Raw genomic sequence first — 57,332 nt, forward strand, 5'->3', positions numbered from 1 at the left:
GATACCTCACCCCGCTGGAGATCCGACAGCGACACGAGCAAGAACACGCCCTCGCGGCGTAAGCAACGAGTGTCCAGCATCACGGGGAAAGTCCAGGATCGAGTGATTTCGTTCAGCGTCATGATGGGAAGGCAGACGAAGCCACCGACATACGGGGCCGTGCCTGCCAGGAAGAGCCCTCCGGCGGCCGTCCGACCGTGGGCGCAGACTCCGCCGGTGACGACGCCGAACCCTTTTCAGCTGAGTATCGACGGACGTTCCTGCACCGTCTCGGTCGACGGCCAGGGCGTGGGCGAGTACGCGGCCGCTGTGAATGCCCACGCCGTGCCTCACGACCTGTCGCGGGTCGTGCTGCATCTGCGCCCGATCGGGACGTGGCAGGCCAAGCCGGAGTCCTCGCCCGGGTGGAGGGCGGCATCCCGTGCACCCCTGCTCTTCGGAGCCGGCTTCTTCGGGGAGTCAAGCCACGCCACCCAGAACCTGGCATACTTTAAGTATGGCAACCCGGAAGATCACCATCACCGTGCCGGAAGAGCTGGTGGAATCGATCAAGGAGCGCGTCGACGCACGCGGTGTGTCCGGCTACATCGCGGCCGCCGCCGCCCATCAGGACGCCATGGACCGACTGCGCGAGTTGGCCGACCGGCTCGAGGAAGAGCACGGCGCTGTGACGGAAGAGGAACAGCAGGCAGCGCTGGACCGCATCGTCGCCATCGACGGCTGGCATGACGAGCAGCGATCACATTCGGACGAGGCCGCGTGAGCCGCACCGCCCGAGCAAAGCTGCACCGACCGCGACAGCGCGTCTTCGTGTTCGACGCCGAGGCCCTCTCCAAGGCGGTTCAGGGCGATCGGGAGATGACCGCGCTGATCAAGACGGCCCCGCGACTCGACATCCCGATCGTCACCTCGGCCCTCACGACCCTGGAGGCCTGGGATCCGCGCGAAGCGTCGAGGCAGTCACTGTGGAACTGGACGCTGTCCCGGATCCGCATCGTGCACACGGACGACCAGGTGACCGCCATGGCGCGCGACATGCTGAAGGCAGCCGGCCTGCACGGGCACAAGTACGCCATCGACGCCATTCTTGCTGCTGTAGCCGGGAGAGAAGCCGCACAGGGGGCCCAGGCAACCGTCTTCACCTCAGACACCGACGACATGAACCAACTCCTCGCAGGCCACTCCGTGCGAGTCGAGAAGGTCTGACGGGACGCCCGCACCTCACTGCGGCCGCTCGCCGGTTTCCCCGAGCAACCCGTGTCTTCGTCGAACGGCATCCACCGCATGTGTTCAGCACACATGGGGACGGGAAGCACCGTGAACCAGTGAGAACCACGAAGGAGCGTTTCCCCTGTTCAGACACACCGCGACCCGAATCTCCGCAGGTCACGGCCTCGCCCGGGGAAAACTCCGCCGATGCCCTGGCGTGGATCCGTCTCACCCTGGGCGGTGCACACCGGGAAACACCGGAGACCTGACCGAGTGACTACTCGACCGCGACCTACCGCGAGATCACCGGACGCCTGATGACGCGGCCACGAACTCACCGGGCGGGCTTTCGAGCCCTCATCCATGACGGGGATCGTGCCGCCCGAGGTGCCCTGAGGCGGCCGCTCGTGTAAGCAGGAACTCCTGGCCCTGGAGCGAGGATGCAGGCGGTGGAGGCGGGCGTGGAGCAGCGATCGGTCGCGGATGTCGACGATCTCACGGCGTTCCTGGCCCGGCTGGCCGGCCTGCTGCTGCGCTCGTCCGGCGAGGGCGCCCATCTCATCGAGCGAGCCGTGACCGACAGCGCCCGTGCCTTCGGCGGCGCCGCGTCCCTGCTGCTGGTGCCGGAGGCGGCGGTGCTCACGGTCACCGCGGCGGACGGCGGTACCCGCACCGTCATCGTGCACGGCTTCCCGGAGGTCTTTCGCCTCGACCAGGTCGCCGCGCTCAAGCCGTTCCTCGCCGAAGTGCGGGCGGGCCGGACCGGAATCGCGGAGGCCGATCGCGGGCTGATGGAGATCAAGGCGGCGCCGGCACCGTACCCGTGGTGGCTGAAGTTCCTCGGCATCGTGCTGTTCGCGCTGGGTTTCGCACCGTTGATGCAGCCCACCTGGTACGAGATCGCCACCACGGCCGTGCTGGGCGCGCTCGCCGCGGCTCTCGTGGTCACCGCCGACCGTGTGCCCCGGCTGCACCGGTTCCTTCCGCTGACGGTGTCGACGGCGGTCTCCGTCGTCACGATCGAGCTGTTCGCCGGCAATCCCGCACACGGCGGTCCCGTGCTGCTGATGCTGCCTGCGCTGTTCTACTTTGTCCCCGGCGACTACCTGAGCGCGGCGACCGCCGAGCTGGCCGCCGGCCTGATCACCACCGGTGCGATACGGCTCATCTACTCCGTCTTCCTGCTGGTCCAGCTGTACGTCGGCGTCCTGCTCGGCGTCCTTTTCGCCGGCGCCTCCCCCCACGCCTTCTTTGACGTCGCCGCCCACTCCGACCTTCCCCGGTGGGCGCTGTTCCTGGCCTGGATCGTCTTCACAGCTGGCACCGTGCTCGCCTTCGCGATCCCCTTGCGCTTCTTCTGGCCGCTGCTCCTGCTCGTCTACGTCACCGTCGGCGTGCAGTCGGCGCTCACGAAGCTCGCCGGGGAGACGGGCAGCACCTTCGTCGCCGCGGTCGTCCTCGCCGCCACGGCCACGCTGATCGCGCGCGGGCCGCGCCGTCCACCCCGGCTGATCCTGATCCTGCCCGGCTTCTTCACGCTCACCGTCGGCTCGCTCGGCATGCGCGGTCTGACCACTTTGGTCGGCGGCTACGTCGAGGGTTTCCAGGACCTGCTGAAGCTGGTCACGATCGTCACCGCCCTCGCCATCGGCCTCGTGGTCGGCGAAGCACTCACGCAGGGACAAAGCAGAACCTAGAGGTTGTCCCGTATGGGGTGCGGGTTACCGGTGAGGGCCAGGTTGTGGAGTCGGGCGATGCCGAGCATGGCCTGGTGAACGCCGTTGCCGCCGTCGGCGATGCTGCGGGGGCACCAGGCGAAACGGCCCGGACCGATCATGGTCCGGGCCGTTTTGACGGCAGGCTGCCCGGACCGCCCTCCGAGGCCGCTCGGCAGCGCCCCGTATCAGGCTCCGTCCCACGCACCGCGGTCTTCATGGCCGTCCACGGCGATCCGACGGTCTTGACCGGCAAGTGGTAGCCCTGGCTCGTAGAGCAGGTGGCCGACTCGGGCTCCTCAGCCGGGCTGTAATGCGCCCTGCTCGGCGAGCTCACGATGCGCCTTCGCTTGCAGTGAGTGGAGGTCGTCAGACAGTCGCCTTGGCGATGATGCGTTCCATCTCCCCTTGGCCGAAGGCCCGCAGAGTCGTGGAACGGATGTTGCCCACCCCGCCGAGATGCAGGAGTGCCGCGGTGGCGGTTTCGTCGTCGGGTGCCTCGACGACGGCCACGAGGTCGTACGGACCGACGGTCCAGTAGATGTTCAGGAGCTTCGCCCCGATCTTCTGTGCCGCTGCGCCGAAGGTCTCAGCGCGCTTCGCGGTGTCCTTGAAGTCCCGGACCCCCTGATCGGTCCAGTTCATCAGCGTGATGTACGTCGGCATGCTCTCCCACCTTCACGAGGAAACACATCGCGAGGTCAATCCTGGACATCGGGCCTGACACCTGCACCGGATACGCGCCCGAACGAGCGATTCAGGCCAGTCGGGACGGAGGCGAAACGGCCCCGGGCGGTCCGCGCCGCGTGTCACATCCGCGCAGGGCCGGTCGGGCCCGGCCCTGCGCGGCACGCTCAGCCGTCGGTCCGGGCTGCGGCGTGCGGTCCGCCGTCGAGCATGCGGTCCACAACCCGCGCTGTCGCGAGACCGTCCCCGGGCTCGCAGAAGTCCTTTACGAACTGAGCGTACTTCTCCCGGTACTCCGCTTCGACGGCATCGACGTCGCGCAGGGCCTTGACCAGTTCTTCGGAGGTCTGCAGCAGCGGGCCGGGCGCCCGGGTGGTGAGGTCGAAGTACAAGCCGCGCAGCGTGTCCCGGTAGTGCTCCAGGTCGTAGGTGAAGAACAGCATCGGCCTACCCGAGTGCGCGAAGTCGAAGAACGCCGAGGAGTAGTCGGTGATCAGCACATCGGCGACGAGGTACAGATCGGCGATGTCCGGGTAGCGGGTGACATCCCACACGAAGCCCTGGCCGGCACCCGGTATGTTGCCGTGGACCCTCGGGTGCTTGCGGAAGAGCAGCACATGGTCGTGACCGAGTTCGGCCTGGGCCGCGGCCAGGTCGATCCGCAGATCGAGTTTGTAGAGCTTGCTCGCGTGCTTCTGGTCTTCCCGCCAGGTAGGAGCGTAGAGCACCACCTTCTTGCCCTCGGGCAGGCCGAGCCGCTCCCTGACCCGCGCGGCCCGCGCGTCGCGGTCGGGGGCGTGGAAGACGTCGTTGCGCGGATAACCGCTCTCGAGCATTTCGCCTTCGATGGTGTACGCCCTGCGCATGATCTCTGTGGTGTACGCGTTCGGCGACACCACGAAGTCGAACTGCCGGTAGCTGTGCGGCAGGCTGGCGATATAGGCGGGATTCGACTTGGTAGTGCCTTGGAGGTCCTTGCCGATCTTCTTCAGCGGCGTGCCGTGCCAGGTCTGCACGACCCGCTGCCCGGGGCGGGTGACGAACCAGTCGCCCACCGTCGTGTTGACGACGATGTAGCGGCTGCGCGCCAGTGCCTCGTACCACTCGCGGCTGCCACGGCCCACCACACGGGCTTCCGGCGGCATCTCGGGCAGTCCCCCGTCCTGGGTCCAGATGTGCTCGACGTCGACCCCCCGGCGCACCAGCTCCTCGTAGACCGCCCGCGGCGAGTCCGAGAACTGCTTGCCGCTGAGGCTCATGTAGAGCACCGCGTCGCGCAGGGGGAGCTCGCGCTGCTCGTGGAAGTACACCTCGCTCAGCATGCGCTGCCGGTAGGCGCCGTGCTCACCGGGGCCGAGCAGCCGTTGCGGCTCGATGAAGATGCGGTCGAAGTGGCGGCGGTCCACGGTGTAAGCACGCTGCGGGCCACTGAAGCGCATGGGCAGCTCCTGCACCTGCTCCGGACGCAAGGTCACCGGGACGTCCTCGGACTTGTCCCAGGCGTCCGCGTCGCGGAAGTACAGGTACCAGCGACCGGGGCACAGGGGCAGCTCGGGACCGTGCGCCTGCGGGGCCGCCTCGGGATCGATCCGGATCGTGAACCGTCCGTCGGCAAGCTCGACCGGCAGCTCCTTCTCCTCGAAGCGGACCCCGTGTCGCAGGATGACCTTCTTCCCGGCCGCTTCCTCACCGGGATACGTACCCTCGAGCACCAGCTCCCCCGACCCCGTCACGGTCATCGCGTCGACCACGGGTCGGACGGCGCGCGTGGCCAGCACCAGCCTGCCGGGCCCGTCGCGGTGGACTGCCAGCTCGCGGCCGGGGGCAATCCGGTGCCTGCCGGTCGTGAAGCCCTCGGCGAGGAGGGCCGCCTGGCCCCGGCCGTCGGCTCCCCTCAAGGTCACCTTGAATTGCCGGGTCTTGGTTCCCGGCAGGTCGTTCGCGGCCAGCTGGTCAAGACTGAGGACCGACTGGTAACGCCGGAACGCGTCAGGGGAACCGGACAGGGGAGTGAGCGGGCTGTCGAGTCTGGTGTCGCCTTCGACGACGCTCACGGCGGTGGGGGCCTTGGCGCCGCTCCGCGCCCTGGTGACCAGTCGCAGCTCACCGTCCGCGACGGTGCAGGACTCGACCTCGACAGGGGGCTGCTGCACCGTGATGCTCACGGCATTCTTGGTGAAGCCGACCACGAGACGTGAGCCGTCCGCCAGATGGCGAACCTGGTTGTGCCCGGCTGTGCCCGCGTCGTGCTGGCGCACCCGCGCGCCGTAGGCCCCGCCCGGTCCCAGGATCCCGACGTGCAGAAACCACTGACCGGCACCGTGCCCGGCGAGCTCGCGCAGCCGACGAGCAGAGACGACGACTTCGAAGCCCGTCTGGTCGTAGCAGTGCAGGGCCTGTCCGGAGGCGACGGTGGCCTGCTCGCTGCGGGTGCGGCGCACGCGCAGTCTGATGCGGCGGCCGGTCTCGTCGTTCTTCAGCACCGCGAATCGGCCGATGGCGCGGCTCGATGGACGCGGCATGTTCGCGACGAATGCGTACCCTTCCCACACCAGATCGTCGCCGCGCCAGGTGACCGAGGTGAGTTGCGCCGTCACCCGCAAGTCGCGACGCGTGAGTGCGGCGATCCGTTCAGGCAGTTCCAGGCCCCGCAGCCCCGGCAGCACCAGCCGGGGGCGCCGGGCGCCTGCCACGAGGAAGCCGCCCGGGTCCCTGCGCTGGTGCCGGACCACCTCGACAAGATCCTCGGCGCGCCCCTCGGCGGCGAGATACCACATGACGCGCTCGAGCGGAGGGAGGGCGGTGAGCACCTCCTCGCCGTGGCCGTCGAGCAGTTCCCGCGCCGTGGCACGCAACTCCTCACGCTCGGCCTGCGAGCTCTCGGGGAAGTATCGCAAGATCCCTCGTACTCTTGCCGACGCGAGATCGGCGAGAGACTGCGCCATGAGCAACGCCCTTCTAACGTGCCAGTAAAATCCAAGTCATCGCACGTTAACGGAGTCACTCGTGTGCCGCACGTTTCAAGTGATAACAGTGCGGGCACATGCAGCTCGGATCCGCTGCCCCAGGCCAGGAGGCGTCCTGGTGGGCCCCCTTCCCGGTGGAGATCGACCTCGGCCAGGTCTGACCCGCGCGCTGCTCAGCCGCCGGCATCGTGTGAGCGATGCGTGAGCGGGCGGCGGCCCGGTACAGGGCGGCATGAGCCGGGTCAAGTGGCTCCCCGTACGGTTCTGACCCTGCTGTGCCGCTGCGCCGAAGGTCTCAGCGGGCTTCGCGGTGTCCTTGTGGTTTCGTCGTCGGATCGAACTCCTGAAGCGGGTGCCGCCGGTTCGAATCCTGCCGGGCACGGAGAAAAGGGCCGGCTCAGGAGGGTTTCCCTCCTGAGCCGGCCCTTCGTCGTGTTCGATGACTCAAGTATTGGTCATGTGCTGCGGATCAGCGCTGCGCGGAAGGCCAGGGTGCGCGTTGAGCGGGGAACCCGGCCTGAGTCTCGGCAGGGTCCACAGGTACTGCGCTGTGGCGCGGATGCCATGGGCCGTGGCTCGGCGCCCCGGGCCGTACCGGCGGTTCAGCGCTCGGGGGGTCGGCGGGCTGGTTCACCGTGCCCGGGGCCTGCGCGAGTCCGGTGGCCCACAGTTGGTCGACACGCGAGCGCTCGGTGGCGTTCGGGTAGCGGTTGGTGCAGGACGTGCCGGCGTAGCCACCGGACATCAGCTCACTGCACGGCCCGCTGTAGTGGTCCGGCAGGCCCAGTATGTGCCCGGTCTCGTGGGTGACGACGCGAACCGAGTCGTACTGCTGGTTCTGGGTGTAGTCGAGGAAGACGTAACCACGTCCTTGGCCGCTGGTGGAGGCGTGGGACCCGCGCGAGTCGTTGCCCTCGTAGTAGGAGAAGTCGGCCCCGCTCGACGCCTCCTGGAGCTTGACGTTGGACTCGGAGCTGTTCCAGATCGAGGCCGCGCTCGATATCTGCGAACGGAAGCTCGGTGCGTGGGAGGCGTTGTAGTAGACAGTCACCGCCTGCGCGTTCGGCTGGGCGGCACGCTTCTCGGCGACGGACTTGAGCACCGCCTCGAAGAACGCCTTGTTGTTCGCGGTCTCCTCGACCGACCCTGCGTACCGTGCCACGGAGGTACCGGCGGCAGCGGACGGGGTGGCGGCCGGCTGGGCGCTCGCCGGCACGGCCGCCACCAGCGTGCTCGAGGCCAGACCCAGGCCGAGAGCGAGGAGTCTCGCGGACGTTCGGGACGACTTCATGTGGGGGGGCTCCTACTCACTCGGTGACGCCGAGCGCCCGGTGCGCGGTCGACTGTGCGTGAACACCGGTTCCGAACTGCGGCGACGTCCTGTGCGTCGACATTCTTAGGACGGCTCCACAGGGAGCGCAAAGGGCCCCGCCACTACGTCGCCTCGTAGGCCCCGGAACCTCGCCGGGGCAGTACATGGGTCTCCGGTTCCGCACATGACGGCGGGAGGGAAAGCTGTCGCGTCGTCAGAAGCCTTACGCCGCAGGGAAGCGGGCGCGCGGACCGACCGAGTGAATTCCGGAACGCATGACGGGATCCGAATACAGACCAAAACGGACAAAACCACAGATGCCCGTCATGCCATGACTACTAAGCGCGTTGGTGGATTGATGGAGCGCTGTGACTGACGTCATAGAAGATGAGCTTCCGTAGCTTTCGCGCTCCATCGACCCCGGGGCCTCCAGGGAGTCACCCTCGGATCGCCTGGTTCAGCGAGGCGCGTACGCCACACGCTCGAAGGGCCACTCACGGGACAGCCAGTCGCTGACGACGCGGTAGAGCTCAGCGTCGAGGGAAGCGTTGTCCGCCCGGACCCAGGAGCGGACGTCAGTAACACCAGGGTCTTGGCGTGAGCCGTATATGTAGACACAGCCGATGACGTCATCCCCAGGGACCGACAGGACGCTGTAGGTGAAGCCGACGCGCCGGTCGAAGTCCTCCGCGTGCCGGCGCAGGTCGTCGAGGTTGGCCTCCAGGGACATGCCCCCCGGAGGCGGCCAGGAGCGGCCGGCGAAGTCGGGGTTGGCTCGAATGTGGGCGATGCTGGAGGTCCAGGCGGCGTGATCGGCGGCATTGTGCTGAGGACCGAGGGGTTCCAGGCGGAAGCGGTCGGTGGCAGGCGGGTGCGGTACGGCGAAATCGGGAGCCACGAGGGACTGGTCAGGTGAAGTCACCGCGGGAGGTTACTCCCGCACCCCTGCCGATCTCTCGCGAATATCGGGAGACAGCACCGACAGCCGTCGTGATGGCGACGGCATCAGAACCAGCCCGCGATCCAACTCCTGAGGCGGTGGTCGACGGAGCCTCTTCCTTCCTCGCGGGCTGATGGGGCCGTTCGCGGAGAAGGCACGTCCGGCCCGTGACGCACGTCACGCAATCCCTGGGGGCTCAGTGAGCAGAGCGACGCGTGAAGGCCTTGCTGCGGTTGCGAGGCGCCGCGGACCAGAGCGCAGCGGTGGTGGCGGTCGAGGGGGACCCGGGAGGTACGCGACCCCGTATGCGACCTGGAGGCGAGGGCATGGTCAACGCCGCCTGCCAGGGCTTCTGCGGTATCCGCGAAGATCCAGCCCGTTGCGTACACGCTGTCCAGGCCGAGCCACTCCATGCGAATGACCGGTCTGCTCAGGACAGTCTCGAACCAGGTGGCGCACTGCTCGGCGAGCTGTTCTGCCGTCCCGCTCGCGTGGAAGAACCCGTGCTCGGGTGTCTCGTGGAGGTTGAAGAGCTGATCGCAGACCTTGCCGGCACGCACATGGGTGCCGTGGAAGTGCACCGCCCATTCGCCGAGTATCAGTCGCCGCTCGCTGTCGCTGAGAGAGATGTGGACCAGCAGCGACGAGTCGTCTTCGGGGCGGCCGACGCTGCTGTACGCCGGCGGCACGCGCCATGAAGCGGCTCGGGCCTGCAGGGTCGCGATGAAAGCCAGCTCGCCCGCATCGAAGTCCCAGGGCTCCTCGCCGTCCTCCTGAGGGTCTTCGACTACGAACCAGGGGTTGCTGTCCACGGGTCGACTCTAGACCTCCTCCACCGCCCGTTCGCCGAGGCATACATGTCCACGAACCTCACCGCAGGAAAGCAGGCCCAGGCCCCGATGCTCGGCCAGGAAAGCGGGTGTCGCAGGTTCGGATCCTGCCGGGGGCACGGAGAGAAGGGCCGGCTCGGGAGGGTTTCCTTCCGGGCCGGCCCTTCGTCGTGTTCGGGGTCGGGCCACACGTGGGCCACTGGAGTCCGCGCTGCGTACACATGGCCGCCCCGGCGGAACGGGGCGTCAGGTCAGCGGTCGTACTCGGTGCTCTCCCCGCTGCCGTAGCAGGTTCCCGGGTCGGTCGTCGTCGGCGGCCGTTCCTTGAGGATCTGTCGGGCGCGCACCTCTCCCCAACTGGTCCCGTACCAGGAGGCCGTTGCCGGGCCGAGCCCCTTCGCCAGGGGGCCGAGGACGCAGGACCGCATGGGCTCTCTCAGCCTGTCCAGAGCCGGGACCGCGTCCGCCGAGAGGCCACGCGCGTAGTCCAGGTCGAACTTGTGGGTGTTCTCGTACCGCCGCACGTTGTTCTCGGCGATCAGCCCGTCGGGAGAGGCCAGGCCGAAGGCGAGGGCCACGGCAGCGGCCGACGCGGCGACGGCGCGGGGCAGCCAGCGTGCGCCCCAGACTCCGGCGGCCATGATCAGCAGGATGACCAGGCCGAGCCACAGCTCCACGGTCACGACGGAGATCCGCAGCCGCGTCAGCCCGTACGCCTCGACGTACATGCCCATACGCCGTACCGCCGAGGCGACCACGACCAGGGTGAGCGCGCAGAGGGTGCCGAGGACTCCCCGCACCAGGTTCCGGTCACCGGGCCCGCCGCGCGGTGCCCAGCGCAACGCGACGACGATGACCAGGAGGGTGAGGAGCGTTGCGAACAGGAGTTGCCAGAAGCCCTGCCGCGCGTACTCGGAGTAGGCCTGGCCGGTCTTGTCCAGGACAGCCTTGTACCCGCCGAAGAGGACGGCGAGCTGGATGGCGTTGAAGACGGCGAACAGCACGCACAGCACGAGCAGGGGAAGTGCCCACTCACCCCGGCCGCGGGCGCGGCCCGGGCTTGTCCTGAGGCTGTCCCAGCGCAGAGGGGCGGCGGCGGTGTGAGCCGCCGCGAGGGCACCGAAGAGCCCGAGGGCGAACAGCACCAGGCGCCAGGGGCCGTCGCCGACGGACGTGTCCGGGACCAGCCTGCTCAGCAGGTCGGCGAAGGCCGCGTCGGCCCCGGCGAACAGGGCGCCGAAGACGAGGAGGAGCACAGCCGTCACCGCAAGGGCGCGCAGCGCGGAGCCCAGGCTGCCGGAGGCGTTGCCGGCACGGGCGCGCACTCCTCGCCAGCCCCAGCGTGCGCCCTTGGGCAGCGAGTCGAGCAGCCCCAAGGGGCTGAGGACGACGCCGGACCAGGTCCGCGAGCCGTGGAGGGCGAGCGATGCGAGACCGATGGCGGTGGCCACGGCGAGGAGGGAAGGCCACTGGGCGGCGCGGACCGCCGGAACCAGCAGGAGAGCGAGTCCTCCGATGCCCCAGGCGAGCGTCCAGGGACGGGCTTGTGTCCGGCCTGCCTGGCGCGCGGCGAAGTAGGCGGTGACCGCGGCCGGCAGGGCGACGAGGAACAGATTGGCGCCCATACCGTCGTCGAGCAGCACCATGCTGAGCACACCGGTGGCGAGTGCCGCCCAGAGGACGGCGGTGTTCACGGTGGAGGGCGGTTCGCGGCGCAGGTCGGGTAGCGCGGGTTTGTAGGGATAGGCGCCCGCGTACAGAGGGCTGGGAGGAGTGGGCGGAAGGTACGGCGGGTGCCCGGCACCGACGGCTTCGCCGGGCCGCGTGTCCGTCGCCGCGCGCGACCTGTCCCCCGGCGGTGTTCCCGCCCGCCGTGTTCCCCCCGTCTCCGCGGCCTTGCCCTCGGGTATTCGCCCCGACTGCCGGGACCGCTCGGGCGGATCGGCGGGCACAGGCAATTTCTCTGTCATGGGACCCCCTCCCAACCGGCCCCGGAACGCGCGCACTTGGGCACGCCGAGCGGGGACCGGTGTCGCTTGCGAAGCACGCCGCCATGATCGACAGGGCGGCGTGCCCGCAAGGGTAGCGGGACGGGCGGGGACGTCCCCGCTCGCGCGGCTCCCGAAGGCATGGCGGATCCGGCCCGGGGCTCTCGCCGTGCTTCGGCCTCTCGGCGCAACCGGGGGCAGGTTCGGAGAGTCGTACCCGCCGTGACAGAAGAACGTGCGGAGCGCAGCGTGTGGTTGTCGCCGGCCGTCTCCACGGCAGCAGGCTTCGGCAGTCTGGCCATCGCCGCCGTGGCGAGTTGGAGCAGTCTCCTGCTGGTCGTGCAGGGGCGGGTGATCCCCGGCTGGGCCGTGAGTGCAGTCGTCCTTGTCCTGTCGCTCGTTCTCCGACGGTCCCTGATCCGGATGGGCAGCACGGCGGGTGCTTCGGGGCTCACGCAGAAGCGGGCCACGTGGGCACGGCTGGTGAGCATTCTGCTGATCACCACGGCGGTGCTCGGCACGGCAGGGGGAGCGGCCGACGACCTGATCTCGGGCGCGGAGTACCACGTGCTGCGCCCTGAGGGGCCGGGGGGCTGCACGGCCGTGGTGCGGGAGACGTCGTTTCTCGTGATCGGCAATGGCGAGGCGTACGCGGTGGGGCGCACCGGCCTGGCCCTGGGCGAGTCGGGGTCGTGGACGGTCGACGATGGTTACCGGCCCGTCGACGCAGGTACGTACGAGTTGGTCTGGGGTCGGGACGGCGGTCTTCTGCGGATCAGCGGTACGAGCACCGATCCGGTCATCCGTGGAGGATCGGCCGACATCGACTGCGGATGGTGAGGCGGGGAACCAGCAGGCACTGCGCCGCCACCGGCCGCCGACCAGCGACCGGCCTCATGGTCCGCACGGCGTGCTGGCTCACGTCGCGCTGAAGGCCCGTGCACGGGCCGCTCGCGGTCGTCCGGGGCGTAAGGCGTCGGGTCCGCCGCGATCGTGGCGGACCCGACGCCTTGACCGTCGCAGCCGTTACCGCCGGCTCGGCCCCCACCAGCCCGCCGGCACCGCGGACATCACTTCACCACGACGTTGTCCCCGGACGACGTCGACGGCCCGGTGGTGGTGTTGCCGTAGTACACCCAGCGCCACGTACCCGTCTTGGAGGCCTTCACGGTCGTCCTGAGATCACCCGAGCCGTTCGCGTACACCTTCTTCACCGTGGTGTAGGAGGCGGTGCCGGCAGGCTTGAACTGCAGGCTCACCAGGCGGCCTCCATAGGAGGCGTACTTCCTGGTCTCCCAGTTGGCCCGCGTGACCTTTCCGGTCACGGTGATGGTCCTGCCCTTGGACACCGGTTCGGGCGAGGCGTTGACGGTCAGCCGGGAGTTGCGCTTGACGTGGACCGTCAGACCCTTGTCGTCGGTGTCACCGCCGCCGCCCTTGAAGTACACCTCGGCCCCGACCTTCCAGGCCCCGGCCTCGCTGTTGCGCATGTCCCACACGCTCGGGTCGAAGTACATCGTCTCGTTGAAGTCGCAGACGCCCGAGCTCACCTTGATGCAGTCGCTCGTCTCGACGGCGTGCCACAGCCGATCACCCGTACCACCGCGGTACAGGAACACCGCCGGCCACTTCCACTTGTGAGTGGTCGCCATCCGGAAGGAGGCGGGGACCGCGACCTCCTTCGACACCCCGATCACAATCGGCTTGCCGCCGTTCACCTGGACACGGGTGAACGAAACCCCACCCTCGGCCGCCCCGGCCGGCACCGCGGCCACGGCCGTGAACACCGCCGCCGCACCACCGGCCACGACGACTCCCCAGACCTGCTTCCCCACCTGATCCCCAATCTCCGTACGGAAAGGCACCGAAAGCTCATCCCTCCAGCGCCTTACAGACAGCCGGCGTCCACACGGGGTTGTACACCCGCGCATCACAATGGGGCGTCAGACAATCCCCGCCTCCCGCGAGGCGGAGAGGTCGGTGCGGTGTGGCGGGCGAAGCACGCACCCCCTCCACGCCGCCCAGTCCCGGGCGGACGCCGCCGGGGACATCGATTGGCCGGTGTCGGTCGACTCCACGATCGTCCGCGCGATCCGCAGTTGGCTGCGTCGGCGCGGGATTGGCCACACCATTCCCGCGCGAGCCGACCAGGTCCGCAACCGGTTGAACCGCGACAGCCGTGGTGATCAGCCCGGACACTCGTTCCGTGCTGAGGGATCGCCATCGGCAGCCTGCTGGTGGGTGGGGGTGCGATGGCGTTGACCCCGTGGCGCGTCAATCGGCTGCGGCGCGTATTCCAGCGGAACAGGTAGCGGGCAAGGAAACCACCTGCGGTGTCCGTGCTTTTCTGTTTTCCCGGCGTGGGGCGGCTGTCGCGCCGGTACGGCCCCGGGGAGTCGGGGCCGTACCGGTTCGGCTCAGGAGGTCACTTGGTGAAGACGAAGTACTTCCAGGCGCCGTGGGTCGTGGAGTTCACGTTGTCGCCGGAGGAGCCGTTGATGTACGACGAGCGCATGCGGGCGCGGATGCCGGACTCGCCCGGTGCCTCCAGCCTCACGGCCGACTTGCCCGCGGTGCCGAGGGCGAAGTACTCGTAGCCCGAGTCGTACCACTTGCCCTGGTAGTACACCTGGAGCTGGAAGCGCTGCTTGCGGCCCGGGTAGTAGGTCATGGTCGTGGTGAACAGCGGATCGGTCTTCTTGTGGAAGTAGTAGTACGTCGTGGAGCCGATCTTGCCCGTCTTGTACTGCTTGGAGACGGCGGTGGAGACCTTCACCCGGGCGTACGCGGTCGACTTGACGGTCTTGGCGGCGTAGCGGGCGTCGCCGCCGAAGACGGCGCTGACGGTGGTGTCACGGGTCATGCTGACGGTCGCCGACAGGTTGCCCTTGGAGTTGACCTTGGCCGTCTTCAGCAGCTTCTTCGGCTTGTCGGGGCCGAAGGGGTCCGCGTAGATGGAGACGGTGCGGTTCTTGTACGTCGTGCCGAGGTGCGCGGTGAAGGTGACCTTCTTGCCGTACGAGTACAGCTTGCCCTTGTTGTTCAGGGTCAGCGCGGCCGCCTTGCGGGAGACGTCCACCGCGGCCGAGGCAGAGGCGGGCATGTGGGCGGCGTCGCCCACGTAGGTGACCTTGTAGGTGACCTTGCCGCCGGCGGGCGGGGTGTCCGTGAAGGAGAAGCTGCCGTCCGCCTTGGTCTTGACGGCGGCCAAGGTCTTGCCGCTCGGCGACTCGACGTCGGTGCGGGTCACCTTCAGCGCGGTGCCGGCGGCGGGGAGGGTCTTCGAGGTCAGTTTGCCCTTGACGGTGAGCGTCTTGGCGCGCTCCGACTTGGCGGGGGCCGACACCTTGAGGGTGGGCAGTTCCTTGGTGGGGTCGGTCAGGGCGCGCAGGGTGTGGACGCCGTAGGTGTTCACGGAGACGGCGAAGACCCGGCTCGAGTCGGGCGCCCAGGCCAGCGCTCCGTCCACGAGGGTGTCGGCGCCGCTGCTGTTCCCGGTGTTGGGGAAGTCGTACTCCCGCACCGGCACCCGGTCACCGGGCCGGTGGATGTGGACGTCGGGGTCGTACCAGGAGAAGCTGCCGCCCGCGATGGTGCCGTCGGGCGCGACACGGACGGCGTTCGGGTACGGGCCGACGGGGTAGCCGGCCCGCTGGGTGAGGTCGGTGGCCGAGTAGGCGCCGATGCTGTAGCCGGGGCCCCACGAGGTGAGCACCTGACTGCCGTCGGGCGTCAGGTCCAACTGCTTCACGCCGCTGCCCATGTCGCCCTCGGCGCGCAGGGTGGCGCCGTCGGCGTCGACGTCGTACACGTCGAGCGTGGAGCCGTTGCCCACCACCAGGACACCCGGGACGGCCGGGTCGGCGGCCAGCAGCGTCCCGGCGCCCTGGTAGGAGCCGGCGTCGCCGCGCTGGGCGAGATGGACGACGGGTTCGGGGCCGGAGACGTCGAGCGAGCCGAAGTCGTCGCTGTAGGAGAACCAGATCCGGCCGTCCACCTCCTCCAGGTCGCCGGGCGCCGCGTCGACCGGGTAGCTCGCGGTCCGGGTGTACGTCCCCGTCTCCACCGAGACGATCCGGTTGTCGTTCTTCACGGCGGCGTACACCTCGCCGGAGTCGGCGGACAGCGCAAGGCCGGTCACGCCGGGGAGACCGGTGAGTGTCGTCTTCACGGTGCCGGAGTAGTCGGTGACGACGATCTTGCCGGCGGTCGGGTCGGAGATGTAGACCCGCTGGTGGACACCGTCCACGACCATGTCGCCGACCGAGTTCACCGGAAGGACCTTCGCGGAGTCGGCCGCCGCCGGACCCGCCATGCCCGTGGCCAGGGCCACGGAGCTGAACACGACCGCGAGTGCCGTCGCGGCCGAGATGCTGCGTCTGCGCACAGTGATGAAACCCCCCACAGAAGAAGCCCGGTTCTCGCCGGGCGGAAACGGACAGGCCGCGTGCCCCCCGCGCACGGACTACGGGTGCGTGGACGCTGCCGAAGAAGCAGCGTATGACATGTGAGTGACAATCACCGACTGGATTCCGGTGCAGGGACTGGCCCGGCCTGCGAATACCGCGACCTCAGCGGTCTCGCGGGGCTTCTTCCTGGTTGCCGGGTCGACGAAGGTGGCCACCGGCCCGTCCGGTAGCGGGACCCGTCAGCCCAGGCGGCGTACCGGGTCGCCGGTCAGATAGGCCTGGATGTCTTCCACCGCGTCGCCATAGTACGTCGCGTAGTTGGCCTGCGAGACGTAGCCGAGGTGGGGGGTGGCGAGCAGGCGTGGGGCGGTGCGCATCGGGTGGCCGGCGGGGAGCGGTTCGACGTCGAACACGTCCACTCCGGCGCCGGCGATACGGCCCTCGTGCAGGGCGGCGAGCAGCGCGTCCTGGTCGACGATGGCGGCGCGGGAGGTGTTGATCAGGTAGGCGGTGGGCTCTGCATGTCCTTGAGGACCGGCTGGAGCGGGTGCGGGCTGACTGAGAGGCCGGGCGGGTGCGGGCCGCCGGGACTTGGCGAACCACTCCCGCTCGGAGCGGTAACCGCCCGGCACCCCCTTGGCGCCCCTGGCCCCGACCGGCTGCGCAAGCCGGTGCGTGATCGTCTCGACGCCCGCCCGCAGGCTGTGGATCCGGGCGAGCTGTCCGCGCCGGGCCAAAGCCCACTGATCGTGCGTGAACTTGGTGATGCTGCCCGCCCACCGCGAAGACGACTGGCCGGTCAACGCCCGCTTCCGCCAAGCCCTCTGCTCACCGTCGTGCTCCAGCCCCGCCGCACAGCGGGCCTTCAGATCGCCGGAGGCCTCCTCTTTCGCGCGGCCCGCGCGGGAGGTCAGCGCAGCTTCTGCTGGGCGTAGATCCTGCCCTTGGTGTCGTGGACGGTGACCCGGGAGACGTAGTCCCAGGAGCCGCCGCCGGGCTCGACGTCGGCGACGGCGTACCAGACACCCCAACCCGGGTCGCCGGGCAGCTCGATGAGCTTGCCCCGCACCGTCCCGGCCGCCGTTTCGGCCTCGACGCTGGACGCGGTGCCCTTGCCGCCGTAGTACACACCGGAGAGGTAGACACGACTGCCGTCGCCCTCGGACTGCACCCCGACTCCAGGGGTGCCCTGGTCGATGTTGCCGTCGACCACGCTGCGGAACTGCGGCTCGTCGGGCATGGAAGGCGTCGTCCAGTACTTGCCCTCCGCCGTGAGCCACAGCTCGAACCCGGGGGCCGCCGTCACATGCTCACCGGAGGCGACGACACGGGGCGTCGGGGCCGGCGCCGCCGAGGAGGCGGACGGCGAGGGCGAGACGGACGCGGGCGCCGCGGGAGGCGCGTGGCGGGCGGCGCCGGGTTCCGTGCCGCGCAGCACGACCACGGCCAGCGGGACCAGCAGCAGCCCGCATCCCGCGCCGAGTACGGCCGTCCGCCGCCTCAGCCGGATCCGCCGCCCCCGGCGCTCCACGTCCGCCAGCGGCAGCGGGGAGGGCCTGAACTCGTGTGCGGCCTCGGCCAGTGCCTGGCGCAGCCATGCGGTCTCGGCGTGTCCCGGGCCTGCGTCTGCTTCGGTTCTGGGGTGGTTCATCAGCGGGCTCCGGTGACGGGGTGGGAGCGGTCGGAGGGGTCGGTGGGGGCGGACGATGCAGAAGATGCTGGAGATGCAGAGGCGGAGTAGGCCGCGAAGGCCGGGTGGGAGCGCAGGGCCGCGAGGCCGCGCCGCGCATGGGTCTTGACCGTTCCGAGCGAGCAGTCGAGCACCTCGGCGATGGCGGTTTCGGGAAGGTCCTCCCAGTAGCGCAGCACGAGCACCGTCCGCTGCCGGGCGGAGAGAGTGGCGAGCGCCTGCGTGACCGCGGCGCGGCGCTCGACGGACTCGGCGTGGCCGTTGTCCGGCTGGTGCACCCGCTCGGGCAGGAACGGCATCAGCAGATGCGTGACCCGTCTTCTGCGGACCCGGCTGAGGTTGTTGTTGACGAGGGAGCGTCGTACGTAGAGGTCGACGTCGTCGGGCGTGATGCGTCCCCACCGCGCGTACACCTTGGCCAGGGTGGTCTGCACGAGATCCTCGGCTTCGTGGTGGTCGCCGGTGAGCAGGACGGCGGTCCGTAGCAGACGGGTCCAGGCCGCACTGGCGTAGGCGGCGAAGTCGGTGCTCCCGGAGGCTTCGAATCTCTCGTACTGCGGCACGAACGCGGTTCCCTGTGGGTCGGGTACGGGGAGGAATGGAGCCGGGGAGCTCCGGGGGCGGGGGCCGCGCGGGCCCCCGCCTGGGAGGTCAGCGCAGCTTCAACTGGGCGTAGATCTTGCCCTTGGTGTCGTGGACGGTGATCCGGGAGACGTAGTCCCAGGAGCCGCTGCCCGGCTTGACGTCGGCGACGGCGTACCAGGCGCCCCAACCCGGCTTGCCGGGCAGCTCGATGAGCTTGCCGCGCACCGTCCCGTCGGCCGTGTCGACCTCGACGCTGGACGCGGTGCCCTTGCCGCCGTAGTACACACCGGAGAGGTAGACACGACTGCGGTCGCCCTCGGCCTGCATCGAGACGCCGGGGGTGCTCCGATCGATGTTGCCGTCGACCACGCTGCGGAACTGCGGCTCGTCGGGCATGGAAGGCGTCGTCCAGTACTTGCCCTCCGCCGTGAGCCACAGCTCGAAGCCGGGGGCCGCCGTCACGTGTTCACCGGGGGCGACGACACGGGGCGTCGGGGCGGTCTTCTTCGCGGTCGGCCGCAGTGGCGTGGAGGCCTGGACCTTCGCGGCGGAAGCGGCCTGGGTATGCGCCGTTCCCCGCGCGACGATGGCGTGCGGTGCCTTCGCGGGTGCGGCGTACGCCGCCGTGGCCGTGCCCGCCACGGCGGCGGCGACGGCGGCGCAGGACAGGTACTTCAGCGTCCGGTTCATGAACGGACAACTCCTCGTGGAACAAGGACCCTTGGGGGATCCTGAATGACTGGTGGAAGGAGGGCGCCTCTCCACCCGTTCAAACCCCTCCGGGACCGCTTCCGGATGACACCCCCCGCGGGATTTCTTCGCGGAGCGGCTGCGTACGCCGACGCGCGGCCTGGCGCCGGTCCCGCCCCGCTCGGTGCGCGGTGGCGATAATCGTCGGGTGAACGGCGGTGAGGTGCGGCGACGGCTGCTGGGCGATCTGCTGGCGGTCGGGGCGCCGTACGGGCTGGCGCTCGCCGGTGGGGACGCGGTGCGGGCGCACGGGCTGGTGGACCGGCCCGGCCAGGGCATCGACGTGGCCACCGAGAGCCCGGTCGGGACGGGGGACATCGTCGCGGCGGTGCGCGCCGGCCTGGAGGAACGCGGCTGGCGGGTGCGGACGTCGGAGACGGAGCCACTCGCGGCCCGGCTCGTGGTCGGTGACCTGGGGGTGGTCGGTGGCGAGGAGGCTGGAACCAGGGCCGGGACCGGAGCCGGGACCGGAGCCGGGGCCGAGGCCGGGACCGAGGCCGAGACCGGAGCCGAGACCGAGGCCGAGGCCGGCGCCGGGACCGAAGCCGGGACCGGAGCCGAGACCGAGGCCGGAGCCAGCGCCAGGGCCGGGACCGCGCTCAGGCAGGAGTTCGCCGTGCAGGTGGTCAAAGAGGTGTTGTGGCGGCCGCTGGAGGTGGGCGAGTTCGGTCCGGTCCTCTCGCTCGAGGACCTCGTCGGCACCAGGGTGCGTGCGCTGGCCGGTCAGGGCCTCGCCCCCGATCTCGTCGACGTCCACGCCGCCGCCGACCGGTGGAGCCACCCCGAGCTGGAGGAACTCGGCCGCCGCCACGCCGGTGGCGTCTTCGACCTCGCCGATCTCCAGACCCGCCTCGTCGGGGCCGAGTGGATCGACGACCGCGCGTTCGCCGCCTGCGGGCTCGACGACCGGGCGATCGCCGAGCTCCGCCGCTGGGCCCAGGAATGGGCGGACGACATCGGCGAACGGCTCGCGGAGTCCGCGGCGCCACCCGAAGACGAGTGACGCCGACTCCTGCGCATGACGCCGGCCCCGGCCCCGGCCCCGGCCCCTGCGACCGACACCGGTTCCGAGGACTCACGGTCAGCCGGTGATCACCGTCACCCCTTCCGGCGCCGACACCTCCACCGATCCGTCCCCCTTCACCGCGATGTCCAGCCGCTTCCCCCCGGCCTCGAGACCGGTGACCGTCAGCGGTCCGTACGCGCGGGCGAAGCCCGGGGCGACCGTCAGAGTGCCGGCCGGGATGTCCGCGCTCAGGCCGAGAGCCGACTGGAGGACGAGGACCGAGGACGCCGCCGCCCACGCCTGGGGCCGGCAGGACGCCGGATAGGGCGCGGGACGCGGGCCGGCCTCGGCGCCGTGGCCCGCGAAGAGTTCCGGCAGCCGGGCCTCGAACGCCGCCGACGCCGTCAGCAGGCCGTCCGCCAGCGACGCCGCGGCGTCCGGGAAGCCGGACCTGACCAGGCCGTGCACGGCGATCGCGGTGTCGTGCGGCCAGATCGAACCGATGTGGTAGCCGTACGGGTTGAAGCCCGCCGCCTCGCTGCTCAGCGTGCGCAGACCGTGGCCCGAGTCCAGGTCGCCGCCGGAGAGCCGGGCGGCCAGGTGCGCGCTCTCCTCGTGGTTCAGCAGACCCGTGCCCAGGAGGTGGCCGAAGCCCGAGGTGACCGAGTCGACCGGCCTGCCGTCGCCGTCCAGCGCGACCGCCGGGTACGGACCCCGTGCGTCCTCCACCCAGAAGCGCTCGCGGAAGCGCGTGGCGAGCCGGTCCGCCCACTCCTCCCACTCGTCGGCCCCCGGGCGGCCGAAGGACCGCAGCAGCGCCGCTCCACCGCGCGCGGCCTCGTAGGCGTACGCCTGCACCTCGCACAGCGCGATCGGCGGGTGGGCGAGGCTGCCGTCGCGGTACCGGATGGAGTCGCCGGAGTCCTTCCAGCCCTGGTTGGCCAGGCCCCGCCCCGACTGGTCGACGTACTTGAGGAAGCCGTCGCCGCCGGCGTCCCCCTGGTCGCGCATCCACGCCAGCGCCGACTCGGCGTGCGGCAGCATCCGCTCGGCCTCCTCCGGCGCCAGGCCCCAGCGCCAGGCGTCGTGGAGCAGGGAGATCCACAGCGGGGTGGCGTCGACCGTGCCGTAGTACACCGGCGGGAGCGAGAACGTGTCGCTGAACGCCGAGGTGTCGCGCCGGACTTCGTGCAGGATCTTGCCCGGCTGCTCCTCGGAGGCCGGGTCGGTGACGCCGCCCTGGCGGCGGGCGAGGGTGCGCAGGGTGCCGGCCGCGAGATCGGTGCCGAGCGGGAGCAGCATGCGGGCGGCCCAGAGCGAGTCGCGGCCGAAGAGGGTCAGGAACCAGGGCGCGCCGGCGGCGAGGAACTGGTCCGGCCGGTCCCCGGGCGAGCGCGGGTCGGTCAGGCGCAGGCGGTCCAGGTCGTCGAGCGACTGCTCCAGCCAACGGTCGAGGCCCCGGTCCGCGCTGCGCAGGACGGGGGTGCGCCATGGCAGGGCGTCGGCGGGGGGCGCCGGGAACTGGTCGCCGTCCGCGTGGGCCGCGGTGCAGCGCAGGGTGACCGTCCACGAGGCGCCGGGGTCGAGGGCGATGTCGTAGGACAGCCGTCCCGCCGTGACGTCCCGCGCGTCGGGCGCGGGGTCACTGGCCAGGCGTACGGCGAACCCGTCGCTCGCCCAGGTCAGTTCGCTGGTGCCGGCGGCCTGCGCGGGTGCCGCCTGGGCCGGGCGGCCCGACTTGACCTGCTCCATGGTGGCGAGGTCCGTGCCGGCCGTGACCGTCAGCCGGAAACGGACCGACCGGGTACCCGCGTTGGTGACGTCGAGGACCTCCTCCAGCCCTCCGGCCGTCGTGGTCCGGCGGCGGTGCAGGGCGACCGCGGGGTCGGGCGTCACCTCGCCGAGCCCCCGCAGGATCGACCGGAAGTCCGCCCGGTCCGCCCCGCGCAGCCCGTGTCCGACGGGCGCCAGCGGGATGCCCTCGGCCGTGACGGTCAGTCGCGAGAGCGCCCGGCGGTCGCCGTGGAAGAAGCCGTCCGCGCCTCCGTCGAAGGCCCCGTCGGCGCGTGAGATCACGAAGCTGGGCGCGTACAGCGTGACGACCGCGTCGTGCAGGAACGGCTGAAGGCCCTCGGTCACCGCGGGGGGCGGCGTGACCGAGCCGTTGGCGTCGGGGGTCTTGACAGTCGAGTCCAAGGAAGTAGAACCTCTCAGCGTTTGATCGTTCCAAAGACATTAAGTGACTCGTCAGAGCGCTGACAATGCTTTTGGAACGCTAAAACCGCTCCTCGTTCCCTCTGCACGCCGGAGGCCGCAATGCCCCGCTCCAGCAACGACCCGCCCGCCAGGGGCGGCCCGGTGACGCTCGCCATGGTCGCGCGCCGGGCCGGGGTCTCCCCGCAGACCGTGTCGAACGCGATCAACTCGCCGGACCTGCTGCGTTCCGAGACCCTGGAGCGGGTCCGCCGTGTGATCGACGAGATGGGCTACCGCCCCAGTCGCGCCGCGCAGACCCTGCGCACCCGCTCCAGCAGGCTGATCGGCTACGGCATCCAGCCCCTGCCGGCCAGCAGTCCTGTCCTCGACCGGTTCCTGCACGCCCTGTCGCAGGCCGCCGACGAGGCCGGGTACCGGATCCTGCTGTTCGCCTGCCGGCCCGGCACCCCGACGCTGGACGGCTACGAGGAGCTGCTCGACCAGCACGAGGTCGACGGCTTCGTGCTCAGCGGCACCGAGCACAACGACCCGCGCCAGGCCTGGCTCGCCAAGCGCGGGGTGCCGTTCGTCGCCTTCGGCCGGATGTGGTCGCGGCGGCAGATCGGCGACTGGATCGACGTCGACGGCGCCTCGGGCACGGACGCCGCCGTGGAGCATCTGATCGGCCTGGGGCATCGCAGGATCGCCTTCCTCGGCTGGGGGCGCGGCTCCTCCGGCGCCGGTGACGACCGCGCCGAGGGCTGGCAGCGGGCCATGAAACGGCACGGGCTGCCGACGCGCGGGCGGCGCGCGCAGAGCGTGAACGACATCGACGCGGCCCGCGCCGCCGTGAAGCCGCTGCTCGACGCGGGGGCGACCGCGGTGGTCGCGGCCAGCGACGTGCTGGCGCTCGGCTGCTACCAGACGCTGCGCGAACGCGGGGACGTCCCCGGCCGCGACGTCGCCGTGGTCGGCTTCGACGACTCGCCGACCGCCGGGCTCCTGTCGCCCGCGCTGACCTCCATCGCCCAGCCGCTGGAGGAGGTCGGCCGGGAGTGCGTACGACTGCTGCTGGCACGGTTGGCCGCGCCTGACGCGCCGCCCGAACGCATCCTGCTGCCGCCGTCCCTGGTCGTCCGGGACAGCACCCGGGCCGCCCCCGTCGCGGACGGGACCGCGACCGCGACCGCCGTCTGACGTCGGGCCGACGGGCCGACGGGCCGACGGGCCGACGGCTCAAGGGCCCGGCGGCCCGACAGCCCTACGAACTGACGGACTTGGCGGACGCCGGTCGCCCCCGGCGAGCACCGTCCCTGGAACCACCCCGGCCGGCTGTCCCGGCCCCGGCTCGGTCGGCACCACCCCGGCCGTCCCCCTCCCGACCCGGGCCCGTCCCGGTCGGCACCGCCCCGACGATCCCCGTCCCCACGGGGCCCACCCCCGTCAGCACCGTCCCCACCGTCCCCGTCCTCCCCCTCCCGACCCGGATCCGTCCCCGTCGGCACCGTCCCCGCCCCGACCTACCCGCCCCCTCCGCGTCGGTCCAACCACCCCCGGCCCACACCGAGTTCTCCTCTCCGCCACCCCGGCCGTCCTTCGTGCCGCCGGGCGGAGCCGCACTCACCATCCCCGAATCCTGGAGGTATCCATGTCCCACCGCACGGCTGCCACGGCCCTCGCCACCTGCGCGGCACTGCTGGTCACCGCGGGCTGCTCGTCGAGTTTCGGCGGCGACAAGAAGACCGAGCAGGACACCGGCTCCCACCAGGACCTGCGGGTGCTGATAGCCAGTTCCGGCGACGCCGAGACCAAGGCCGTCAAGGAGGCCGCCGCCGCGTACGCCAAGCAGTCCGGCAACAAGGTGACCGTCGACGTCGCCAAGGACATGAACCAGCAGCTCGCCCAGGCGTTCGCCGGGCACAAGCCGCCGGACGCCTTCTACGTCAACTCCGACCAGTTCGCGAACTACACCAGAGGCGGCTCCCTGTACGCCTACGGTGACCAGGTCAAGGACGCCGACGACTTCTCCGAGCAGTTGCGCGCCTCCTTCGCCCACGAGGGCAAGCTGGTGTGCCTGCCCAAGGACACCTCCACGCTCGCCCTGGCGGTCAACACCGACCTGTGGAAGAAGGCGGGGCTGACCGAGAAGGACTACCCGGCGGACTGGGACCAGCTGAAGAAGGTCGCGGGCAAGCTGACCGGGAACGGCGCGACCGGTCTTGTCGTGGGTGCCGAGCACGCGCGGCTCGGCGTCTTCATGAGGGAGGCCGGCGGCTGGATGACCAACGCCGACCAGACGAAGATGACCGCGGACAGCGCGCAGAACGTGCAGGCGCTCCAGTACGTGCGGTCCCTGCTGAAGTCCGGCTCCATGAAGTACGCCAACCAGGTCGACACCAACTGGGGCGGCGAGGCGTTCGGCAAGGGCAAGGCCGCCATGACCATCGAGGGCAACTGGCTCGACGGCGCCATGAAGGCCGACTACCCCGACGTGAAGTACAAGGTGGTCCCGCTGCCCGCCGGTCCGGCCGGCCAGGGCACGCTCGCCTTCAGCCAGTGCTGGGGCGTGGCCGCCGAGAGCACCCACCGGGCGGCGGCCGTGGACCTGGTGACGTACCTCAACTCCAGCGCGCAGCAGCTGAAGAACGCCGACGCGTTCGGTGTGATGCCCTCGCGCACCAGCGCCCTCGCCGAGTACGCGAAGCAGAACCCGGCCGCCAAGGCGTGGGTCGACGGCAGCGCCTACGCGCAGGGCCCGGTGACGCTCGCCGGATTCGACAAGGTGCTCGGCCAGTTCAACACCGACCTCGCGGGGCTGGCCACCGCCGACCCGAAGAAGATCCTCGCCGACCTCCAGCGCAACGGCGAACGCGCGCTCACGAAGGGCAACTGACCCACCGTGTCCGCGCGTACGTCATACCACCCCCGGCCGGAGCCGCGTTCCCGCGCCGGCCAGGGGTCCCGTACGGCCGGCCCGCCGGGCGAACCTGACATGCCCGGCGGGCCCGGCCCGAAGCCGGCGGCGCCCGCACGGCGGGTGGGGCGCCGCTCGGAGGGCGCCTGGGGCTGGCTGTTCGTCAGCCCCGCGGTGCTCGTCCTCGGCCTGTTCCTGGTCCTGCCGACGCTGATGGCGCTGTGGGTGAGTCTGCTGCACTGGGACGGGCAGTCCAACCCGTTCAGCGCGCAGGCGGACTTCGCCGGCCTGGACAACTACCGGGCGCTGCTCACCGAGGACGGCCTCGACCGCACCCTGTTCGCGACCTCTCTGCGCAACACCGTGTACTACGTGCTGCTGACCGTGCCGCTCCAGACCTTCCTCGCGCTGGGTCTGGCGCTCGTCGTCAATCAGCGGCTGCTGCGTGCCCGGGGTGCCCTGCGCACCGCGTTCTTCTTCCCCTCCGTCACCAGCTCGATCGCGGTGTCCACGATCTTCCTGTTCCTGTTCCAGGGCAGCGGTGCCGTCAACACGGCGCTGTCCTGGATCGGGGTGAAGGGCCCGAACTGGTTCAACGACCCGCGGGGAGTGCTGTCCCTGCTGCTCGGCGGCCTGGGCGTCGTCGACACCGGTCATCCCTCGGGCGTGCTGGCGGACCACTCCTTCATGGGGCTGTCCTGGTTCGAGTGGCTGTCCGGGCCGTCGGTCGCGATGTGCACGATCATCCTGCTCGCGGTGTGGACGACGTCCGGCACCTTCATGCTGATCTTCCTCGCGGCGCTCCAGGACGTGCCGCGCGAGTTGGAGGAGGCGGCCGCGATCGAGGGCGTGAGCCGCTTCCAGATGCTGCGGTACGTGACGCTGCCCGCGCTGCGGCCGGTGCTGTTCCTCGTGCTCACCCTCGGTCTGATCGCCACCTGGCAGGTCTTCGACCAGGTGTACGTCATGAGCCAGGGCGCTCCGGGCAACACGACGCTCACGCCGGCCTTCCTGTCCTACTCGACCGCGTTCGACGACGCGGACTTCGGCCAGGGCGCGGCCATCGCCTTCATCCTGCTCGTACTGATCCTGACCATGACGGCCCTGCAACGCCTTCTGCTGCGCGAGCGCGCCGCCCGTCCCCGGAGGAACCGATGAGCGCGCATTCCACGGCCGCCCGGGCGCAGGGGCGTCCGGTGCTCGGACGCTTTCCCCGGCCCCTGCGGATCCTCGGGTACGCGCTGGTGGTGGGGCTCGGGCTGCTGTACGTCCTGCCGTTCGCCATCCAGTTGGCGACCGGGTTCAAGACGGACCCGGACGCGGCGAACCATCCGCTCGGGCTGTTCCCGGTCGCTGCGACGACCGCCGCCTACCAGCGGCTGTTCGGGCTCAGCCAGGCCGGGGAGGGGGTGCCGTTCCTGCGCTGGCTGGGCAACTCGGTGTTCGTCGCGGTCGTCATCACCGCGGGGCGGGTGCTGTTCGCGTCCATGGCCGGGTACGCGCTGGCCCGGCTGCGCTTCCCGGGCCGCACCCTGCTGTTCGGGTTCCTGCTCACGATCATCGCGGTGCCGCCCGTGGTGCTGCTGATCCCGCGGTTCCTGGTGCTCAACGCCTTCGGGCTGTTCGACACCTACGCGGCCATGATCCTGCCGCTGCTGGTGGACGCGGCGCAGGTGTTCATCATGAAGCAGTTCTTCGAGTCGATCCCCCGGGAGGTGGAGGAGGCCGCGCGGGTCGACGGCGCCGGTGTCTTCCGCACCTTCTGGTCGGTCGTCCTGCCGATGGCCCGGCCGGCCCTGATCACCGTGACGATCCTGGCCTTCCAGGGCTCCTGGAACGAGTTCACCCACTACCTGGTGGCCACCCAGTCCAGCCAGTACGAAACCCTGACCACCGGCCTCGCCCGCATGGTCTCGGGCAGCCTGGGCGGCGGCACCCAGTACCCCCTGAAACTCGCCGCGGCCCTCCTGTCCACCCTCCCCGTGGCCATCCTCTTCTTCTCCTTCCAACGCCACTTCGTCCAGGGCGCGAACGCGGGAGCGGTCAAGGACTAGGACGACCACTCCAAGCCACCCACCGAGCGGCGCGGGCCCTCCGCGCCGCGGCGGGCGGCACAACCCGCCGCGCCGTCCATAACGTTTCTGCAGGTCAGCGCGAGCTTTCCGTGATCACCTGGGACGGTGAACCGGATGGGAGTCCCGCAACCCGCCCTGCCTGGGCTCGGTTGTCCCCCGTGATTGGCAAGAGGCCATCAGAAGGGGATCGCCATGGCCATTCCGCAGGTCGCGCGCCTTGTCACCGCCCTTGGTGCCGCCGTCGCGCTGGTTTTCACCTCAGCGACGGGCGCCAGTGCCGGCGCGGTCGGCTCGACACCCGTTCAGACCTTCGAGTACAGCGTGGGCGGGGTGACCATGAAGGTCCCCACGGGCTGCATGTTCACGCACATCGTCCGCGGCAGCGCACTCCGGATCACCTACCAGAACGCCGGTGTCGACTGCGCCTTCTTGGGGGCGCTCAGCAGTGGCTTCTGCAACTGGCGGATCGACTTCACCTACGCGGACACCGGCAACCGCACCTACCGCACCTCGCGCGGCAGGACGCACGACGAGTGCAAGATCGACCCCATGCGGAGCAACTCTCCTCAGACGCTTCCTCGTTATGGCAAGACATGCGCCCACCTCTACGTCAATGGCGTGCGGCGGGTGAGTCAGTGCCATCACGTCACGAAGTGAGCCGAGTATGAGTGAGCAGCAGCGGCAGCAGGGGAAGGCGGCTGGACCGGCGGAGGAGCGAGCCGACGCGATGCGGCGGCGAGCCGGGCTCTGCGGCTTCGCCGTGGGGTTCGGCGCCGTCCTTGCCTTCTTCGCCTTCTTTCCCGGGTTGCCGCATGTCATCGACTGGGGTGCTCTTCTTGGGGCGTTGGGGGTGGGGTTGGTCGCGCGGTGGGGGTGTCGGGCGTGGGTGAGGAGGGGGGCGGGTTCTCGGTGTCGGGGCGGCGGGAGGCTGCGGCGAGGGCCAGGGTGATCGTCGTCGAGGCCGCCGCCGTTGCCGTCATCGCCGTGGCGGGGGACGTGAGTTGGGCGATCGTGCCGGCCAGGGCGGCGCTCGCGCCCTGGAGGGTGAGCATGCCCGCGGAGTGCAGGCCCAGGGCGTGGCCGGCCAGTTCGTCGGGGGTCGAGGCCATCAGGCGCTCCTGCTGGACCAGGCTCGCGCCGAAGCCGACGGAGGCGAGGGTCACCAGGCAGGCGGCCACCGGTACGGGCGGGTGGAGGACGAAGAGCAGGTACGGGGCGGCCAGGAGCAGGAGCAGCGGCGTGGCCGCCCGGCGGCGTACCGCCGGAGGCAGCAGGCGGCCCACCGTCACATCGCCGGCCAGCATCCCGAACGCCGCGCACGCGAACAGCGTGCCCGCCGCGGCGGGGCTGTAGGAGACGTACAGGGACTCGCAGCCGACCACCAGGCCGTTGGGGAGCCACAGGCCCAGGTAGGTCAGACGGCGCGGGCGGGACGACCACAGCAGGGCGTTGGTGCGCCAGGTCGCCGAGACGGAGGCGCGGCCGGAGGTGCGCGGCCGCCGCCGGGTCAGGCCGAGGCGGAGCACCGCCGCCGCCACGGCGTACAGCGCGGCGGACAGTAGCAGCGAGACCCGCGGTGACAGGACAGCCACCAGCACCCCGCCCGCCGCGAAGCCGATGATCTGCATGATGCCGCTCATCATGTTGAACACCGAACGCCCCAGCAGATAGCCGTCCTTGGACAGGATCTCGTTCAGCAGGCCCCAGCGGACTCCCCCGCCCAGGGAGGCGACCAGCCCCTGCGCGAGGATCACCGCGAAGACCGCCCACAGCGCCAGACCGGGCACCGCCAGCAGCGCTGTGCCCGCCGCGAAGGACAGGCAGACGCCCACCAGCGCACGCCTCGGCGGCAGCCGGTCCGCCCCGGACAGGAAGAGGGTCGCGCCGAGCACCTGGGCCAGCGAGGGCCCGAACATGCTCACCGCCGAGAGCAGGGGCGAGTCCGTCGCCCGGTACACCAGGGTGCCGAGCGCGAGTCCGCTCGCCGTCTGGGCCACCGTCTGCGCACAGGACGCGAGGAAGAGCGGAGTGAACTCCGGGGTGCGGAAGAGTTGCCGGTAGCTGCGCATGCGCCGGAGTCTCGGGCCGGCACGGGGCCGGTGGTTATTGTTTCGCACAGGCGCGAAAGGTCGCCGGGGAGGGGGAGTCCATGGGCCTGTGGCAGGTCAACGCCGACACGCTCGCCGGGAGCCGGTTCGTGCTCTCGCCGCTCGCCGAGACCTTCGCGAGCCTGGAACTGCTGCACGCGGGCGCCGGCAACCACCCCGGCGAACAGGCGTGGCTGCGCGCGCACCTGCCCGCCTACCGGCGCCTCCTCGCCGGCGACCCCGTCACCGCGCTCCTCGTCCGCGCCGGACTGGGCCGGGACTGGATCGCCGACTTCCTCACCCCCACGCCACTGGACGAGGAGTCCTTCGAGGAAGGCGTCGAGCGGGTGCGCGCCGCCGACCCGGAGGCGGCCCGAGCGCACCTGCGGACCTCGCTCGCCGGACCGCTGCCGGCCGCGCTGGAGCGGGACGACCTGCCCGAACGGGCGGCCCGGCTCCTGGAGTACGTCTGGGCAAACACCGTACGGCCCTCCTGGACCCGGCGGCGGCACGTCCTCGAAGCCGATGTCGTCGCACGGACCGCGCAGGTCAGCCGGGGCGGCTGGGCCGCGGTGCTGGACACCCTGCGGCCGGGCACGCGCTGGCTCGGCGAGAACCGGTTCCAGGTCAACCTGCACGAGTATCCGCCGCGTGAACTCTCCGGCGCCCAGCTCGTCTTCGTGCCGGTCACCCCGAAGGCCGGCTGGGTGGCGTGGGACGAACCGCGGCGCCGCTACGCCGTCGTCTATCCCTGCGCCGGCGCCCTCGCCGACACCGACGCGCGCCGCGCCTCCGTGCCCACGGGCCTCGGGGCCCTGCTGGGCCGCGCCCGCGCCGAGGTCCTGCTCCTGCTCGGCTCCCCGCTCAGCACCACCCAGCTGACCGCCGTGACCGGCCAGACCCTGGGCTCCGTGGGCCGCCACCTGCGCGTACTCCTGGACTCGGGCCTGGTGGAACGCCGCCGAGCCGGACGCTCGGTCCTGTACTCACGGACCGGCGCGGGCCAGGTCCTCATCGAGGCGGCAGCCTCTCGGGGCACTAGCATCCGCTCATGACGACTTCAGACAGCAGCAGCGAGCTCGCCCCGGACTCCCCCCTGGCCGTGGAGATCGGCGCCCTTCAGGGCGGGGCGGCCGGACTCGCGCAGTACGCGGGGCAGGTCGTGCTCATCGTGAACGTGGCGTCCAAGTGCGGACTCACCCCGCAGTACACCGGACTCGAACAACTGCACGAGCGGTACGCGGCGCGGGGCTTCACCGTGCTCGGCGTGCCGTGCAACCAGTTCATGGGGCAGGAGCCGGGCAGCGCCGAGGAGATCGCCGCGTTCTGTTCCGCCACGTACGGCGTCACCTTCCCCATGACCGAGAAGGCCGAGGTGAACGGGGAGGGACGGCACCCGCTCTACGAGCGTCTGACCGGCTTCGCCGACGCCGAGGGGTACAGCGGCGACATCCGCTGGAACTTCGAGAAGTTCCTGGTCGGACGGGACGGCAAGGTCGTCGCCCGGTTCTCCCCGCAGACCGCCCCCGAGGCCGCCGAGCTGGTCACGGCCGTCGAGGAGCAGCTCGCCTGACGAGCCACTCCCCCTGAGGTGAGCGGTCCGCCGGCCCGGGGCCGTGGCTCCCGGGCCGGCGGACGGTCACTTCTTCAGCTCGTCCGGGCACGGAGTGCCGCGCGGGAGCTGGTACGGCGCCGCCAGCCGGTACGTGCCCGGCTTCGGCGCGAGCAGCACGGTCCACTTGTCGCCCTCGGTGTCCTGCTCCGTCTCCATGAGGCAGCCGTTGACGTTGTCGTACGTCTTCGGCTCGCCCTCGGCGCGGTGCTTGGAGACGTCGGTCTCCTGGGGCGCCTTGAGGCTCTTGCCCTGGTCGTCGACGAGGCTCAGCCAGGGCGAGTACGGAATGCGGACGAGGATGCGGCCCGCCTTGCGCACCTGGAGGGTCATCTCGCCCTGCTCGGCCCGTTCGACGACCGCGTCGGGCTCGGCGAGCGGCGCCGGGTCGGTGACCTTGAACAGCTGCCAGTTGGCGTCGCCCCAGATCTGCTTCAGGTACGGCATGCCCTCCTGCACCAGCGCGCGTTCACGCTCGCCGCCGTTGCCGTCGACCTCGCCCTTGGGCAGCACCACGTAGTGCACCGCCCACCGCTGCAACCAGTCGTGGTAGTTCGCCGAGTTGAGCGTGTCGTCGTAGAAGAGCGGGTTGCGCTGCATGTCGGCCTGGCGGTTCCAGCCGCGGGCCAGGTTGACGTAGGGCGCCAGCGCGGAGGCCTCGCGGTGGGAGCGGGCGGGGACCACCTCGACGCGGCCCTTCTCCGCGCCGGCCCGCTGCAACTGGTTGACCAGGGGGGCCAGCTCACGCGCCCAGGAGGCGGCGGGGGTGGTGTTGACGGTGTCGTCGACCGACTTGAACCCTATCCAGCCGACGAAGCCGACGACGGCCACCACGATCGTGTACCAGGTGCGCGAGCGCGGGACCGCGAACGGCAGCGCCGCCACCAGCACCACCCCCGCGAACAGCATGGCCAGCCGGGTGATGTTGGAGCCGATCTGGGAGCTGATCAGCCAGACCATGACGACCGCCAGGCCGTACACAGCGGACGTGATCCGGACCGTCTTCCAGTCCCGGGGGACGAGGACGACGGCGAGCACGGCGTAGATCAGCGGCAGGATCACCGAGGCGAACGCCATCGGCTGGGTGCCGGAGAAGGGGAACAGCCAGGCCGACACGGCCACCACCGCGGCCGGGGCCAGGCCGAGCGCCCAGAAGCCCGGGCGGCGCTTCTGGAAGAACAGCGCGACCGCGATCAGGCCCACGAACAGGCCCGCCACGGGCGAGGACATGGTGGCGAGCGCGGCCAGCGGGGCCGCGACCAGCGCCTTCGCCCAGCGTTTGAAGCGCCAGCGGTGCGGCCAGCAGAACACCGCCGCGACCGCGCCCAGCGCGAACATGGTTCCCAGGCCGTAGGTCACCCGGCCCGACACGGCGTTGCACAGCAGCCCGAAGACGCCGGTCAGCGCGGCCCACAGGGGGTTCCTGACCGAGCGGCTGCGGATGAGGACCAGCATCAGCAGACCCGCCGAGACGGTGCCCGCGATCATCATGGTCGTACGGACGCCGAGGAGGGACATCAGGTACGGCGACACCACGCTGTACGACACCGGGTGCATGCCGCCGTACCAGGCGAGGTTGTACGCGGAGTCGGGGTGCCGGCCGACGAACTCGGCCCAGGCGTCCTGCGCCGCGAGGTCGCCGCCGCTGTTGGCGAGCGTGAAGAACCAGACGACGTGCAGCAGGCCCGCCAGGGCGGTGACGGACAGCACGGGGTGCCGCAGCATCCGCTCCCGGACCGCCATGACCGCGACCCGGACACGGGACCCTCCGCCGTCCCGTTCCCCGTCCCGGCCGCCTCCAGGACCGCCCACCCGACCGTCCGCCGGGCCGTCCTGCCGACGGTGGCCGTCGTTCGTGTCCGTCGCCGACGCGCCTATTCGTGGTCCGTCCCCCGGGCGGCCCGGATCGGCGTCGTCGGCGCGTGTCGGATCCGCTGTGGCCACCTGACGGCTCTCCCCGTGTCCTGTTCCCTGTTCGCGGCCGCGTCCCGCGACCGGCGACGTGTCCGTTTCGTGACGCTAGCACGCACCCCGCCGGGCCAGCTCCCTGGTGGGGCTGCCCGACGGGGTGGGCGGGGGCGGCGACGGCCGCCGGGACGACGCGGCGATCAGCCGACGCGGGTCAGCTTGGCCGCGAAGCCCGGCTCGGCGAGATCGTCCTGAAGGGCCACGGGCACCTGTACGGCGCTCTCCGCGCCCTCACCGACGGCGAGCATGCCCACCTCCGTGCCGGCCTTCGCGGTGTGCGGCAGCGCGTCCTTGGTGGTGAGGGACAGCTTCAGCCGCAGGCCGCCCCAGCCGACCGCGGTGACGTCCTTGGTGACGACGACCGGGGTGTGGCCCCCGAGCTGGTCGTCGATGTACCCGACGACGTCACCCCTCTTCAGGATCTTCGCCGAGGTCGGCACGTCCTTCGCGGCGAGCAGAGCGGTCTTGCTGACCGCGTTGACCGTGTCGAGGATCGACGGCTTGTGCTGGCCGAGGATCGCGCCGACGATGGTCACCGTCCGGCCACCGACCTCCTTGCGGGCGGCGAAGAGCAGGTTGCCGCCGGCCGCGGTGGTGGAGCCGGTCTTGATGCCGATCGCGCCGATGATGTACGGCAGCTGGTTGAAGTTGGTCCAGTTCTTCCCGGACGGGTCCGTCCAGCTCGCCGCGCTGGTGATGGCCACCATGGCCGGGATCCTCATGGCCGCGTTGCCGAGCTTCACCTGGTCCTCGGCGGTGGAGACGGTGGTCTTGTTCAGGCCCGAGGGGTCGGTGTACGTCGTGTTGGACATTCCGAGTTCCTTGGCGGTGGCGTTCATCTTCTTGACGAACTCCGCCTCGGAGCCGGCGTCCCAGCGGGCCAGCAGGCGCGCGATGTTGTTCGCGGAGGGGATCATGACGGCGGACAGGGCCTGCTTCTCGGTGAGGAAGCTGCCGGCCTTGACGTTGTCGAGCGTGGACTCGCCGTCCTTGCTGTACCCGGCCTCCTTCTCGGCCGTCGGGTCGACCTCGATCTTCGGGCCTTCCTCGTCGGCCTTCAGCGGGTGCTCGCGCAGGATGATGTACGCGGTCATGGTCTTGGCGACCGAGCCGATGGGGACCGGCTTCTGCTCGCCGAAGTGGTCCATCGTGCCGACGCCGTCGACGTCCATCCAGCCCTGGCCCTCGTCCGGCCAGGGCAGCTTCACCGGGTCGCCGTCGAAGGTGTAGGTGTCCTCGGCGGTCAGCGCGAGGCTGGTTTCCGGCAGCGGGCGCACGGACTGCGCGACCGCAAAGACGATCAGCAGGAGGATGACCAGCGGGGTCCAGATCTTGACGCGGCGCACCGTGGTGCGCAGCGGGGTCTCCGGGGGCGGCGGAGTGTTCGTGAGCTCGGCCAGCAGGTCCAGCGGCGGCTTGGGCGGCAGCGGCTGCTGGGTGGTGCGCTCGGGGCCGAGCTGCGGGGCGGCGGCCGTGGGGGCCGCGGGCGCGGGCTTGGGCGCGGACGCCGGCGACTGCGGGGGCGCGGGCGTGGGCGTGGGCGGCTTCGGGAGCTGCGGCTTGCGGGCCGGCGGGGTGTCGAGCGGCTTGAGCGCGACGAACTTGCTGGTCCGCTCCGCCTCGGCCTCGGGGGCCTGCTTCTTGGCACCGCCCAGCTTGAGCATGGTGGTGGGCTGGTCGACCTGGGGCTTGGCGGCACCGCCGAGCTTCAGCATGGTGGTGGGCTGGTCCACGGGCGGCTTCTCACCCGGTCCCGCGTCGCCCTCGGACGCCTTGTCGCCCTCGGCACGCTTGCCGTCGCCGGAGGGCCTGCCGTCGCCGTCGCTCTCGTCGCCGTCCCGGTCGTCGTCACCGGCCTTGGAGGCGTCGTCCTCGGCACGCTCGCCGTCGCCGTCCTCGGACGCCTCGGCGCCGTCCTCGGGCTCGGCCACGGCCCTGGCACGCTCGGGCGCCTCGGACGCGGTCCCAGTCTCGGCTTCGGACTCGGCATCGGCATCGGCACGCTCGCCGTCGTCGCCGTCCCGGTCGTCGCCGTCGGAGGTGTCGGCGTCCTCCGCGTCGGAAGCGTCCGCCGCGGCCTCGTCGGCGCCCCGGCGCTCAGCCCCGTCCTTGCCGCGCGCGGCGCCCTCGGGCTCCCCCGCGTCGCTCTCGGGCCCGGCCCCGGCCTTCGCGGGCTCGGGGTCGTCGGCGTCGTCGGAGTCGTCGGCGTCCTCCTCGGCCTCCGCAGCCTCCGCGTCCTTCCCGTCCGCGTCGGAGTCCACCCACTCGGCCACCGCCGCACGCAGGCGTGTGTCCCCCGCCCCGTCGGTCTCGTCGCCGTCGGCGGCGGCCTCGGTGTCACCGGCGTCGTCGACGTCGTCGACGTCGTCGACGTCGGGCTCCGTCTTCGAAGACGACTCCGTCTTCGGATCCGTCTCCGGCTTCGTCTTCACATCCCGTACCGAAAGCACCCGAGTGGCCGTGTCGACCCCGCCGCGCCCCTCGGAACCGCCGGACGCGCCGGACGCGCCGGCCTCGTCCGACTCCCCGGTCAACGCGAGGCGCGGGTCGCCCGCCTCTTTCCTGGACTCGGGAACCGAGTCCGCGCTCCCCGACGTCGTTCGTGCCGACGACTCGCGCTGCTTCGACCTGTCGGGGGACTCGCCCGCCACCGATGCCTCCTCATGTGCCGCACGCCCAACGTGCCGCTACCGAACCGTGAATCACGATCTGAACCGCCACCCGGACGACGCGGCCTAACCCTTGGCCGTACCGCTGTCCGAACCATGTACCAGTGTCCTGTGTACGGGCCAAACCCACGCGGTAGACGAGAACGACATAGCTACCGGTTCCCTTACGAACCGGTCACGCACCCTCGACAGACCAATGTGAGAGGGGTCACCCTGTCTTTCATCCACGCGGGGAGGCATGGATGGGCAGGAGCCGCAGAACACTTCCGGAGGAGCTTCTGCTGCTGGCACTGGACCCGGCCACGGGTACCACTGCACAGCCGCAGTCGCTCGACCTGGGTCTGGCCGGAGCGCAGCTAGTGGAGCTGGCGCTGGCCGGACGGATAGCCCCAGACGGGGATCGTATCGCCGTGGTGGCGCCACGGCCGACAGGAGATCCAACTCTGGACTGCGCGTTGGAGTTGCTGCGAAGGCGCGGCGCTCCGGTTCGCGCCGTCCACTGGATCGGCGGGCCGCGTCTCGGGCTCCGCCAGACGTATCTCTCGCATCTGGAGCGGTGCGGCATGGTGCATGCCGTGGCCGGCCAGATGTGCGGGGTGCTGCCGACAACTCGCTACCAGGCGACGGACACCGAGATCAGCCGGGAGATCAGGGCCCGGCTGGACTCCGCGATCCGCACCGGCGTACCGCCGGACCCGCGGACCGCGGCGCTCGCCGCGCTGGCGCACGCGGTCGGCCTCGGCAAGCACCTGTACCCCGGCAACGAGGGACGGTCGTCACGGTCCCGGCTCAGGGACCTGATCCGGCACGACCCCATGGGCGGTCTCGTGGCGCACGCCGTGATGGACGTCCAGAACGGCGTGGGAGCGCAGCCGCGCCGCGGGGCGGGCGCCAGGCCCGCGCCGGAACCCGCTCGTGGCGTACCGATGCAGCCACGCCGCGGCTCCATGGCCCGTGCCGTGGCCCACTGAGCCGCACGGCACAGCGCCACGCAGCACAGCGCCACACCGCACGACGCAGCACCGCACGACGCAGCACCGCAGAGCGACAACGCCGCACCGCAGTCCCCGTCCCGGAACGACGGTCCGGGAGCAGCAGGTTCGACGGGAGCGGCGGGACCGTACACCTCGTACGCGTTCCGCCGCCCTCGCGGCCACGTCCGGGTGCGAAGGGCGTTGCCGAACTGACGTGTACTCGCTGCATATCCGGCGTTTTCCAGCGGTAGTAAGCACCTTGGTGGCAATCTGCTCAGCAGCAGATACGCAAAGTAGAGGCATGCGGCCGGAGGTGCACGTCCCGTGGCGTCCAATGTCAATCCCACTGTCAGGCGACGCCGACTCGGCCAGGAGTTGCGCAAGCTGCGCGAGAACAAGGGCCTGACGGCCGAGGAGGTGGCCGAGAGGCTGCTGGTGTCGCAGTCGAAGATCAGCCGCCTGGAGAACGGCCGGCGCAGCATCAGCCAGCGTGACGTCCGCGATCTGTGCGGGGTCTACGAGGTGGAGGACCACCGGATCGTCGACTCGCTGATGCAGATGGCCAAGGACTCGCGCCAGCAGGGCTGGTGGCACTCCTTCGGCGACATCCCCTACAGCGTCTACATCGGCCTGGAGACGGACGCGGCGAGCCTGCGGATCTACGACCCCCAGGTCGTTCCCGGGCTGCTTCAGACCCGCCAGTACGCGGAGGCACTCATCGCGGGCGCCCTGCCGGAGACGGCGCCCGCCGACATCGAGAAGCGGGTGCAGGTCAGAATGCGCCGGCAGGAACGAATCTCCGCCGCCGAGAACCCGTTGCGGCTGTGGACGGTCCTGGACGAGGCCGCCCTGCGCCGGGTCGTCGGCAGCCCGGCCCTGATGCGGGAGCAGTTGGAGCACCTGGTCGAGCAGACCCGGCTGCCGCACGTGACCGTGCAGGTCATCCCCTTCGAGATGGGCGCGCACCCGGGCCTCAACGGACAGTACGCGATCCTGGAGTTCCCGGACACGGCGGACTCCAGCGTGGTCTACATCGAGGGCGTCACCAGCGACCTGTACCTGGAGAAGGCGAACGACGTCCAGAAGTACAGCGTGATGTACGAGCACCTGCGGGCGCAGGCGCTGAACGTGGAGCAGTCACGGCAGTTCATCGCGAATATCGCCAAGGAGCACACGCATTGAGTGCCGCAACTTGAAGGTGCCGCACGGTACACCTTCACCAGGCCAACGCGGAAGACTCCATTGGAATATGCCATCCGTAAGGATGAATAGTCCCTTCGGACTCGGAGTGCGGCGGGTAGCGTCGATCACGCCATCGAGCAACAACGGTGGCGCAATCCACTCCACTCGCAATCCGGAGCAGAAATGGCAATTCGTCAGGGCGTCACGGAGACGTGGACCAAGTCCTCGTACTCCACGGGCAACGGCGCGTGCGTCGAGGTCAAGTCACCGGTGGCCGCGGCCATGGCGGTCCGGGACTCCAAGGTCTCCTCGGGACCGGTGCTCGGCTTCCGCGCCGACGCGTGGAACACGTTCGTGACGTCGCTCAAGGCTTGAGAAGACGACCACACGACAACCGCAACAAGCACGCTGATGAGCCCTCTCGACGAGTTCGCCGTCCTTGCCGAGGGGGCTCCGCTTGTGCCCGCGAACATCTTTGCCCGCTCTTGACCTGACGCTTGCTTGTCGTGCCCACGCCACTGAACGCGGCGCTCACCAGCTGGGCGGCAGGCCTGCTGGCCTTCTGGTCGGCTCCCGCGGGCGCGGGCGACGACGTGGTGGGGAAGCAGCCGTAGCACCGCGCGGCCCGTGCGGCTACCGGGTCCCGCGCGGATAGCGTGCCAGCCACGCCGGGGAGGATCCGGTGGGCCCGTGCAGCGCGGGTCCCTGGGTCATCTCCATCGCGAAGTCGTCCGCCAGGACCAGCAGAGTGGGACGGCCCTCCAGCTCGGCCAGCCAGGCCGGCGGGAGGGCCGTCTCTCCGTACAGGGCGCCGAGCAGCCCGCCGGTGAGCGCACCGGCCGCACCGGAGGACCCGCTGTGGTTCACCGCCAGGCACAGCCCATGGCGTACGTCCTCGCTCACCAGCGCGCAGTAGACGGCCACGGCGAGCAGCCCCGCCGCCGTCCCCTGCCCCGCCAGTTCCTCCACCCGGTCCGGGGTCGGCATGCCCTGCCGTACCGCGCCCAGCGCGTGCTGCAGGGCATCCGACACCGGCTGGTGTCCGTGGCGTGCGGCGAGCAGCGCCAGCGACTTCTGCACGGCGCCGTCGAGGTCGTCGCCACGGGCGAGGGCGTGCACGATCACGGCGTAGGCGCCGGCGGCGAGGCAGGCGGTGGGGTGCCCGTGCGTCTGCGCCGCGCACTCGACGGCGAGCTGCGTGACGAGCTGCGGCTCCCAGCCGACGAGAAGCCCGAAGGGCGCCGACCTGGCGACCGCCTCCGGACCGGCCTCGGCGGGGTTCTTGGGCGCCTCCAGGGTGCCCATGGTGTCGTCGCCGAACCCGATCAGCAGCGGCCTGCTCGGACCGCGCCGGGCGTACAACCACTCCTCGCGGGCCAGCCAGCCGTCCTCCTCGCGCCGCTCGTCCGGCCCCCAGTCCCGCTGGGTGGCGGCCCAGCGCAGATACGCGCGGTGCAGATCGGTGGGCGGGTGCCAGGCCCCGGTGTCGCGGCGGACCTGCGCCCGGATGAGCCCGTCGACGGAGAACAGGGTGAGCTGCGTGACGTGCGTGACGGCGCCGCGGCGGCCGTGGGCGGGCACGAGATCCCGGAGCCCCTCGGGTCCGTGGGCCTCCCTGATCGCTCCGAGAGCGAGGCAGTCCACCGGCGCCCCAAGCGCGTCCCCCAGGGCCACCCCGAGCAGCGTCCCCCGCACCCGACTCCGGAAGTCCTGCTGCTCGCCACGCCCCCAGAGCCCCCCGGACGTCGCACCCACGCTGAGACCTCCCCGGCAGTTACCCGTCCGTACGCCCAACAGTTCAGCACAGTAATCGAACACGAACGGTCAGTTGGGGAGACAGAAAGGTGGGAAATTCGTGATGGGCGCGGTCCAGAAAGATCGTTCTCAGCCGTACCAGGTCACGTTGCAGACGTAGACGCACTCGTGGCGGGCAAGTGGGCGAAGAAGGTGGTGCGCGACCATGACGTGATCGCGGTGGAGGACTTCCGCCCGAAGTTCCTAGCCAGGACGTCGATGGCCCGCAAGGCGGCGGACGCCGCGATCGGCGCCACCAAGCAGGCCCTGATCGAGATGGGCCGCAAGCACGGGCGGGACGTACGTCTGGTGCATCCCGCGCACAGCACCATGGACTGCGGATCGTGTGGAGCGAGAACCAAGCACGCACTGCCGCTGTCCGAACGCACCTACACCTGCACCGCGTGCGGAGCCTTCTCCCCCCGGGACAAGAACTCCGCCCGCGTGATGCTCGTCCGGGCAGGTCTGAACCCGGCCGGTGTCGAGGGCGCAAGACCTCCTGGAGCGCTGCTCCAGGAGGCGGCCTGAGCCGGGAATCCCCTCCCCTTCGAGGGAGGGGAGCAGTCAATCAGCCGGGTGATCGACGGGGGGCGGTGGGGGCGGGTTCGGTTCTTTCCCCGGTTCTTTGGTCTTTTGCGTCGGGCGCCGCCGGGTCACCGATCGCCGCGACGCGGTGCGAGTTCGGCCCAGACCGTCTTGCCCTGGGCGGGTGCCTCGGTGACGCCCCAGCGGTCGGCGAGCGCGGCCACGAGCAGCAGGCCCCGCCCTGACTCCGCGTCCGCCGCCACCGGGTCCGCGATCCTCGGGAGCCGGTCACCGCGCGCGTCGGTCACCTCGATGCGGAGGGTGCCATCCCCGTGCAGCTTCAGTGCCAACCGGAAGTCCCGTCCCCTGACGCGCCCGTGAAACGCCGCGTTCGCCGCCAGCTCCGCCACGATCTGGACCGCGTCCGCCAAGCCCACCCCCCAGTCGTCCAGTTGGCGTTCCGCCAGCAGGCGGGCCAGGCGCGCGCCTCTGCGCGTCGCGGAGAGCTGCACGGCGAAACGGGCCGACGGAGCAGCGATCGATAGGGGGAATTTCTTACTCATGTCACCCAGAGTCGTCATCCATCCCTACGCTGAACAGCCATCACCACGGTACGCAACGTGACTGTACGTACGCAGGGCGGAGTCGTCCGGCCCGTACGTCGGGAGGGGATGACATGGAGGACGAAGAGGCCGAGGCCGTACTCAGGACGGTCGGCCGGCAGATCAAGATGTGGCGCGAGGCCGCCGGGCTCAAGCAGGGCGAACTCGGCGCCGCCATCGGGTACGGCGACGAGATGGTCTCCTCCGTCGAACGCGGACGCCGCATCCCCAAGCCCGACTTCCTCGACAAGGCCGACGAGGTGCTCGGCGCGGGCGGGAAGCTGTCCGTGATGAAGGCGGACGTGGAGCGGGCCCGGTACCCCAAGAAGGTAAGGGACTTGGCCAAGTTGGAGGGCGAGGCCGTCGAGTTGGGGACCTACGACAATCAGCAGATCCACGGCCTGTTGCAGACTCCGGCGTATGCCCAAGCGCTGTATGCGATGCGCCGCCCCGCGTACACGGAGGACGAGATCGAGCGTCACGTCGCCGCGCGCATGGCACGCAAGGCCGTGTTCGAGCGAGTGCCCCGGCCGCTCATCACCTTTGTCCAGGAGGAGGTGACGCTACGGCGGCCGATCGGCGGCAGAATGGTCCTGCGACAGCAACTCGAACGCCTTCTGGAAATGGGACAGTTGCGGCACGTCTCGGTCCAGGTGATGCCCACGGACCGTGAGGACCACGCGGGCATGGCGGGACCGCTGCGGCTCCTGAAGCTCCGGGACGGCAAGACGCTGGGGCACTGGGAGGCCCAGTTGCACAGCCGGGTGATCAGCGACCCGAGAGAGGCCCAGATCCTCGACATGCGCTATGGAATGATCCGTGCGCAGGCCCTCTCGCCTCGGGAGTCGCTGTCCTTCATCGAGAAGATTCTGGGAGAAGAGACATGACCACCACGCTCAACTGGTTCAAGAGCAGCTACAGCAGCAACGACGGCCCTGATTGCGTCGAGGTCGCCATAGCCACCGCCGCCACCCCCTCCCCCACCACCGTCCACGTCCGTGACACAAAGGACCGGGACGGTGCGCGGCTCGCGTTCGGGGGTGCGTCCTGGAGCGCGTTCCTCGACGGTGTCGCTAGTTGACGACCTCGACCCTCGTCCCCTTCTCCGCGAAGGTCCACAGGGCCGTGCCGTCGGGCTTGCCCATGCGGATGCCGCCCGTCTTGGCGCCGGCGGCGGCCGGTGGGGGTGAGGCGCCGTCCACGGCGTTGCTGAAGGCGATGAAGACGCCGGACTTGCCGGCGAAGTACATGATGTGCTCGATCTGGACGCCGTCCGAGCCGGTGGTCGAGGGGACGCGCTGGGAGATCACGTAGGCGCCCGGGTCGGGGCTCACCGTGCCCGGCCAGACCGGGAAGGTGCGGGTGGGTTTGTCGCTCTCGTCGACCAGCCACACCCGCTTCTGGGCGAGGGCGTAGACGATCCGGTGGCCCACGCCCGAGTCGGCCGGGACGGCCGGCGGGGCCGCGGGCTTGGGCTTGGGTTTGGCGGAGGGGCTCGCGCTCGCCGAGGACACGGGTCGGTGGTCGGCGGTCGGGGCCGTGGGGTGGGCACCCTGGTCGGCCTTCGCCGCCAGTACGGCCACCGCCGCGACCGCGCCCACGGTCAGGCCGCTGACCCAGGCCCACGAAGGTATTCGGGCCGCCATCGGCACGCATCTCCTCGGTGCTACTCGACCCCTCCGACGGGGGTCGGATCATCGTACTGCGAGCTGTGTCTGCCTCGGTTCAGTCCAGGACCGGCAGCAGGTCCGGGAGGTGGCCGTCCGACGCGGCCGCGGCCCGCCGCCGTTCCTCCGGGACCTCGCCGTAGAGCGTGGTCCTCGGCTTCGCCGGGCGTCCGGCCGCCGCCGCCACCGCCACCAGGTCCTTGACGGACTTGTAGGAGCCGTAGGAGGAGCCGGCCATGCGGGAGATCGTCTCCTCCATCAGCGTGCCGCCGAGGTCGTTCGCGCCGGAGCGGAGCATTTCGGCGGCGCCGGCCTCGCCGAGCTTCACCCAGCTCGTCTGGATGTTGGGGATCCAGGGGTGCAGCAGGAGGCGTGCCATCGCCGTCACCGCGCGGTTGTCGCGTACGGAGGGGCCGGGCCTGGCGATGCCCGCCAGGTACACCGGGGCGTTGGTGTGGATGAAGGGGAGCGTCACGAACTCGGTGAAGCCGCCGGTCCGTTGCTGGATGCGGGCCAGGGTGCGCAGGTGGCCGAGCCAGTGGCGGGGTTGGTCCACGTGGCCGTACATCATCGTCGACGAGGAGCGGATGCCCAGTTCGTGGGCGGTCGTCACGACCTCGATCCAGGTGGCGGTGGGCAGCTTGCCCTTGGTCAGGATCCAGCGGACCTCGTCGTCGAGGATCTCGGCCGCCGTGCCGGGGATGCTGTCCAGGCCCGCCGCCCTGGCCTCGGTCAGCCACTCGCGGATGGACAGGCCGGTGCGGGTGGCGCCGTTGACGACCTCCATCGGGGAGAAGGCGTGCACGTGCATGCCGGGGACGCGTCCCTTCACCGCGCGCGCGATGTCGAAGTAGGCCGTGCCCGGCAGGTCGGGGTGGATGCCGCCCTGCATGCAGACCTCCACCGCGCCGACGTCCCAGGCCTGCTGGGCCCGGTCGGCGACCTGGTCGAGGGACAGGGTGTAGGCGTCCGCGTCGGTGCGGCGCTGGGCGAAGGCGCAGAAGCGGCAGCCGGTGTAGCAGACGTTGGTGAAGTTGATGTTCCGCGTGACGATGTACGTGACGTCCTCGCCCACCACGGACTTGCGGACGTCGTCCGCGATCCGGCACAGCGCGTCCAGGGCCGGGCCGTCCGCGTGCAGCAGTGCCAGGGCCTCGTCGTCGGTGAGCCTCGTCGGGTCGTCGGCGGCCGTGCGCAGGGCCTGCCGTACGTCGGTGTCGACGCGTTCCGGGGCCATGCCGGGGGCGGCCGCCTCACGCAGGGCGCCCCAGTCGCCGTACACCTCGTCGAAGTCGCCGCGGCGGTCGGCGGTGCGGCCGTCGGTGTCGATGGTGCGGTGCAGGTCGGTGCGGCCGGTGGCGGTGAAGGCCTCGTCGGGCTCCTGCCAGGGGCGGCCCTCGGCGACCGCGTCCGGGCGGGCCAGGCCCGTGGCGGGGTCGGCCAGGGCGCGGACGTGCGGCAGCAGCCGCGGGTCGAGCCAGGGTTCGCCGCGGGTGACGAACTCCGGGTACACGCAGAGCCGTTCGCGCAGTTCGAAGCCCGCCGCGGCCGACTTCTCGGCGAGCTGCTCGATCCGGGGCCAGGGGCGTTCGGGGTTGACGTGGTCGATGGTGAGCGGGGAGACGCCGCCCCAGTCGTCGATACCGGCGCCGATGAGCCGTTCGTACTCGGCGTCGACCAGGTTGGGCGGGGCCTGGAGGCAGGCGGAGGGGCCCATGATGTGCCGGGCGACGGCCACCGTGGCGACCAGTTCGTCGAGTTCGGCGTCGGGCATGCCGCGCATGGCCGTGTCCGGTTTTGCGCGGAAGTTCTGGATGATCAGTTCCTGGATGCCGTGGTGGGCGCGGGCGACCTTGCGCAGGGCGAACAGGGACTGCGCGCGTTCCTCGTACGTCTCGCCGATGCCGATCAGGATCCCGGAGGTGAAGGGGACGGAGGTACGGCCGGCGTCCTCAAGGACCCGCAGTCGCACGGCCGGTTCCTTGTCCGGGGAGCCGTGGTGGGGGCCGCCCGGCTCGGACCACAGCCGGCGCGCGGTCGTCTCCAGCATCATGCCCATCGAGGGGGCGACGGGCTTGAGGCGCTGGAAGTCCGTCCAGGTCATGACGCCCGGGTTGAGGTGCGGCAGCAGGCCGGTCTCCTCCAGGACGCGGATGGAGACGGCGCGTACGTAGGCGATGGTGTCGTCGTAGCCGTGCGCGTCGAGCCACTCGCGCGCTTCCGGCCAGCGGTCCTCCGGCTTGTCGCCGAGGGTGATCAGGGCTTCCTTGCAGCCGAGTTCGGCGCCTCGGCGGGCGATGTCGAGGACCTCGTCGGGGGACATGAACATCCCGTGCCCGGCGCGGCGCAGCTTGCCCGGCACGGTGACGAACGTGCAGTAGTGGCACTTGTCGCGGCACAGCCGGGTGAGCGGGACGAAGACGCTCTTGGAGTAGGTGATGACGCCGGGACGGCCGGCGGCCTCCAGACCGGCGTCCCGCACCCGGGCCGCGGAGGCGGCGAGGTCCCGGAGGTGCTCGCCCCGCGCCTGGAGCAGCACCGCCGCCTCGGCGACGTCGAGCGCGACCCCGTCCCGGGCACGTTTGAGCGCACGACGCAGCGAGTTCTCGGTGGGGCCGGTTCCGGAGAGCACGGAAGTCGTCATCCTCCGAGGATACGGTCGCGGTCACCAGGGCCGATCAAGGAAGGACCGGCCGGTGGTGCCGGTGGTCCGGCCGCGGACCCGGACGGCGCACTCCCGTCGTGACGGCCGCCTCCGTGGCGCCTACGTTGGGAAGCGTGACCTTCGCGAGGGGCGCGGACGGCGGGCGGGTGACCCGGACGATCCGGGGGACGCTGGCGCCGGGTGCGGCCGACTACGTGTACGTTCCCGTCGACGTTCCGGACGGGGTGCGGGAGATCAAGGTCTCGTACACCTACGACAGGCCGGCCGTTCCCGCGGGCACTCCCGGCAACGCGCTGGACATCGGCATCTTCGACCAGCGTGGCATCGAGCCGGGCGGCGAGGGCTTCCGCGGCTGGTCGGGCGGGGCGCGTACGGAGTTCTTCGTCCGCGCGGACGACGCGACACCCGGGTACGTCGCGGGGCCGGTCGGTGCCGGTGTCTGGCACATCGTGCTCGGGCCCTACACGGTCGCCCCGCGGGGCCTGTCGTACGCGCTCGACGTCACCCTGACCCACGGCGCCCCGGGCACGGCCGTACCGCCCGTGTACCCGCCGCAGTGGGCCAGGGGGCGGGGGCGGGCCTGGTACCGGGGGGACTGCCACCTGCACTCCTGGTACTCCGACGGGCGCCGCACCCCCGGCGAGATCGCCGCGCGGGCCAGGGCGGCCGGCCTCGACTTCATCAACAGCTCGGACCACAACACCCATGCCTCGCACGCGCACTGGGCCGACCACGCGGGCGACGACCTGCTGATCATGCTGGGCGAGGAGGTGACGACGAGGAACGGCCACGTCCTCGCCCTCGGCACCGACCCGGGCACCTTCGTCGACTGGCGCTACCGGGCGCGGGAGGGCCGCTTCGGCCGCTTCGCCCGCGAGATCCGCCGCGCGGGCGGCCTGGTCGTGCCCGCCCACCCGCACGCCGGCTGCGTCGGCTGCGCCTGGAAGTTCGGCTTCGGCGAGGCGGACGCGGTGGAGGTGTGGAACGGCCCCTTCACCCCGGACGACGAGATGGCGGTGGCCGCGTGGGACGCCACGCTCGTGGCGGCGGCACGAGAGGACCGGCGCTGGCTGCCCGCGATGGGCAGCAGCGACGCGCACCGGCCGCCGGACTCCGTGGGCCTGCCCCAGACTGTCGTCCTGGCCGACGACCTCACCAGGGAGGCCGTCCAGGACGGCATCCGCGCGGGCCGCTCGTACGTCGCCGAGTCCCGGCGCGTGTCGCTCGCCCTCACCGCGACGGGGGCCGGGGGCGAGCGGGCGGGCATCGGGGAACGGCTGCGGGTGGCCCCGGACACCCCGGTGACGGTCCGCCTCGAGGCCTCCGGCGTACCGCGCTGCACGGTCCGTCTCGTGACCGACCAGGGGGTGCTCCTCACCAGCGACCCGTTCCCCGTGTCGGGCACGGGGGCCGTCGAGTGGCGCACGACCCCGGCGTACGCGGCGTACGTACGGGCCGAGGTGCGCCACGAGACGGCGGTGGGGCCGCTGCCCGGCGTGATGGCGGCGCTGACGAACCCGGTCTTTCTGGGCACGGGCGGACACGTCTGACCCGCGGGCGGCGCCCGCTCGCCCGGCCGTCGGGGCCAAGAGGTGCGGAGAGGATGTGTGGGCCTTGTGTCGTGGGATGTGCGGGGCTGTGATCGCCGTCTCGGGAGCTGACGCATCTGCCGTGAACAAGGCAAACTGGCTCTGCTTGTTGACGGTTCGACAGGGGGCCAGGGGGCAGCGATGGAAGGTGTACCGCGAGTGCCTGAGCAGCGGTGTCCCGAGCAATCGGCGACGCTGCGCTTCAGCGTGCTCGGTCCGGTGCGCGCCTGGCGCGGAGAGCAGCCTCTGCCCACCGGCTCCCCGCAGCAACGCGCCCTGCTGGCGGCACTGCTGCTGCGCGAGGGGCGCACCGCGACCGCGTCCGAGCTGATCGACGCGCTGTGGGGCGAGGAGCCGCCGTCGCAGGCGCTGGCGGCGGTGCGGACGTACGCCTCCCGGCTGCGCAAGGCGCTCGACCCCGGGGTGCTGGTCAGCGAGTCCGGCGGATACGCCGTGCGCGGGGCGGGCGAGGGCGCGCTGGACCTGGCCGAGGCGCAGGAGCTCGCGGGCCGCGCCGACAAGGCCCGGTCGGCCGGGGACCTGTGCCAGGCGCGCGAGCTGCTGCGGCGGGCGCTCGCCCTGTGGGACGGGGAGCCGCTGGCCGGGGTGCCCGGTCCCTACGCGGAGGCGCAGCGGGTGCGCCTGGAGGAATGGCGCCTGCAACTCCTGGAGTCCTGCCTGGACATGGACCTGGAACAGGGCTGCCACGCGGAGGCCGTCTCGGAGCTGACGGCGCTGACGGCGGCCCACCCGCTGCGGGAACGGCTGCGCGAGCTGCTGATGCTGGCGCTGTACCGCAGCGGCCGGCAGGCGGAGGCGCTGGCGGTGTACGCCGACACCAGACGCCTCCTGGCCGACGAGCTGGGCGTGGACCCCCGACCGGAACTGCGTGAACTGCAACAGCGCATCCTCCAGGCCGACCCGGCTCTCGCCGAGCCGTCCTCGCCGGTGGCCGAACCGGCGGTGGTCGCCGTACGCCCCGCGCAACTCCCCGCGACCGTCCCGGACTTCACGGGCCGCAGCTCCTTCGTGGCCGAGCTGGGCGAGGTGCTGGCCTCGGCCGACGGGCGCGTGATGGCCGTGTCGGCGGTGGCCGGGATCGGCGGCGTGGGCAAGACGACGCTCGCCGTCCACGTGGCCCACCAGGCGCGGGCCGCCTTCCCGGACGGCCAGTTGTACGTGGACCTCCAGGGCGCCGGTGCCAGAGCGGCCGAGCCGGAGACCGTCCTCGGCTCCTTCCTGCGCGCCCTCGGCACGGCGGACTCCGCGATCCCGGACTCCCTGGAGGAACGCGCGGCCCTGTACCGCTCGGTGCTCGACGGCCGCCGCGTCCTGGTCCTGCTGGACAACGCGCGGGACGCGGCCCAGATCAGACCGCTGCTGCCGGGGACGGAGGGCTGCGCGGCCCTGATCACGTCCCGGGTGCGGATGGTGGGCCTGGCGGGCGCGCACCTGGTGGACCTGGACGTGATGAGCCCCGACGAGGCACTGTCCCTGTTCACGAGGATCGTGGGCGAGGAGCGGGTGGCGGGCGAGCGCGAGGCGGCCCTCGACGTGGTCGCCGCCTGCGGTTTCCTGCCCCTGGCCATCCGTATCGCGGCGTCCCGGCTGGCGGCGCGCAGGACCTGGACGGTCTCGGTCCTGGCGGCGAAACTCGGCGACGAGCGGCGCCGGTTGGACGAGCTCCAGGCGGGCGACCTGGCGGTGAAGGCGACGTTCGAGCTGGGCTACGGGCAGTTGGAGCCCGCGCAGGCCCGCGCGTTCCGGCTCCTGGGACTGGCCGACGGCCCGGACATGTCCCTGGACGCGGCGGCCGCCGTACTGGACCTGCCGGCGGACGACACCGAAGACCTGCTGGAGTCCCTGGTCGACACCTCGCTCCTGGAGTCGGCGGCCCCCGGCCGCTACCGCTTCCACGACCTGGTCCGCCTCTACGCCCGCGCCTGCGCGGAACGCGACGAACACCCGCCGGGCGAGCGCGCGGCCGCGATGTCGCGGCTGCTGGACTTCTACCTGGCGACGGCGGCGGGCGTCTACGCGATCGAACGCCCGGGCGACCGGCTGGTGGACCACCTCCAGCCGACGGAGTACGCCGGGCTCCGGTTCCCGGACCGTCACAGCGCCCGGGACTGGCTGTACCGCGAGGCGAACTGCCTCCTCGCCACCGCGCGCCGACCCGCGGACCTGCCGTCGATGCTGCGGCGGTCCATCGACCTGCTCTGGGCGGCGCTCGACATCTCCGAGTCGGGGGCGAACTCCAGGGAGTACGAGGCCACGGCGAAGGCACTGCTCGACGAGGCCCGACGGCTCGGCTCGGCCCAGGCCGAGGCCCGGGCGCTGATGACGCTGGCCCACGCCCATGTCGACGGCGGCCGCTTCGAGATGGCGGACCAGGAGGCGGAGCTGGTGATCCGTCTCGCCCGGCAAACCGACGACCTCCTGCCCGTCTGCTGGGCCCGCAACGCGCGCGGCATCATCGCGCTGTACCAGAGCCGCAACGCGGACGGGGAGGAGCACCTCTCCGAGGCCATCCAGCTCTTCCGGATGCTGGGCGACCGCCCCGGCGAGGCCAGCGCGCTGTGCAACCTCTCCCGCATCCACCTGGCGACCGGCCGGACGGAGAGCGCGGTCGCCCTGGCCCAGCAGGGCATCGACGTCTACGACGCCATGGGCAACTCGATGCGCGGCGCGAACGGCCGCTACGCCCTGGGCATGGCGCTCACCCAGAGCGGCCGGGTCGACAGCGCCGCGGACCGGCTCCTGGAGGCCCTGGACGTCTTCCGCGACAGCCGGCAGCGGCTGTGGGAGGGAATGACCCTCTTCCGCCTGGCGGAGGTGGACATCGCCGCACAGCGCCCCGCACAGGCCGCCGCCAACGCCGAGATGGCCCTGACGGTGCTGCGCGGCATCGGCGGTGAGTGGAGGCGCGGCAACGTGCTCACCGTGCTCGGCCACGCCCTCACCCGCATCGGGCAGACGGACCGCGCCCGGGCGTGCTGGCGGGAAGCCCTGCGCATCTACGAGGAATCGGGCTCGCCCGAGGCGGCCGCCGTACGCGAACTGCTGACTCCTGTGCAGGCGGCGTGAGGCCCGCCCGGAGCGTCCGCGGGCCCGTTCATCGTTCGTTTATCGCCACGGGCCATTCTCAAGTCAGTCGATCCTTCGCGTCGGGGGGCAGAGGGGTCGGCTGCGGGGGGAACGGGGGATCTCGCACTGGCGAACCAGTGTGGGCGGCCCAGGAGAGCCCACCCGGTCACCCTCGGGGGAGTGACCGGGCGGGCTTCGCCGGACCATCGACGAACACACCGAGTGGAGCAAGGACATGAGCGACAAGCCGGTCATCAAGCCCCAGGACATGCACGCCACCGGCACGACGAACGCCGAGGCCGCGGCCGAGGCCGCCCAGTCCGCGGGCGACGACGTGACCACGCAGGACATGCACGCAACCGGCGAGCCCGTCACGACGAAGGACATGCACGCCACGTCGGAGCCGTTCAAGCCGACGAAGTAGGCCCCAGCACACGGGGATCGGCCGCGGTGGCACCGAGGGGGAGCCGCCGCGGCCGACGTGTGTCCGGGGGCGGGTCGGCGGTCACCCGGTCGGCGCAGTGGCGGCTCGGTGTGACTCGCGTGGCGGCGGTGCCGCACGCGGAGTAGCGTCGTGTGTGCCGGTGGTGACCGAGAGCGCCGTCGGCCAGGACCGACGGCCGTCGTCCGAGCGCCCCTTCCGCGCATCCCGTACGGCGGCCGTCACCCGCGACTCCCCGGCGCGGTTCAGGTGGTGCGGGCGGTGCCCGTCCCCTTCTCCGCGTCCAGGGCGTACACGCAGCGGTCCTTGCTGCACGCGTACACGACCCCGTCCCGGACCACCGGGGAGCCGGTGATCTCGCCGCCGGTGGCGAGCTTCCAGCGCAGCCGGCCGTCGTCGGCCTTGAGCGTGTACAGCAGGTGGTCGGTGGAGCCGAAGTGGATACGGCCCTCGGCGACCGCCGGGGCACCGACGATCTCGCCGCCCGCCTGGAAGCGCCACTTGGGCGTTCCGGTGACGGCGTCCAGGGTGTACAGGCCCCGGCCGCTGCCGACGTGGACGTGCCCGGCGGCGACCAGGACCGGGGCGACGGAGGCGCGGGACTCGGTGGCGATGCGCCAGCGGTCGCGGCCGTCGGTGGCGTCGAGGGCGTAGACGGTGCCGAGGTAGTCGGCGAGGTAGACGCCGCCGCCGCTCACCGCCGGGCCCGGCGCGAAGGCCGGCGGGCAGAGGAAGACCGCGGGCGCCTCGAAGTGCCAGCGGACATGGCCGCTCGCCACGTCCACGGCGAGCACGCGGGTGCCGGCGCAGACGTAGACGTAGCCGTCCGGGGCCGGGGTGACGCGCACCGGCACTCCGCCGCAGGAGGCCGCGTCGCCGATCGGGTAGGACCAGCGCTCCTCGCCCGTGCGGGCCTCCAGGGCGCGCAGGCGGGCGTCCTGCCAGACGTACACCGTGCCGTCGTGGACGACGGGGCCCGCCTCGGGGGACTCGAAGTCGGTCTGGCAGCCGGCGATCTCCCACAGCTTCTGGCCGCCCGCGGCCTCCCAGGCCTGGACGCCCCCGCCGCGGGTGCCGGTGACGACCGTCCCGCGGTCGGCCTTGAGGGAGTACACCCAGGCGTCGGTCTGAACCCGCCACAGGTCGGTGCCCTCGCGGGCGTCCAGGGCGAACAGGGCGGGCCCGTCGGAGGCGTGCACCCGGCCGTCGGCGACCGCCATGGACCAGGCCACGTCGCGGGTCTTGAAGCGGCGGCGGCCGGTGGCCACGTCCAGGGCGTGCACCTCGAAGGAGGTGACGTAGACGAGGTCGTCGGCGACGGACGGGGTGCCCCAGACGTCGTTGGACATGCGGAAGCGCCACGGGCGCCAGCCGGCCGGGGTCTCCGGCGGCACGGCCGGTACGGCGGGGTCGGCGCCGTTGACGCCCGGGTGCGGCCTGGACCAGGTGGCGGCCAGGCCGGCCTCGGGCGGGGGCGCCTTGACGGCGGCGGCACGGGCGTCGGCGACGCGCGGACCAGGGCCGATCGGCACCTGGGCGCCGGCCAGCCGCACGGGACCGGAGTCGGGGACGCCCACCGGCGCGGGTCCGGCCTGGGCCGGGACGGCGGGGCTGTGCGAGGGCGGGGGCGGTACGGCGACGCGCGGGGCGGGCGGCAGGGCCAGTCGGCCGCCGCGGCGGGACTCGATGAGGCCGACCGCCGGCTCGGGCAGCCAGGCGGAGGCCGTACCGCTGTCGTCGGAGCCGGAGCCGAACAGATGGGGCGCGAGCTGGGCCTGGAGGTCGGCCGGCTTGGGCCGGGCGGTGGCCTCCATCTGCATGCAGGAGTCGATCAGCGGACGCAGCTCGTCCGGAAGTCCCTCCAGGTCGGGGCCCTCGCGCAGCAGCATGAAGACCGTCTCGACGGGGTTGGCGCCATGGAAGGGCGGATGCCCGGTGGCGGCGAACACCAGCATCGAGCCGAGCGAGAAGACGTCGCTGGCGCCGGTGACGCTGCGCGAGTCCTTGGCCTGCTCCGGGGACATGTACGCGGGCGTGCCGACGGCGACGTTCGTCATGGTCAGCCGGGTGTTGGAGACCCCGGAGGCGATTCCGAAGTCGATCACGCGCGGCCCGTCCTCGACGACGAGGACGTTCGACGGCTTCAGGTCGCGGTGGACGAGCCCGGCGCCGTGGATGGACTGGAGCGCCTCGGCGACGCCCGCCGCCAGCCAGCGCACCGCCTGGGCCGGGAGCGGACCGCACTCGGTCACTATCTCCTCCAGGGAGGGCGCCGGGACGTAGGCGGTGGCCAGCCACGGCACGGCGGCGCGCGGGTCGGCGTCGACGACCGCGGCCGTGTAGAAGCCGGAGACCGCCCGCGCGGCCTCCACCTCACGCGTGAAGCGGACCCGGAAGAGCTGGTCCTCGGCCAGCTCGGTCCTGACCGTCTTGATCGCCACGCGCCGGCCGGACGCCGAGCGCGCGAGATAGACCAGCCCCATGCCGCCGGCACCCAGCCGTCCCAGCACCTCGAACGGCCCGATCCGCCGCGGGTCGTGCTGCGTCAGCTGATCCACCACTTGCCTGCCACCTCCCCGTACGAGCCGCGCCACCCACATATGTACGCGACCGAAGTGCAGCGTCTCACCACCGCACCGCCGTGGCGGCACGCACCCTGATTCTTCCTGTCCGGCGCACAGGTTGCGAACCCGGCGACACATCGGGATGTCACGCCGCAAAACCCCCTCTTCCCGGTCGGGGGGCGGATTTCACCTCTCCGATCGCCGCTCCCTCACCTCTCCAGGAGGGCGAAGGACGCCCCCTGATTGTCGGCGACGACGGCGACGGTTCCGTACGACGTCCCGAAGGGCGGCACCTGCACCCGCCCGCCGAGCCGGACGACCGTGCCGAGGGCGGCCTCCAGTTCCGCGACCCGGAAGTGGACGAGGAAGTGCGGCGGCATCTCGGCCGGGAAGACGTCGGAGACGGCGGCCCGGCCGAATTCGGGCTCGGCGCCCGGCCCGAACAGGGCGTCGTGGAACAGCCCGCCGTAGAAGACGTTGGCGGTCTCGGTGTCGCGGGCGTAGAGCTGGGCCCAGACGAAGGTGCCCGGCTCGTGGCGCCTGCCGAAGCCCTGGTGGCTGTCGGGCTGCCACAGCCCGAAGACGGCGCCCTCGGGATCGGCGGCGAGTGCGGCCAGGCCCAGGCCGTCGACCCGGGCGGGCGGGATCACGATCTGCCCGCCGCCGGCCCGGATCCGCTCGGCCAGCGCCCGGACGTCCGGGGTCGCGAAGTACACGGTCCAGACGGTGGGCATACGACCGTCCGTCTTCGGCGAGAGCGCGGCGACGGGCTCCCCGTGCAGCCGGGCCGGTACGGACGCTCCGTACGTCTCCTCCGCGAAGCTCCACCCGAAGAGCTCACCGTAGAACCGCTTCCCCGCCTCGACGTCGGGAAGCTGCGCGTCCACCCAGCAGGGGACGCCCTCTGTGCTCGCGGATGCCCTGTTTTCGGCCATGTCGCCAAAGTAGCCGGGTCACGCGCAGCCCGCAGACCAGGCACACCAGCCTCTCCGAGCTCATGCACCCCATTTGCAGTCGGCCGAATCGCGCTCCGATCACTGCTCGGTAAGCTGACGACATGACAGGACAAGTGCGTACCGTCGACGGCCGCGTGGCCGGTCGACGTGGGCAGGCGACCCGGCAGAAGCTGCTCGACTGCCTCAGCGAGATGCTCAGCTCCTCCCCCTACCGGGACGTCAAGGTCATCGATGTCGCCAGGAAGGCGGGGACTTCGCCCGCGACCTTCTATCAGTACTTCCCCGATGTCGAGGGCGCTGTTCTGGAGATCGCCGAGCAAATGGCCGCCGAGGGCGCCGGATTGGCCGAGCTACTCGAAGGCCGGTCGTGGGCCGGGAAGGCCGGCTGGCAGACGGCGCAGGAACTCGTGGACGGGTTTCTCGAGTTCTGGCGCCACAACGACGCCATTCTGCGCGTGATCGATCTCGGTGCCGCCGAGGGCGACAAGCGCTTTTACAAGATCCGTTCGAAGATCCTGAACTCCGTGAACAACTCCCTGGCGGAATCTGTCACCGAACTCCAGTCCAAGGGCCGGGTCGACAAGGATGTGAATCCGGCCGCGATCGCCGGTTCGCTGGTCGCGATGCTCGCGGCGGTCGCCTCCCACCAGAAGGGCTTCGCCCCGGGGGTGAAGCAGGCCGAACTGAGGCCGAACCTGGCGCTCCTGGTTCACCTGGGCGTCACCGGCAAGAAGCCGACGCGATAGCCCGCACACCGGCCTCGGACTCCGTCCGGGCCCCAAGTCCTGTCAGGCAGGCGGCGGTCCACCCGGGTGGACCGCCGCCTGCTGCCATGTGCGGGGAGAAACCAGAGAGGTCCTAGTGCCGCGGCAGGCGACGTTTGCCCGTGAAGGAGCGGCGTCCGGTGCGTGCTCTCGGCGTGCCGGCCGGAAGTCCTCGTACTGGACGTACTTGGGCTTTCGGCCGGTGCGGCGAGTGGGGGTCCCCCCTGCTCGAAGAGCTCGGGGGAGCGTGCCGAGCGTCGCGACGGGGCGAACGTTGCCTGTCGGGGCACTAGAGACGGTCGAGCCAGATCACGATGCCCGTCAGGTCGTGGAGGACGGCCGCGACGCCCGCCCGGACGGCGGCGGCGCAGCGCGCGGCGGTGAACGACTCCGGATCGTAGGTCGAGGACATGCCGAGCCCCTCGCCCCGGAACGACGCACCGGACCAGTCGACCGCCGTGACGTTGTGGGTGGGTTCGGCCAGCTCCGCGCCGACGACGAGGAACTGCTGCGACAGATGGCTCGCGGTGACCACGGCGAGCGGGTCGACGAGATCGTTGCCCGCGCCGACGACCAGGTCCGGGCCCATGCCGATGGCCCTGTCGACGGCGGGAACGAGGTCGTGGGGGCCTTCGGAGGTCACCGTCCTGAGGTCGACGTGCTCGCTCGCGGCCCAGTCCTTCACCGCCGACACCAGGGCCCTGGTCGGACGGTCGTCGCCCGCGGTGAGCAGCACCACGCGGTAGCCCTTCGGCGGGTGCACACCCTTCCAGGAACCGGGCCGCGGCGTGACCGTGGCCTCCGGGGTGGGCGGGGCGGAGGGGTCGGTGAACCCCGCGCCGAGCATGCCCACGGCGGTGGGCTTCGCGTGCGGCTGTGACCAGTCGTCGCCGGAGCCGCATCCGGTGACCAGCGCGGCGGCCGCGGCCAGCGTGGCAACGGCCCGAAGCGGGGAGCGCAAGGCGATCGTCCTCCGGGTGATGGTGGGTGCGCCGCCATCCTGCTATCCGCGACCGCCGCGGGTCGCCCCCGCGAGGGCCGATGCGGGGCTTGTTTCTCAACGGTTCGCCGACGGGCCGGAGTTTGTTCACCGATGACATGCACCGTGCACGGGAAACCCCAAGGAGCCACCATGTCATCACGGGTTCGCCGCGCCCTCGTCGGAATCACCGCGGCAGTGATCGCCTTCCTGGGCCTCGGGCAACCGGCCTCGGCCCATGGATTCTCGTCCGTCGTGTACGTCCACATCGCGGGCGGCGACGGCGGCCGCGTGCGCACGGTGCTGGAGCTGGAGTACGACCTCTTCGTCGTGTCCGCCGCCGACGCCGAGCACGACGACCCGCTCTTCCGGGCCGGCACCGCCGCCTTCGAGGCCGAGGACGCCCGGGCACAGGCCGCGGCGCTCGAGTCGCACGCCGACTCGGCCGTCACGTACGTCACCGAGCGCTTCTCGGTCGGCGCCGGCGGCAAGGCCTGCACGCCGTCGCGGGCCGGCGACGTCACGGTGGGCCGGCGGGAGGGCGTCCCGTACGCCTCCCTGCCGCTGGAGTGGGCCTGCCCCGCCAAGGACGGCGACCGCGAGGTGCGCAGCACGCTCTTCCCCGACTCCGAGGGCTACGTCCGCGGCACCAGGACGATCGCCACCTACGACCTCACCGGTCTCTCCGGCAGCGCCGCGCTCGACGCCGGCCATCCGTCCTTCTCGATCAGTCAGTCGTGGTACGAGCGGTTCTGGGAGTTCTTCCGCCTGGGCGCCGAGCACCTGCTGACCGGAGTCGACCACGTCCTGTTCCTGCTGGCGCTCATCGCCGGCTCCCGCCGCCTGCGCGAGATCGTGCTCGCGGCCACGGGTTTCACCCTGGCCCACTCGGTGACGTTCCTGCTCGCCGCCCTCGGCCTGGTGGAGGCGCCGGAGCGGATCGTGGAGCCCGTCATCGCGCTGTCGATCGCCGTCGTCGCCGGCTGGCACCTGCTGCGGCTCCGGCGGCACGACGACGTGGCCACCCTCGCCAATCCCGCGGAACAGGGCCCGTTGGGCCTGGACCGGGCCGGATGGCTGCGCCTCGGGGTCGTGTTCTGCTTCGGCCTCGTGCACGGCCTGGGGTTCGCGGGCGCCCTCGGGATCGACGAGCCGTGGTCGTGGACCCTGCTGTGGTCCCTGCTGGTGTTCAACGTCGGTATCGAAGCAGTGCAGTTGGGGATCATCGTGCTCGTCTTCCCGCTCCTCGCGCTGCTGCGCCACCGTGCGCCGAGGGCGGGAATGTGGGCGACCGGCGCACTGTGCGCGGGGGTGGCCGCCATGGGTTCGGTGTGGTTCGTGCAGCGGGTGCTCGAAGGCTGAGAACAGCGCAGGTCTAGCGCGAAGTTCAGCTGATCCCAAGATCGCATTTGCGATTGATTTACCAGATCCGGAGACCTTGATGGCCTCCATTCCATGCACCTCCGTGCACCAAAGGAACGAATCTGATGATTTCGAGACCCTCCTCGTCGGCCTCCGGGTCGGCGCGGCGCCGCGTGGCCACGGGTGCCGCCGCGGCATTCCTGGGCCTGACGGTGGCCCTCGGCAGCGGCCTGGCCTCCCCGGTCCAGGCGGCCGAGACCAGCACGTTCACCGGCATCATCCTCGGCGTCGGCGCCAACGAGTCCCAGCGCACCGTGACCTGGTACTCCTCGGCCGACACCGCGCAGAAGGTCCAGCTCGCGCCGACGGCGCAGCTGGACAAGGGCGAGTTCCCGGCCTCCGCCGTCACCTTCGACGCCCTCGGCGGGGAGAACATCGCCACCAGCGGCGGCTACAACCGCCACGCCACGCTCACCGGTCTCCGTGAGCACACGGCCTACTCCTACCGGGTCGGCTCCGAGGGCAACTGGTCCCCCGCGTACTCCTTCAAGACGCAGGACTTCAAGGGCGAC

Annotated in this window: 45 protein-coding genes and 5 pseudogenes (1 of these 50 running past the window's edge); 25 read left to right on the forward strand and 25 right to left on the reverse strand. The window is 71.3% G+C overall.

All coding sequences use genetic code 11. The annotated features are described in order from the left end of the window. The first annotated feature begins 496 nt into the window (after window positions 1-496). From ACIOWN_RS16080 to ACIOWN_RS16090, 3 genes are all read left to right on the forward strand, one after another. Window positions 497-763, forward strand: a complete 267-nt coding sequence (locus tag ACIOWN_RS16080) for a hypothetical protein (protein WP_362345577.1) — start codon at window positions 497-499, stop codon at window positions 761-763. Next, window positions 760-1,206, forward strand: coding sequence for a hypothetical protein (locus ACIOWN_RS16085; RefSeq protein ID WP_362345579.1), 447 nt, complete (start codon window positions 760-762; stop codon window positions 1,204-1,206). The genes ACIOWN_RS16080 and ACIOWN_RS16085 overlap by 4 nt, the downstream gene beginning before the upstream one ends. Window positions 1,207-1,649: 443 nt before the next feature. Beyond that, entirely contained in the window at window positions 1,650-2,906 is a 1,257-nt protein-coding gene (locus ACIOWN_RS16090; RefSeq protein ID WP_401982523.1) for a threonine/serine exporter family protein, read from the forward strand. Here the strand turns inward: ACIOWN_RS16090 and ACIOWN_RS16095 are convergent. From ACIOWN_RS16095 to ACIOWN_RS16125, 7 genes and pseudogenes are all read right to left on the reverse strand, one after another. Further along, window positions 2,903-3,046 carry a hypothetical protein gene (locus ACIOWN_RS16095; protein WP_362346006.1) on the reverse strand — a complete coding sequence of 48 codons (144 nt, stop codon included), beginning with the start codon at window positions 3,044-3,046 and terminating at the stop codon, window positions 2,903-2,905. The two genes, ACIOWN_RS16090 and ACIOWN_RS16095, sit on opposite strands and share 4 nt — an antisense overlap. A 247-nt stretch (window positions 3,047-3,293) precedes the next feature. Next, window positions 3,294-3,590: a GYD domain-containing protein gene (locus ACIOWN_RS16100; protein WP_100568889.1), complete on the reverse strand. Its 297-nt coding sequence runs from the start codon at window positions 3,588-3,590 to the stop codon at window positions 3,294-3,296. A 188-nt stretch (window positions 3,591-3,778) separates the two neighbouring features. Next, window positions 3,779-6,556 carry a CDP-glycerol glycerophosphotransferase family protein gene (locus tag ACIOWN_RS16105; protein ID WP_362345583.1) on the reverse strand — a complete coding sequence of 926 codons (2,778 nt, stop codon included), beginning with the start codon at window positions 6,554-6,556 and terminating at the stop codon, window positions 3,779-3,781. 649 nt (window positions 6,557-7,205) lie between these two features. Then, a pseudogene (snpA, locus tag ACIOWN_RS16110) lies at window positions 7,206-7,868 on the reverse strand (snapalysin); the annotation flags it as partial. A gap of 478 nt (window positions 7,869-8,346) precedes the next feature. After that, on the reverse strand, window positions 8,347-8,811 hold the full coding sequence (locus ACIOWN_RS16115; RefSeq protein WP_362345585.1) for an N-acetyltransferase: 465 nt from the start codon (window positions 8,809-8,811) through the stop codon (window positions 8,347-8,349). 83 nt (window positions 8,812-8,894) lie between these two features. Then, window positions 8,895-9,641 (reverse strand): hypothetical protein, encoded by a 747-nt coding sequence (locus tag ACIOWN_RS16120; RefSeq protein WP_401982525.1) that lies wholly within the window; start codon window positions 9,639-9,641, stop codon window positions 8,895-8,897. Between the two features lie 269 nt (window positions 9,642-9,910). After that, window positions 9,911-11,629, reverse strand: coding sequence for a DUF4153 domain-containing protein (locus tag ACIOWN_RS16125; protein ID WP_401982526.1), 1,719 nt, complete (start codon window positions 11,627-11,629; stop codon window positions 9,911-9,913). Window positions 11,630-11,869: 240 nt separating this feature from the next. Between ACIOWN_RS16125 and ACIOWN_RS16130 the strand changes: the two genes are divergently transcribed. After that, entirely contained in the window at window positions 11,870-12,487 is a 618-nt protein-coding gene (locus ACIOWN_RS16130) for a hypothetical protein (RefSeq protein ID WP_362345591.1), read from the forward strand. Between the two features lie 230 nt (window positions 12,488-12,717). On the opposite strand, the gene ACIOWN_RS16135 is transcribed toward ACIOWN_RS16130, so the two are convergent. After that, window positions 12,718-13,482 carry a hypothetical protein gene (locus ACIOWN_RS16135; RefSeq protein ID WP_362345593.1) on the reverse strand — a complete coding sequence of 255 codons (765 nt, stop codon included), beginning with the start codon at window positions 13,480-13,482 and terminating at the stop codon, window positions 12,718-12,720. A gap of 250 nt (window positions 13,483-13,732) precedes the next feature. Between ACIOWN_RS16135 and ACIOWN_RS16140 the strand changes: the two are divergent. Continuing rightward, window positions 13,733-13,840, forward strand: a pseudogene (locus ACIOWN_RS16140) (IS5/IS1182 family transposase); the annotation flags it as partial. Window positions 13,841-14,072: 232 nt separating this feature from the next. On the opposite strand, the gene ACIOWN_RS16145 reads toward ACIOWN_RS16140, so the two are convergent. From ACIOWN_RS16145 to ACIOWN_RS16170, 6 genes and pseudogenes are all read right to left on the reverse strand, one after another. Further along, on the reverse strand, window positions 14,073-16,034 hold the full coding sequence (locus ACIOWN_RS16145) for an Ig-like domain repeat protein (RefSeq protein WP_401982527.1): 1,962 nt from the start codon (window positions 16,032-16,034) through the stop codon (window positions 14,073-14,075). A 261-nt stretch (window positions 16,035-16,295) separates the two neighbouring features. After that, window positions 16,296-16,574 (reverse strand): annotated as a pseudogene (locus ACIOWN_RS16150) (NAD(P)-dependent oxidoreductase); the annotation flags it as partial. Between the two features lie 63 nt (window positions 16,575-16,637). Continuing rightward, window positions 16,638-16,937: pseudogene (locus tag ACIOWN_RS16155) on the reverse strand (IS200/IS605 family accessory protein TnpB-related protein); the annotation flags it as partial. A gap of 29 nt (window positions 16,938-16,966) precedes the next feature. Continuing rightward, window positions 16,967-17,707, reverse strand: coding sequence for a hypothetical protein (locus tag ACIOWN_RS16160; RefSeq protein ID WP_362345596.1), 741 nt, complete (start codon window positions 17,705-17,707; stop codon window positions 16,967-16,969). Then, a complete protein-coding gene (locus ACIOWN_RS16165) occupies window positions 17,707-18,309 on the reverse strand; it encodes a SigE family RNA polymerase sigma factor (protein WP_401982529.1) in 603 nt (200 codons plus the stop codon). The genes ACIOWN_RS16160 and ACIOWN_RS16165 overlap by 1 nt, the downstream gene beginning before the upstream one ends. 88 nt (window positions 18,310-18,397) lie before the next feature. Then, on the reverse strand, window positions 18,398-19,021 hold the full coding sequence (locus ACIOWN_RS16170; protein ID WP_401982530.1) for a hypothetical protein: 624 nt from the start codon (window positions 19,019-19,021) through the stop codon (window positions 18,398-18,400). 208 nt (window positions 19,022-19,229) lie between these two features. Here ACIOWN_RS16170 and ACIOWN_RS16175 point away from each other — a divergent pair, with 208 nt between their 5' ends. Beyond that, on the forward strand, window positions 19,230-20,084 hold the full coding sequence (locus ACIOWN_RS16175; protein ID WP_401982531.1) for a hypothetical protein: 855 nt from the start codon (window positions 19,230-19,232) through the stop codon (window positions 20,082-20,084). Window positions 20,085-20,162: 78 nt separating this feature from the next. Here ACIOWN_RS16175 and ACIOWN_RS16180 read toward each other — a convergent pair whose 3' ends face one another. After that, a complete protein-coding gene (locus tag ACIOWN_RS16180; RefSeq protein ID WP_401982532.1) occupies window positions 20,163-22,283 on the reverse strand; it encodes a glycogen debranching N-terminal domain-containing protein in 2,121 nt (706 codons plus the stop codon). Between the two features lie 120 nt (window positions 22,284-22,403). Here ACIOWN_RS16180 and ACIOWN_RS16185 point away from each other — a divergent pair, with 120 nt between their 5' ends. From ACIOWN_RS16185 to ACIOWN_RS16205, 5 genes are all read left to right on the forward strand, one after another. After that, a complete protein-coding gene (locus tag ACIOWN_RS16185) occupies window positions 22,404-23,480 on the forward strand; it encodes a LacI family DNA-binding transcriptional regulator (RefSeq protein WP_362345606.1) in 1,077 nt (358 codons plus the stop codon). Window positions 23,481-23,931: 451 nt separating this feature from the next. Further along, window positions 23,932-25,176, forward strand: coding sequence for an extracellular solute-binding protein (locus ACIOWN_RS16190; protein WP_401982534.1), 1,245 nt, complete (start codon window positions 23,932-23,934; stop codon window positions 25,174-25,176). A gap of 99 nt (window positions 25,177-25,275) precedes the next feature. After that, window positions 25,276-26,355, forward strand: coding sequence for a carbohydrate ABC transporter permease (locus tag ACIOWN_RS16195; protein WP_401982535.1), 1,080 nt, complete (start codon window positions 25,276-25,278; stop codon window positions 26,353-26,355). Next, the gene (locus ACIOWN_RS16200; RefSeq protein WP_401982537.1) at window positions 26,352-27,251 is read left to right on the forward strand and encodes a carbohydrate ABC transporter permease; all 900 of its coding nucleotides are present in this window, start codon (window positions 26,352-26,354) and stop codon (window positions 27,249-27,251) included. The genes ACIOWN_RS16195 and ACIOWN_RS16200 overlap by 4 nt, the downstream gene beginning before the upstream one ends. 213 nt (window positions 27,252-27,464) lie before the next feature. Further along, on the forward strand, window positions 27,465-27,929 hold the full coding sequence (locus tag ACIOWN_RS16205; RefSeq protein WP_401982538.1) for a hypothetical protein: 465 nt from the start codon (window positions 27,465-27,467) through the stop codon (window positions 27,927-27,929). Between the two features lie 158 nt (window positions 27,930-28,087). Here ACIOWN_RS16205 and ACIOWN_RS16210 read toward each other — a convergent pair whose 3' ends face one another. Continuing rightward, window positions 28,088-29,341, reverse strand: a complete 1,254-nt coding sequence (locus ACIOWN_RS16210; RefSeq protein WP_401982539.1) for an MFS transporter — start codon at window positions 29,339-29,341, stop codon at window positions 28,088-28,090. Between the two features lie 80 nt (window positions 29,342-29,421). Here ACIOWN_RS16210 and ACIOWN_RS16215 point away from each other — a divergent pair, with 80 nt between their 5' ends. Together ACIOWN_RS16215 and ACIOWN_RS16220 are read left to right on the forward strand one after the other, a co-directional pair. After that, window positions 29,422-30,414: an ArsR/SmtB family transcription factor gene (locus ACIOWN_RS16215; RefSeq protein WP_401982541.1), complete on the forward strand. Its 993-nt coding sequence runs from the start codon at window positions 29,422-29,424 to the stop codon at window positions 30,412-30,414. After that, entirely contained in the window at window positions 30,411-30,932 is a 522-nt protein-coding gene (locus ACIOWN_RS16220; protein ID WP_362345617.1) for a glutathione peroxidase, read from the forward strand. Before ACIOWN_RS16215 ends, ACIOWN_RS16220 begins: the two co-directional genes overlap by 4 nt. A 66-nt stretch (window positions 30,933-30,998) precedes the next feature. On the opposite strand, the gene ACIOWN_RS16225 is transcribed toward ACIOWN_RS16220, so the two are convergent. Together ACIOWN_RS16225 and ACIOWN_RS16230 are read right to left on the reverse strand one after the other, a co-directional pair. Beyond that, on the reverse strand, window positions 30,999-32,915 hold the full coding sequence (locus ACIOWN_RS16225; protein WP_362345619.1) for an MFS transporter: 1,917 nt from the start codon (window positions 32,913-32,915) through the stop codon (window positions 30,999-31,001). 164 nt (window positions 32,916-33,079) lie between these two features. Continuing rightward, a complete protein-coding gene (locus tag ACIOWN_RS16230) occupies window positions 33,080-35,590 on the reverse strand; it encodes a D-alanyl-D-alanine carboxypeptidase (RefSeq protein WP_401982543.1) in 2,511 nt (836 codons plus the stop codon). 260 nt (window positions 35,591-35,850) lie between these two features. On the opposite strand from ACIOWN_RS16230, the gene ACIOWN_RS16235 reads away from it, so the two are divergent. From ACIOWN_RS16235 to ACIOWN_RS16245, 3 genes are all read left to right on the forward strand, one after another. Then, on the forward strand, window positions 35,851-36,579 hold the full coding sequence (locus ACIOWN_RS16235; RefSeq protein ID WP_362345623.1) for a GPP34 family phosphoprotein: 729 nt from the start codon (window positions 35,851-35,853) through the stop codon (window positions 36,577-36,579). A gap of 327 nt (window positions 36,580-36,906) precedes the next feature. Continuing rightward, on the forward strand, window positions 36,907-37,764 hold the full coding sequence (locus ACIOWN_RS16240) for a helix-turn-helix domain-containing protein (protein WP_401982545.1): 858 nt from the start codon (window positions 36,907-36,909) through the stop codon (window positions 37,762-37,764). Between the two features lie 183 nt (window positions 37,765-37,947). Then, on the forward strand, window positions 37,948-38,139 hold the full coding sequence (locus ACIOWN_RS16245; protein WP_362345625.1) for a DUF397 domain-containing protein: 192 nt from the start codon (window positions 37,948-37,950) through the stop codon (window positions 38,137-38,139). Between the two features lie 258 nt (window positions 38,140-38,397). On the opposite strand, the gene ACIOWN_RS16250 is transcribed toward ACIOWN_RS16245, so the two are convergent. Further along, complete coding sequence (locus tag ACIOWN_RS16250; RefSeq protein ID WP_362345627.1) at window positions 38,398-39,519, reverse strand: ADP-ribosylglycohydrolase family protein; 1,122 nt, start codon at window positions 39,517-39,519, stop codon at window positions 38,398-38,400. A gap of 171 nt (window positions 39,520-39,690) precedes the next feature. Between ACIOWN_RS16250 and ACIOWN_RS16255 the strand changes: the two are divergent. Continuing rightward, a pseudogene (locus tag ACIOWN_RS16255) lies at window positions 39,691-40,086 on the forward strand (zinc ribbon domain-containing protein); the annotation flags it as partial. Between the two features lie 125 nt (window positions 40,087-40,211). Here ACIOWN_RS16255 and ACIOWN_RS16260 read toward each other — a convergent pair. Then, window positions 40,212-40,646, reverse strand: a complete 435-nt coding sequence (locus tag ACIOWN_RS16260) for an ATP-binding protein (RefSeq protein ID WP_401982547.1) — start codon at window positions 40,644-40,646, stop codon at window positions 40,212-40,214. A 113-nt stretch (window positions 40,647-40,759) separates the two neighbouring features. Here ACIOWN_RS16260 and ACIOWN_RS16265 point away from each other — a divergent pair, with 113 nt between their 5' ends. After that, window positions 40,760-41,572: a helix-turn-helix domain-containing protein gene (locus tag ACIOWN_RS16265; RefSeq protein ID WP_401982548.1), complete on the forward strand. Its 813-nt coding sequence runs from the start codon at window positions 40,760-40,762 to the stop codon at window positions 41,570-41,572. After that, window positions 41,569-41,766, forward strand: a complete 198-nt coding sequence (locus tag ACIOWN_RS16270) for a DUF397 domain-containing protein (protein ID WP_362345633.1) — start codon at window positions 41,569-41,571, stop codon at window positions 41,764-41,766. The genes ACIOWN_RS16265 and ACIOWN_RS16270 overlap by 4 nt, the downstream gene beginning before the upstream one ends. On the opposite strand, the gene ACIOWN_RS16275 is transcribed toward ACIOWN_RS16270, so the two are convergent. Both ACIOWN_RS16275 and ACIOWN_RS16280 read right to left on the reverse strand, forming a co-directional pair. Further along, window positions 41,759-42,331, reverse strand: coding sequence for a hypothetical protein (locus ACIOWN_RS16275; RefSeq protein ID WP_401982549.1), 573 nt, complete (start codon window positions 42,329-42,331; stop codon window positions 41,759-41,761). The genes ACIOWN_RS16270 and ACIOWN_RS16275 overlap by 8 nt on opposite strands. Window positions 42,332-42,410: 79 nt before the next feature. Then, complete coding sequence (locus ACIOWN_RS16280) at window positions 42,411-44,996, reverse strand: bifunctional FO biosynthesis protein CofGH (protein WP_362345637.1); 2,586 nt, start codon at window positions 44,994-44,996, stop codon at window positions 42,411-42,413. Between the two features lie 98 nt (window positions 44,997-45,094). Between ACIOWN_RS16280 and ACIOWN_RS16285 the strand changes: the two genes are divergently transcribed. From ACIOWN_RS16285 to ACIOWN_RS16295, 3 genes are all read left to right on the forward strand, one after another. Further along, window positions 45,095-46,567, forward strand: coding sequence for a CehA/McbA family metallohydrolase (locus ACIOWN_RS16285; protein WP_401982551.1), 1,473 nt, complete (start codon window positions 45,095-45,097; stop codon window positions 46,565-46,567). A 180-nt stretch (window positions 46,568-46,747) separates the two neighbouring features. Continuing rightward, window positions 46,748-49,693, forward strand: coding sequence for a BTAD domain-containing putative transcriptional regulator (locus ACIOWN_RS16290; protein ID WP_401982552.1), 2,946 nt, complete (start codon window positions 46,748-46,750; stop codon window positions 49,691-49,693). Window positions 49,694-49,928: 235 nt separating this feature from the next. Beyond that, window positions 49,929-50,117 carry a hypothetical protein gene (locus ACIOWN_RS16295; RefSeq protein WP_362345641.1) on the forward strand — a complete coding sequence of 63 codons (189 nt, stop codon included), beginning with the start codon at window positions 49,929-49,931 and terminating at the stop codon, window positions 50,115-50,117. Between the two features lie 263 nt (window positions 50,118-50,380). Here the strand turns inward: ACIOWN_RS16295 and ACIOWN_RS16300 are convergent, their stop codons facing one another. After that, window positions 50,381-52,696, reverse strand: a complete 2,316-nt coding sequence (locus ACIOWN_RS16300) for a serine/threonine-protein kinase (protein WP_362345643.1) — start codon at window positions 52,694-52,696, stop codon at window positions 50,381-50,383. A 212-nt stretch (window positions 52,697-52,908) separates the two neighbouring features. Next, window positions 52,909-53,634: a VOC family protein gene (locus ACIOWN_RS16305; protein ID WP_362345645.1), complete on the reverse strand. Its 726-nt coding sequence runs from the start codon at window positions 53,632-53,634 to the stop codon at window positions 52,909-52,911. A 134-nt stretch (window positions 53,635-53,768) separates the two neighbouring features. Here ACIOWN_RS16305 and ACIOWN_RS16310 point away from each other — a divergent pair, with 134 nt between their 5' ends. Next, window positions 53,769-54,401, forward strand: coding sequence for a TetR family transcriptional regulator (locus ACIOWN_RS16310; protein ID WP_100568931.1), 633 nt, complete (start codon window positions 53,769-53,771; stop codon window positions 54,399-54,401). 307 nt (window positions 54,402-54,708) lie between these two features. Here ACIOWN_RS16310 and ACIOWN_RS16315 read toward each other — a convergent pair whose 3' ends face one another. Beyond that, entirely contained in the window at window positions 54,709-55,380 is a 672-nt protein-coding gene (locus ACIOWN_RS16315) for a hypothetical protein (protein ID WP_362345647.1), read from the reverse strand. A 171-nt stretch (window positions 55,381-55,551) separates the two neighbouring features. On the opposite strand from ACIOWN_RS16315, the gene ACIOWN_RS16320 reads away from it, so the two are divergent. Then, window positions 55,552-56,760 (forward strand): HupE/UreJ family protein, encoded by a 1,209-nt coding sequence (locus ACIOWN_RS16320; protein ID WP_401982553.1) that lies wholly within the window; start codon window positions 55,552-55,554, stop codon window positions 56,758-56,760. 125 nt (window positions 56,761-56,885) lie between these two features. Next, window positions 56,886-57,332, forward strand: the 5' end (the start) of a protein-coding gene (locus ACIOWN_RS16325; RefSeq protein ID WP_362345651.1) for a metallophosphoesterase family protein. It continues 1,533 nt past the right edge of the window; only the first 447 of its 1,980 coding nucleotides appear in the window; it begins with the start codon at window positions 56,886-56,888; its stop codon lies beyond the right edge, outside the window.

The sequence above is a fragment of the Streptomyces sp. NPDC087787 genome (assembly GCF_044743035.1).
Classification (GTDB): domain Bacteria; phylum Actinomycetota; class Actinomycetes; order Streptomycetales; family Streptomycetaceae; genus Streptomyces.

Coding starts and splice junctions, on each gene's coding strand:
- ACIOWN_RS16080 (WP_362345577.1), top strand. CDS start 497: ATGGCAACCCGGAAGATCACCATCACCGTGCCGGAAGAGCTGGTGGAA.
- ACIOWN_RS16090 (WP_401982523.1), top strand. CDS start 1,650: ATGCAGGCGGTGGAGGCGGGCGTGGAGCAGCGATCGGTCGCGGATGTC.
- ACIOWN_RS16095 (WP_362346006.1), bottom strand. CDS start 3,046: ATGATCGGTCCGGGCCGTTTCGCCTGGTGCCCCCGCAGCATCGCCGAC.
- ACIOWN_RS16100 (WP_100568889.1), bottom strand. CDS start 3,590: ATGCCGACGTACATCACGCTGATGAACTGGACCGATCAGGGGGTCCGG.
- ACIOWN_RS16105 (WP_362345583.1), bottom strand. CDS start 6,556: ATGGCGCAGTCTCTCGCCGATCTCGCGTCGGCAAGAGTACGAGGGATC.
- ACIOWN_RS16125 (WP_401982526.1), bottom strand. CDS start 11,629: ATGACAGAGAAATTGCCTGTGCCCGCCGATCCGCCCGAGCGGTCCCGG.
- ACIOWN_RS16160 (WP_362345596.1), bottom strand. CDS start 17,707: ATGAACCACCCCAGAACCGAAGCAGACGCAGGCCCGGGACACGCCGAG.
- ACIOWN_RS16170 (WP_401982530.1), bottom strand. CDS start 19,021: ATGAACCGGACGCTGAAGTACCTGTCCTGCGCCGCCGTCGCCGCCGCC.
- ACIOWN_RS16185 (WP_362345606.1), top strand. CDS start 22,404: ATGCCCCGCTCCAGCAACGACCCGCCCGCCAGGGGCGGCCCGGTGACG.
- ACIOWN_RS16190 (WP_401982534.1), top strand. CDS start 23,932: ATGTCCCACCGCACGGCTGCCACGGCCCTCGCCACCTGCGCGGCACTG.
- ACIOWN_RS16195 (WP_401982535.1), top strand. CDS start 25,276: ATGCCCGGCGGGCCCGGCCCGAAGCCGGCGGCGCCCGCACGGCGGGTG.
- ACIOWN_RS16200 (WP_401982537.1), top strand. CDS start 26,352: ATGAGCGCGCATTCCACGGCCGCCCGGGCGCAGGGGCGTCCGGTGCTC.
- ACIOWN_RS16205 (WP_401982538.1), top strand. CDS start 27,465: ATGGCCATTCCGCAGGTCGCGCGCCTTGTCACCGCCCTTGGTGCCGCC.
- ACIOWN_RS16210 (WP_401982539.1), bottom strand. CDS start 29,341: ATGCGCAGCTACCGGCAACTCTTCCGCACCCCGGAGTTCACTCCGCTC.
- ACIOWN_RS16215 (WP_401982541.1), top strand. CDS start 29,422: ATGGGCCTGTGGCAGGTCAACGCCGACACGCTCGCCGGGAGCCGGTTC.
- ACIOWN_RS16220 (WP_362345617.1), top strand. CDS start 30,411: ATGACGACTTCAGACAGCAGCAGCGAGCTCGCCCCGGACTCCCCCCTG.
- ACIOWN_RS16235 (WP_362345623.1), top strand. CDS start 35,851: ATGGGCAGGAGCCGCAGAACACTTCCGGAGGAGCTTCTGCTGCTGGCA.
- ACIOWN_RS16245 (WP_362345625.1), top strand. CDS start 37,948: ATGGCAATTCGTCAGGGCGTCACGGAGACGTGGACCAAGTCCTCGTAC.
- ACIOWN_RS16260 (WP_401982547.1), bottom strand. CDS start 40,646: ATGAGTAAGAAATTCCCCCTATCGATCGCTGCTCCGTCGGCCCGTTTC.
- ACIOWN_RS16265 (WP_401982548.1), top strand. CDS start 40,760: ATGGAGGACGAAGAGGCCGAGGCCGTACTCAGGACGGTCGGCCGGCAG.
- ACIOWN_RS16270 (WP_362345633.1), top strand. CDS start 41,569: ATGACCACCACGCTCAACTGGTTCAAGAGCAGCTACAGCAGCAACGAC.
- ACIOWN_RS16275 (WP_401982549.1), bottom strand. CDS start 42,331: ATGGCGGCCCGAATACCTTCGTGGGCCTGGGTCAGCGGCCTGACCGTG.
- ACIOWN_RS16280 (WP_362345637.1), bottom strand. CDS start 44,996: ATGACGACTTCCGTGCTCTCCGGAACCGGCCCCACCGAGAACTCGCTG.
- ACIOWN_RS16290 (WP_401982552.1), top strand. CDS start 46,748: ATGGAAGGTGTACCGCGAGTGCCTGAGCAGCGGTGTCCCGAGCAATCG.
- ACIOWN_RS16295 (WP_362345641.1), top strand. CDS start 49,929: ATGAGCGACAAGCCGGTCATCAAGCCCCAGGACATGCACGCCACCGGC.
- ACIOWN_RS16305 (WP_362345645.1), bottom strand. CDS start 53,634: ATGGCCGAAAACAGGGCATCCGCGAGCACAGAGGGCGTCCCCTGCTGG.
- ACIOWN_RS16320 (WP_401982553.1), top strand. CDS start 55,552: ATGTCATCACGGGTTCGCCGCGCCCTCGTCGGAATCACCGCGGCAGTG.